Annotated in this window: 61 protein-coding genes and 1 tRNA gene (2 of these 62 running past the window's edge); 27 read left to right on the forward strand and 35 right to left on the reverse strand. The window is 31.2% G+C overall.

Going from position 1 to position 57,671, the window contains the following annotated elements; all coding sequences use genetic code 11:
- The 4 genes in view from BLW23_RS05865 to BLW23_RS05880 are tightly spaced (at most 6 nt apart) and all read right to left on the reverse strand, a layout consistent with a single transcriptional unit that may run on beyond the window.
- Positions 1 to 301, reverse strand: partial view of a SprB repeat-containing protein gene (locus tag BLW23_RS05865; protein WP_093668274.1) — the 5' portion only. Its footprint begins 1,013 nt before the window's first position; the window shows 301 of its 1,314 coding nt (coding positions 1-301); its start codon is at positions 299 to 301; its stop codon lies beyond the left edge, outside the window.
- A 1-nt stretch (position 302) separates the two neighbouring features.
- Complete coding sequence (locus BLW23_RS05870; protein WP_093668275.1) at positions 303 to 1,637, reverse strand: hypothetical protein; 1,335 nt, start codon at positions 1,635 to 1,637, stop codon at positions 303 to 305.
- A 2-nt stretch (positions 1,638 to 1,639) separates the two neighbouring features.
- Positions 1,640 to 3,727, reverse strand: coding sequence for a fibronectin type III domain-containing protein (locus BLW23_RS05875; protein ID WP_093668276.1), 2,088 nt, complete (start codon positions 3,725 to 3,727; stop codon positions 1,640 to 1,642).
- A 6-nt stretch (positions 3,728 to 3,733) separates the two neighbouring features.
- Positions 3,734 to 8,416: a hypothetical protein gene (locus tag BLW23_RS05880; RefSeq protein WP_093668277.1), complete on the reverse strand. Its 4,683-nt coding sequence runs from the start codon at positions 8,414 to 8,416 to the stop codon at positions 3,734 to 3,736.
- 1,116 nt (positions 8,417 to 9,532) lie between these two features.
- Here BLW23_RS05880 and BLW23_RS05885 point away from each other — a divergent pair.
- Together BLW23_RS05885 and BLW23_RS23160 are read left to right on the forward strand one after the other, a co-directional pair.
- A complete protein-coding gene (locus BLW23_RS05885) occupies positions 9,533 to 9,880 on the forward strand; it encodes a DUF805 domain-containing protein (RefSeq protein WP_093668278.1) in 348 nt (115 codons plus the stop codon).
- A 507-nt stretch (positions 9,881 to 10,387) separates the two neighbouring features.
- Complete coding sequence (locus tag BLW23_RS23160) at positions 10,388 to 10,540, forward strand: hypothetical protein (protein ID WP_176829761.1); 153 nt, start codon at positions 10,388 to 10,390, stop codon at positions 10,538 to 10,540.
- A 564-nt stretch (positions 10,541 to 11,104) separates the two neighbouring features.
- On the opposite strand, the gene BLW23_RS05890 is transcribed toward BLW23_RS23160, so the two are convergent.
- Positions 11,105 to 11,569, reverse strand: coding sequence for a hypothetical protein (locus tag BLW23_RS05890; protein WP_093668279.1), 465 nt, complete (start codon positions 11,567 to 11,569; stop codon positions 11,105 to 11,107).
- 97 nt (positions 11,570 to 11,666) lie between these two features.
- Positions 11,667 to 11,930 (reverse strand): hypothetical protein, encoded by a 264-nt coding sequence (locus BLW23_RS05895; RefSeq protein WP_093668280.1) that lies wholly within the window; start codon positions 11,928 to 11,930, stop codon positions 11,667 to 11,669.
- Between the two features lie 118 nt (positions 11,931 to 12,048).
- Here BLW23_RS05895 and BLW23_RS05900 point away from each other — a divergent pair, with 118 nt between their 5' ends.
- Entirely contained in the window at positions 12,049 to 12,402 is a 354-nt protein-coding gene (locus tag BLW23_RS05900; RefSeq protein ID WP_093668463.1) for an ISAon1 family transposase N-terminal region protein, read from the forward strand.
- 19 nt (positions 12,403 to 12,421) lie between these two features.
- The gene (locus tag BLW23_RS05905) at positions 12,422 to 13,378 is read left to right on the forward strand and encodes an ISAon1 family transposase (RefSeq protein ID WP_093668281.1); all 957 of its coding nucleotides are present in this window, start codon (positions 12,422 to 12,424) and stop codon (positions 13,376 to 13,378) included.
- Between the two features lie 91 nt (positions 13,379 to 13,469).
- Here BLW23_RS05905 and BLW23_RS05910 read toward each other — a convergent pair.
- From BLW23_RS05910 to BLW23_RS05925, 4 genes are all read right to left on the reverse strand, one after another.
- Positions 13,470 to 13,545: transfer RNA gene (locus BLW23_RS05910), tRNA-His, on the reverse strand.
- 56 nt (positions 13,546 to 13,601) lie between these two features.
- Positions 13,602 to 14,318 carry a bacillithiol biosynthesis deacetylase BshB1 gene (gene bshB1 / locus BLW23_RS05915; RefSeq protein ID WP_093668282.1) on the reverse strand — a complete coding sequence of 239 codons (717 nt, stop codon included), beginning with the start codon at positions 14,316 to 14,318 and terminating at the stop codon, positions 13,602 to 13,604.
- 26 nt (positions 14,319 to 14,344) lie between these two features.
- Positions 14,345 to 15,502, reverse strand: coding sequence for a trans-sulfuration enzyme family protein (locus tag BLW23_RS05920; RefSeq protein ID WP_093668283.1), 1,158 nt, complete (start codon positions 15,500 to 15,502; stop codon positions 14,345 to 14,347).
- A gap of 60 nt (positions 15,503 to 15,562) precedes the next feature.
- Positions 15,563 to 16,975: an MATE family efflux transporter gene (locus tag BLW23_RS05925; protein WP_093668284.1), complete on the reverse strand. Its 1,413-nt coding sequence runs from the start codon at positions 16,973 to 16,975 to the stop codon at positions 15,563 to 15,565.
- A 155-nt stretch (positions 16,976 to 17,130) separates the two neighbouring features.
- On the opposite strand from BLW23_RS05925, the gene BLW23_RS05930 reads away from it, so the two are divergent.
- The 5 genes from BLW23_RS05930 (at position 17,131) to BLW23_RS05950 (ending at position 20,037) form a co-directional block, all read left to right on the forward strand.
- The gene (locus BLW23_RS05930) at positions 17,131 to 17,883 is read left to right on the forward strand and encodes a Rossmann-like and DUF2520 domain-containing protein (RefSeq protein ID WP_093668285.1); all 753 of its coding nucleotides are present in this window, start codon (positions 17,131 to 17,133) and stop codon (positions 17,881 to 17,883) included.
- Complete coding sequence (locus tag BLW23_RS05935; RefSeq protein WP_093668286.1) at positions 17,867 to 18,394, forward strand: KdsC family phosphatase; 528 nt, start codon at positions 17,867 to 17,869, stop codon at positions 18,392 to 18,394. The genes BLW23_RS05930 and BLW23_RS05935 overlap by 17 nt, the downstream gene beginning before the upstream one ends.
- Positions 18,395 to 18,427: 33 nt before the next feature.
- Positions 18,428 to 19,003 (forward strand): Crp/Fnr family transcriptional regulator, encoded by a 576-nt coding sequence (locus tag BLW23_RS05940; protein ID WP_093668287.1) that lies wholly within the window; start codon positions 18,428 to 18,430, stop codon positions 19,001 to 19,003.
- A gap of 71 nt (positions 19,004 to 19,074) precedes the next feature.
- Positions 19,075 to 19,524 carry a DUF1772 domain-containing protein gene (locus BLW23_RS05945; protein WP_093668288.1) on the forward strand — a complete coding sequence of 150 codons (450 nt, stop codon included), beginning with the start codon at positions 19,075 to 19,077 and terminating at the stop codon, positions 19,522 to 19,524.
- 84 nt (positions 19,525 to 19,608) lie between these two features.
- Positions 19,609 to 20,037 (forward strand): DUF2147 domain-containing protein, encoded by a 429-nt coding sequence (locus BLW23_RS05950; protein ID WP_093668289.1) that lies wholly within the window; start codon positions 19,609 to 19,611, stop codon positions 20,035 to 20,037.
- Between the two features lie 128 nt (positions 20,038 to 20,165).
- On the opposite strand, the gene msrA is transcribed toward BLW23_RS05950, so the two are convergent.
- The 4 genes from msrA to BLW23_RS05970 form a co-directional block, all read right to left on the reverse strand.
- Positions 20,166 to 20,804, reverse strand: a complete 639-nt coding sequence (gene msrA, locus BLW23_RS05955; RefSeq protein WP_093668290.1) for a peptide-methionine (S)-S-oxide reductase MsrA — start codon at positions 20,802 to 20,804, stop codon at positions 20,166 to 20,168.
- Positions 20,805 to 20,814: 10 nt separating this feature from the next.
- Positions 20,815 to 23,262: a M1 family metallopeptidase gene (locus BLW23_RS05960; protein WP_093668291.1), complete on the reverse strand. Its 2,448-nt coding sequence runs from the start codon at positions 23,260 to 23,262 to the stop codon at positions 20,815 to 20,817.
- Positions 23,263 to 23,437: 175 nt separating this feature from the next.
- A complete protein-coding gene (locus tag BLW23_RS05965; protein ID WP_093668292.1) occupies positions 23,438 to 24,046 on the reverse strand; it encodes a DapH/DapD/GlmU-related protein in 609 nt (202 codons plus the stop codon).
- Entirely contained in the window at positions 24,043 to 24,429 is a 387-nt protein-coding gene (locus BLW23_RS05970; RefSeq protein ID WP_093668293.1) for an SMU1112c/YaeR family gloxylase I-like metalloprotein, read from the reverse strand. The genes BLW23_RS05965 and BLW23_RS05970 overlap by 4 nt, the downstream gene beginning before the upstream one ends.
- 399 nt (positions 24,430 to 24,828) lie before the next feature.
- Between BLW23_RS05970 and BLW23_RS05975 the strand changes: the two genes are divergently transcribed.
- The 12 genes from BLW23_RS05975 (at position 24,829) to BLW23_RS06030 (ending at position 34,924) form a co-directional block, all read left to right on the forward strand.
- Positions 24,829 to 25,341, forward strand: coding sequence for a thioredoxin family protein (locus BLW23_RS05975; RefSeq protein WP_093668294.1), 513 nt, complete (start codon positions 24,829 to 24,831; stop codon positions 25,339 to 25,341).
- Between the two features lie 48 nt (positions 25,342 to 25,389).
- On the forward strand, positions 25,390 to 26,184 hold the full coding sequence (locus BLW23_RS05980; RefSeq protein WP_093668295.1) for a TrmH family RNA methyltransferase: 795 nt from the start codon (positions 25,390 to 25,392) through the stop codon (positions 26,182 to 26,184).
- Between the two features lie 2 nt (positions 26,185 to 26,186).
- Positions 26,187 to 26,495, forward strand: coding sequence for a DUF6122 family protein (locus BLW23_RS23630; protein ID WP_093668296.1), 309 nt, complete (start codon positions 26,187 to 26,189; stop codon positions 26,493 to 26,495).
- A gap of 48 nt (positions 26,496 to 26,543) precedes the next feature.
- Entirely contained in the window at positions 26,544 to 26,993 is a 450-nt protein-coding gene (locus tag BLW23_RS05990) for an AraC family ligand binding domain-containing protein (protein WP_093668297.1), read from the forward strand.
- Between the two features lie 207 nt (positions 26,994 to 27,200).
- Complete coding sequence (locus tag BLW23_RS05995) at positions 27,201 to 28,457, forward strand: transposase (RefSeq protein WP_093668298.1); 1,257 nt, start codon at positions 27,201 to 27,203, stop codon at positions 28,455 to 28,457.
- A 163-nt stretch (positions 28,458 to 28,620) separates the two neighbouring features.
- Complete coding sequence (locus tag BLW23_RS06000; RefSeq protein WP_093668299.1) at positions 28,621 to 29,073, forward strand: helix-turn-helix domain-containing protein; 453 nt, start codon at positions 28,621 to 28,623, stop codon at positions 29,071 to 29,073.
- A 142-nt stretch (positions 29,074 to 29,215) separates the two neighbouring features.
- Complete coding sequence (locus BLW23_RS06005) at positions 29,216 to 30,097, forward strand: nuclear transport factor 2 family protein (RefSeq protein ID WP_143032120.1); 882 nt, start codon at positions 29,216 to 29,218, stop codon at positions 30,095 to 30,097.
- 169 nt (positions 30,098 to 30,266) lie between these two features.
- Positions 30,267 to 31,499 carry an imidazolonepropionase gene (gene hutI, locus BLW23_RS06010; protein ID WP_093668300.1) on the forward strand — a complete coding sequence of 411 codons (1,233 nt, stop codon included), beginning with the start codon at positions 30,267 to 30,269 and terminating at the stop codon, positions 31,497 to 31,499.
- 5 nt (positions 31,500 to 31,504) lie between these two features.
- Positions 31,505 to 32,512: a formimidoylglutamase gene (locus BLW23_RS06015; RefSeq protein ID WP_093668301.1), complete on the forward strand. Its 1,008-nt coding sequence runs from the start codon at positions 31,505 to 31,507 to the stop codon at positions 32,510 to 32,512.
- Between the two features lie 59 nt (positions 32,513 to 32,571).
- On the forward strand, positions 32,572 to 32,850 hold the full coding sequence (locus tag BLW23_RS06020; RefSeq protein ID WP_093668302.1) for a putative quinol monooxygenase: 279 nt from the start codon (positions 32,572 to 32,574) through the stop codon (positions 32,848 to 32,850).
- Positions 32,851 to 32,854: 4 nt separating this feature from the next.
- Positions 32,855 to 33,643, forward strand: coding sequence for a helix-turn-helix domain-containing protein (locus BLW23_RS06025; protein WP_093668303.1), 789 nt, complete (start codon positions 32,855 to 32,857; stop codon positions 33,641 to 33,643).
- A 108-nt stretch (positions 33,644 to 33,751) separates the two neighbouring features.
- The gene (locus tag BLW23_RS06030) at positions 33,752 to 34,924 is read left to right on the forward strand and encodes a hypothetical protein (protein ID WP_093668304.1); all 1,173 of its coding nucleotides are present in this window, start codon (positions 33,752 to 33,754) and stop codon (positions 34,922 to 34,924) included.
- A gap of 7 nt (positions 34,925 to 34,931) precedes the next feature.
- On the opposite strand, the gene BLW23_RS06035 is transcribed toward BLW23_RS06030, so the two are convergent.
- The 8 genes from BLW23_RS06035 to BLW23_RS06070 form a co-directional block, all read right to left on the reverse strand.
- Entirely contained in the window at positions 34,932 to 35,690 is a 759-nt protein-coding gene (locus tag BLW23_RS06035; RefSeq protein ID WP_093668305.1) for a LytR/AlgR family response regulator transcription factor, read from the reverse strand.
- 17 nt (positions 35,691 to 35,707) lie between these two features.
- A complete protein-coding gene (locus tag BLW23_RS06040; RefSeq protein WP_093668306.1) occupies positions 35,708 to 35,950 on the reverse strand; it encodes a 2TM domain-containing protein in 243 nt (80 codons plus the stop codon).
- Positions 35,951 to 36,029: 79 nt separating this feature from the next.
- Complete coding sequence (locus BLW23_RS06045) at positions 36,030 to 36,341, reverse strand: 2TM domain-containing protein (RefSeq protein WP_093668307.1); 312 nt, start codon at positions 36,339 to 36,341, stop codon at positions 36,030 to 36,032.
- A gap of 6 nt (positions 36,342 to 36,347) precedes the next feature.
- Positions 36,348 to 36,659, reverse strand: a complete 312-nt coding sequence (locus tag BLW23_RS06050; protein ID WP_093668308.1) for a 2TM domain-containing protein — start codon at positions 36,657 to 36,659, stop codon at positions 36,348 to 36,350.
- A 2-nt stretch (positions 36,660 to 36,661) separates the two neighbouring features.
- The gene (locus BLW23_RS06055) at positions 36,662 to 36,949 is read right to left on the reverse strand and encodes a 2TM domain-containing protein (protein WP_093668309.1); all 288 of its coding nucleotides are present in this window, start codon (positions 36,947 to 36,949) and stop codon (positions 36,662 to 36,664) included.
- 6 nt (positions 36,950 to 36,955) lie between these two features.
- A complete protein-coding gene (locus BLW23_RS06060; RefSeq protein WP_093668310.1) occupies positions 36,956 to 37,240 on the reverse strand; it encodes a 2TM domain-containing protein in 285 nt (94 codons plus the stop codon).
- A gap of 11 nt (positions 37,241 to 37,251) precedes the next feature.
- Positions 37,252 to 38,610, reverse strand: coding sequence for a 2TM domain-containing protein (locus BLW23_RS06065; protein WP_093668311.1), 1,359 nt, complete (start codon positions 38,608 to 38,610; stop codon positions 37,252 to 37,254).
- 9 nt (positions 38,611 to 38,619) lie between these two features.
- The gene (locus BLW23_RS06070) at positions 38,620 to 39,033 is read right to left on the reverse strand and encodes a DUF2141 domain-containing protein (protein WP_093668312.1); all 414 of its coding nucleotides are present in this window, start codon (positions 39,031 to 39,033) and stop codon (positions 38,620 to 38,622) included.
- 193 nt (positions 39,034 to 39,226) lie between these two features.
- Between BLW23_RS06070 and BLW23_RS06075 the strand changes: the two genes are divergently transcribed.
- Positions 39,227 to 39,721, forward strand: coding sequence for an RNA polymerase sigma factor (locus BLW23_RS06075; RefSeq protein ID WP_093668313.1), 495 nt, complete (start codon positions 39,227 to 39,229; stop codon positions 39,719 to 39,721).
- Between the two features lie 7 nt (positions 39,722 to 39,728).
- Positions 39,729 to 40,382: a hypothetical protein gene (locus BLW23_RS06080; RefSeq protein WP_093668314.1), complete on the forward strand. Its 654-nt coding sequence runs from the start codon at positions 39,729 to 39,731 to the stop codon at positions 40,380 to 40,382.
- A gap of 80 nt (positions 40,383 to 40,462) precedes the next feature.
- Here the strand turns inward: BLW23_RS06080 and BLW23_RS06085 are convergent, their stop codons facing one another.
- Complete coding sequence (locus BLW23_RS06085; protein ID WP_093668465.1) at positions 40,463 to 41,434, reverse strand: threonine aldolase family protein; 972 nt, start codon at positions 41,432 to 41,434, stop codon at positions 40,463 to 40,465.
- Between the two features lie 165 nt (positions 41,435 to 41,599).
- Here BLW23_RS06085 and prfB point away from each other — a divergent pair, with 165 nt between their 5' ends.
- The 4 genes from prfB (at position 41,600) to BLW23_RS06105 (ending at position 46,773) form a co-directional block, all read left to right on the forward strand.
- Positions 41,600 to 42,697, forward strand: coding sequence for a peptide chain release factor 2 (prfB, locus tag BLW23_RS06090; RefSeq protein WP_093668315.1), 1,098 nt, complete (start codon positions 41,600 to 41,602; stop codon positions 42,695 to 42,697).
- A 2-nt stretch (positions 42,698 to 42,699) separates the two neighbouring features.
- Positions 42,700 to 43,326: an HAD family hydrolase gene (locus BLW23_RS06095; protein WP_093668316.1), complete on the forward strand. Its 627-nt coding sequence runs from the start codon at positions 42,700 to 42,702 to the stop codon at positions 43,324 to 43,326.
- Positions 43,327 to 43,668 carry an arsenate reductase (glutaredoxin) gene (gene arsC / locus BLW23_RS06100; RefSeq protein WP_093668317.1) on the forward strand — a complete coding sequence of 114 codons (342 nt, stop codon included), beginning with the start codon at positions 43,327 to 43,329 and terminating at the stop codon, positions 43,666 to 43,668. It abuts the gene before it with no gap.
- Positions 43,669 to 43,950: 282 nt separating this feature from the next.
- The gene (locus BLW23_RS06105) at positions 43,951 to 46,773 is read left to right on the forward strand and encodes a M16 family metallopeptidase (RefSeq protein ID WP_093668318.1); all 2,823 of its coding nucleotides are present in this window, start codon (positions 43,951 to 43,953) and stop codon (positions 46,771 to 46,773) included.
- An 81-nt stretch (positions 46,774 to 46,854) separates the two neighbouring features.
- Here BLW23_RS06105 and BLW23_RS06110 read toward each other — a convergent pair whose 3' ends face one another.
- The 12 genes from BLW23_RS06110 to dapA form a co-directional block, all read right to left on the reverse strand.
- Positions 46,855 to 47,505: an outer membrane beta-barrel protein gene (locus tag BLW23_RS06110; RefSeq protein ID WP_176829763.1), complete on the reverse strand. Its 651-nt coding sequence runs from the start codon at positions 47,503 to 47,505 to the stop codon at positions 46,855 to 46,857.
- A gap of 161 nt (positions 47,506 to 47,666) precedes the next feature.
- On the reverse strand, positions 47,667 to 48,608 hold the full coding sequence (locus BLW23_RS06115; protein WP_093668466.1) for a UDP-glucuronic acid decarboxylase family protein: 942 nt from the start codon (positions 48,606 to 48,608) through the stop codon (positions 47,667 to 47,669).
- Positions 48,609 to 48,702: 94 nt separating this feature from the next.
- Entirely contained in the window at positions 48,703 to 49,710 is a 1,008-nt protein-coding gene (locus BLW23_RS06120; RefSeq protein ID WP_093668320.1) for a glycosyltransferase family 2 protein, read from the reverse strand.
- 4 nt (positions 49,711 to 49,714) lie between these two features.
- The gene (locus BLW23_RS06125) at positions 49,715 to 50,503 is read right to left on the reverse strand and encodes a DUF3050 domain-containing protein (RefSeq protein WP_093668321.1); all 789 of its coding nucleotides are present in this window, start codon (positions 50,501 to 50,503) and stop codon (positions 49,715 to 49,717) included.
- Between the two features lie 186 nt (positions 50,504 to 50,689).
- On the reverse strand, positions 50,690 to 51,502 hold the full coding sequence (locus BLW23_RS06130) for an enoyl-ACP reductase FabI (protein WP_093668322.1): 813 nt from the start codon (positions 51,500 to 51,502) through the stop codon (positions 50,690 to 50,692).
- Positions 51,503 to 51,659: 157 nt separating this feature from the next.
- Positions 51,660 to 53,315, reverse strand: coding sequence for a DNA repair protein RecN (gene recN, locus BLW23_RS06135; RefSeq protein WP_093668323.1), 1,656 nt, complete (start codon positions 53,313 to 53,315; stop codon positions 51,660 to 51,662).
- A 72-nt stretch (positions 53,316 to 53,387) separates the two neighbouring features.
- The gene (locus BLW23_RS06140) at positions 53,388 to 54,278 is read right to left on the reverse strand and encodes a type IX secretion system protein PorD (protein ID WP_093668324.1); all 891 of its coding nucleotides are present in this window, start codon (positions 54,276 to 54,278) and stop codon (positions 53,388 to 53,390) included.
- Entirely contained in the window at positions 54,271 to 55,479 is a 1,209-nt protein-coding gene (gene coaBC / locus BLW23_RS06145) for a bifunctional phosphopantothenoylcysteine decarboxylase/phosphopantothenate--cysteine ligase CoaBC (RefSeq protein ID WP_093668325.1), read from the reverse strand. The genes BLW23_RS06140 and coaBC overlap by 8 nt, the downstream gene beginning before the upstream one ends.
- A 2-nt stretch (positions 55,480 to 55,481) precedes the next feature.
- The gene (locus tag BLW23_RS06150) at positions 55,482 to 55,802 is read right to left on the reverse strand and encodes a DNA-directed RNA polymerase subunit omega (protein WP_093668326.1); all 321 of its coding nucleotides are present in this window, start codon (positions 55,800 to 55,802) and stop codon (positions 55,482 to 55,484) included.
- Positions 55,803 to 55,805: 3 nt separating this feature from the next.
- Positions 55,806 to 56,627, reverse strand: a complete 822-nt coding sequence (locus BLW23_RS06155) for an outer membrane protein assembly factor BamD (RefSeq protein WP_093668327.1) — start codon at positions 56,625 to 56,627, stop codon at positions 55,806 to 55,808.
- A 215-nt stretch (positions 56,628 to 56,842) separates the two neighbouring features.
- Positions 56,843 to 57,355 (reverse strand): ferritin, encoded by a 513-nt coding sequence (locus BLW23_RS06160; RefSeq protein WP_093668328.1) that lies wholly within the window; start codon positions 57,353 to 57,355, stop codon positions 56,843 to 56,845.
- An 85-nt stretch (positions 57,356 to 57,440) separates the two neighbouring features.
- A protein-coding gene (gene dapA / locus BLW23_RS06165; protein ID WP_093668329.1) for a 4-hydroxy-tetrahydrodipicolinate synthase crosses the window boundary here: on the reverse strand, positions 57,441 to 57,671 show its 3' end. It continues 645 nt past the right edge of the window; 231 of the gene's 876 nt are visible here — the last part of the coding sequence; its start codon lies beyond the right edge, outside the window; it ends in the stop codon at positions 57,441 to 57,443.

The following is a 57,671-nucleotide window of genomic DNA, read 5'->3' on the forward strand; positions in this document are numbered from 1 at the left end:
CACGAAATTCACAGTATGTAGGACTTGCAAAAGAACCTTCAGAATTAAATATAGTGAGGGTAACTGTGTTAAAATCATTTGGTAAACTAACAAAATCGAAAAAAACATCATTCGGAGCAACAAAGTTGTGTTCAACTCTACCTCCACCTCCTTTATCAGTTTCAATTAATAAATGAGCAAAATTTGCTGTGGTGGTTCTCATAATAACCGTTTTTACCAAATAAGAATACTCAGGATTTTGAGCGTTTACACTTAATACAAACCATGTCATAAAAAAAAATATTGATACTATCTTCTTCATTTTAATTCAATTTAGCAAAACATCCCTGACTATCTTTTAGTTTCAACCTTAGTCTAGTTTTTTTAAGATTATTTATAATTACATTATTTGAGGCAAAGGACGTCCAGTTTTTAAGTACCGTTACTGTGTTTGTCCCTTGAACTTCATATACTATATATGAAAAGCTTCTATTCGATTCTGAAATAACATTATAAACCCTTATCTTTCCATCTTCTACTTCGAAACAAGATTCATCATTTAATTTTTCTGCAGAGAATTCGACTCTTCTTGCATTCGTTATTGTAAAACTATACTCCGATAATGTTGTCCAAGTTGGATCAGTTGGGGAAATCCCACCACTTCCAATTTTTGTTTGGTACTTAATCTTATAATTACCAGAAGGTAAGTTCTCACTCCAAGTGTGGCTATAACTTCCATCTGGTTCATTGAATAAATTAGAAGATGTTTCTTGTGGATTTGGAGCTAAATCGAATCCTGTACTATACTGATAATAAAGCGTCATAATAAGTTTTTCATTAGAGTCTAAATCTCTCTTTACCTTTAATTTAAAACTACCATCCTCAGAATAATTACATTTTGTTTTAAAAGCACTCAAACTATCAAACTCAGGTGAACATTCAGTCAAACTAATAGTATATGTACTAAAAGAATAAAGTACATCACTGGTAAACGGAGCCGTATATTTAAAACGTAATTGTAAATTCCCCGTAAATTGTGTCCTCCACGATGCCCCAAAAACATCCAATAAACTGACATTTAAAGGGTATCTATTTTTATGATTTGGTATTTCTTTCCACCCCGTATTACTGTAAAATTCCCATACCAAGTCATTCACATTATGATTTACACCGTCAGAATACTGAGCAAATAATTGTTCTTTTTCGCATAACTTACCCACAGGTGCTGATATACTGGGTAAAAAAACAGCTTTATAACTAATAGCTAGACAATCCTGAGTTCCACAAGTAATAGGATCCTCTCCTGAATAAATATTTTCATAAGATGAAAAATGATTAAATGTACTTTCATATTCAACTCCATTACACATTTCAGAATACTGACCACATGGTCCATTACAACCATAACCTGGGTCATCATTATAGCCTTCTTGATAATCTATCTTAATATAAACACTATTACTATTAATTTGATAACGACCAGTTGAATGAGTAACAGAATATCCATTTCGATAATCCCCTATTCTTCCATCACATTCACCTGCACCATCTGGTCCAGTAATATTTTGCGGTCTTACGGATAGTACATAAAGTTCCGATTGCGCGCTTATTTTAAAGCAAATAAAAAAAAAGATAAAAAAAAGTACCGCTTTATGCATAATTAGTATTTTAATTCTATTTGTTTTATTTCTCCTAAACTCCCGTCTTTAAAAACTGGTCTTAGCAAATAAATATAATAGTTATTCGGTCGTATATCTTCATCAACTATTCGTGTAATTGAAGGAGGAGCATTTCTTAATAGTCTAATTTTCTTTTCTTTTATTCCTTTATATATCATTACTTCCAACAAGGAACTTTCATCTTCAATTTTCCAAAAAACTTCTATAAACCCATTTACTTTATCCACATAGGTTCCTACATTTTTTATTCCAGATTTCAATGAAGTCCTTGGAACTTCAATAGTAAGGTAATCATCATTTTCTGACTGTAATCCACTATCATCAACAGCTTTTATCAAATACTGATAATCAACATTACCGTCAACATTAGAATCTATCCAGTCTGTATAAGCAATGTTTAAGGTATCTTTTGTTTTAGGTAAAGAAGCTACTAAGTTCCATTTAATACTATCTTGCACTCGCCTGAATACTTCATGTCTAAGAACATCTGAGCTTTGACTATTTGCCCATTTTAAGTTTACCTTACCTTCTTTAACATCATACGATGTAATCACAGGTGAAGCAGGTGGTATATAATCTGGTTTTTTAAGAATTAACTCATCAGAATAATCTGACATATTAAAACGCTGATCAACTGCTACAATTTTATAATATACTTTATCATTAAGGCTTTTTACAGAGACACTATCATAAAAAGTTGTTGCCTGGTGGGGACTTACTGTTATTTGAGAAAATTCCTCTACTCTATTATTTCCTTTAAAAACTCGATATCCCAACATATCCGACTCGGTGTTTGCTTTCCAATTCAAAGTTACCACACCCAAACTATCTACTTTCCCCTCTAATCCAATTGGTTTTATAGGTGGAATGGAATCAATCGGTTGCACAAGAACAGGATAAGAATCACGATTACTTCCTGTTTTGCCAATTGCCGTTATCGTAAAATAGTTTGTTGGTTCTAAATCATTATATATAACTGTTCTTTTACTGGGTAAAATATAGTCTATAACAGGTTTATAGATTCCATCTACTTTGTTACTCTTATTCAATCGGAATCCTTTAATAAATCTATTGCCTTCTTTTAGAAACTCCCATTCTAATAGTACTCCTTTATTTTTGTTTACAATTTCTTTGGAGCTTATTTTAGGTACATACTCTAATACTTTTAATCCTTTACCTGATATTATATCTGAAGGAGGACTTAATTCTCCAAATGCTGTTCTACCCTTAACTCTATAATAATATGTTTTGTTATTGGCTATAGAATCTATGTAATAAATTCTTTTTGTATCGACTCTCCCTCCGCTATTTAAGGTAGTGTATGGTAATTTATTGATTCGTTTAAAATTTTGACCACTTTCAGATCGTTCAACAAAATAGCTATTATACTCATTCGCATATACTTTGTAATTCCAATTTAACATTACCTTATGATCATCGAAAATGGCTGCTAAATCAAGAGGTTTAGGTAACCTTTCATAATCTTGCATACCTATAAAAACTCCACCATCGTTAATGTTCATTTCGCTTTTAGGAACCAATGAGAATACTTTATAAACATATTTCTCATTCGATTTAATTCCGAAGTCTTCAAATCCCAAACCTGCTAACTTCGCTATGGAGAAATCCTGATCTGCTGCATATAAAGCCCAAGTGAATCGTTGTTGTTGCTCTTGAGACATGTTAATAATACCTTGTAAATCACCGACTCCTTCTACATTAAAACTTTCTCCAAACAAAGCCTGCGCCATTACAGCCGCATTATTATTTTTCTCAACCACCTTCATCCATTCCACTGGAATTGCTGGTTTAAAAGTACCAAAGTCTTTCACTATAGGCTTACTTAAAGTTTGACCTCCTATACTAATTGTATACCTCTTTACTTGATATCCATATTGATTTAATTTTCTAAATGCAATTGGTTTATCTGGTGCCCAGCGCAACATTATTTTATTACTTTCATGAGCTCTTCCCAAAACTTTTATCTCTGATGTCTTTGATATATTTTGGGCTTTAGTTACTCCTATTGAGTACACTAAAAATATCGCTATTAAAACTATCCTTTTCATTTAGCCTTAAAATGGGTTTTTATATTTAAAAATTGCTTTAGAGCCTAATTTATTACCTGGCAATACATACTGCATTTTAACCTTATACTTTCCAGAACTTATTGCCGGAAAAATTCCATTTATAATGTAATTATATTGTTGAATTTGAGAAGCGTATTGATCTGGGAAATTCAAGTATTTATTAACCACCTTATATTGTAAATCGATAAAATCCATTTTATAATGATAAGGAAGGTTATATCTAAAAGGCATTCTTTTATCCAATAAAGAAAAATTAGGGTTTTGTTTTAAATAAGGCACATACCATGTTAAAATATCGACACCTTTCTTTGGAGGTAATCCTAGTTCGTTCACACTCCTATTAAAAGTGAAATCAGGCTCTAATGGGTATCCTTTATATATTAGATCGTAAATTCGATCTTCATAATACGAATCATCAAGAACGGCCTCCACTGTAATAAGAGCCTTATAACCTGAATATTCGCTTCCTTCCAATTCTACAACGTCAAACCTTTCAGATTCTTCCATATCCGTTTGAATAGCATGAACATCAGAATAAATAGGTTCTAAATAATGTTTTACAATATTTTTAGCTCTAATTTTCTTTTCAAACGTTTTATATTTACTAGTACTGAAATTATACTTTAGTAGCTCGGTTTCTACATCCGAATTTACTACGTTCTGCACATTTTTATTTCTAACTTTCACAGAATTTCCTTCTTGCCCTGTTTCCTTCTCAGTATACGATGTTGAATTTTCTTCCTGTTCTTTTCCTTCGGGAATACTTATCAATTGAACTGTATATTCCTTACTCTTTTGTAATTTACTTAAAGTGAAATTAACCATTCTATCCGCTTTATTATAACTAACGGAATTGGTAGTTGAATGACCATCTACATTAGTATATCGTACATTTTGCGTCCAATTTGTCTCTGGTTTAAATAAATAAGGTTGCCCTCTTTTTAACTTGACATATCCATTATTGGTTTCATCTTGATAAAAATATTTTTGATCTATTACAGGATATGAATACACAATGTTTTTTACAGGAATATAATCAGGAGCTTCTCCAGTTGTAAATGTTCTTTCTTCAATTTCTTGTGCTTTCTTTCCATTGGTTAAGATAGTTATCCAACTTCCACCTTTCAACTCTTGAAAACTTACAATCACCTTGGCTGTTAATGTAGATTTTGGAGGTAATACATCAAATGAAATAAAGTTCGCTACATCTTTACTCTCACTCCATTCTAACTCTCCTTCAATTGGAACTCCTTCTTTTGTGACAACAAACTCATCTAACAAAATTCTATATGTTTTTACTCCTTGGTCATCTTCGAGTTCAAATGCTTCATTAATTTTCATATTAAACGCTGCTTGCGGAGCTGTAAATACATCAATTTCTGAAGCTTGATCCTCTGGAGTTACCCCTGAAATAATTTTAAGTCCCCCTAACGGTGCTCCTCCAACGACTTCACATTCATCTCCTAATTCAATTTTAAATCGGAATTTACCGCTAATTAATCCTCCAAGAATATTAAAATGTCCTCCCACATATCCCCTAAACCATGATGGGTTTGGAAGTTTGGCTTGCAGTAATACTGCAGCTCCTGCTTTAATAATTGGTATCTTCTTTTTTATAAACCAAAGCCTTATGTTAATTCCTAGTTCACCTTCCAAATATGCATACGCTTGTCCATTAGCATACCATCCATCGACCCCTATTTGACCACTACCTTTACAAGCGGTTTCTCCATAGTCTTTTATCATGATATCAAATCCTAAGCCAGCTCTAAATCGTGCATAAAAAATCAAGAAGTTCATGTCTCCAGTATCGATACTTAAATCCATACCAATAGCGAACCCTCGTCCATCACCAAGAGCGTTTAAATCACGCATATAATCAAGGTTTGACAAATTAACACCTAAAATATCTGCAACGGCTTGCGGAGGTGGAGGACTTCCAGGGATTTTGTCTCCAATCATTAAATATGTGGTTGCTTGAACACTAAACCCTCCTATTCCTACTCTTAAACCAATACGATCTTTGGGTGTTCCCATATGCAAATACCAACCTTCAGAACTTGAATGAAATACTGCCCAACCAGCTCTTCCCTTAGGACCGACGCCACTAAAGAAATTACCAGGAGTATTTACATAAACTTCCATTTCAGCATGGAAAGAGCTATTTTGAAAATCCATTTCCATAGAAAAATGAGCATCAATCCCTGCGTCAAAAGTCAATCCATCTTGTGGAAACGTTACTTTACTATATTCAACTAAATTCGTCTCTTTTAACTTCTGTACAAGATCACTTTCCGCTAGGTCATTAATTTTATCTTCAATCTTTCCAAGTTTTTCTTTTAATTTATCTCCTAAACCAATATCAAAAGACTTCATAATATGTGCTTCTCCAAAAAAGAAAATTCTATTTAAACCACCACGTTTATTAAACTCCATTTCAAATCCAATCTTCCCGTTGAAAGCACTTTTATTAGCTGTTTCAAAACCAATCATAGCTCTAAAACCTAAGCCTGTATCTTTATTAGGAACGTAGTCCATTCCAGAGGGAGGAGGAGGTGTTGTGACTGGTTCTCCATCATACAATTGCAAAGGAGGCTTCGATTTTTTTGTCATATGATAATAAGCTCCACCTCCAAAACCGTTAATACTCAAAGGACCTATAGTTGGTTTCGTTGGCATACTAGATAAATCTGCATATGCATCTACATACCAATACCTAACGTCTGTTTTACCAAACCAAGCGGTAGCTTTAATATTAATATTGTTGAAATCAGCTTCAAGTTCTCCATAAAATCCATTACCATAAACTGGATCATTATCTTTAATATCAACAAATCCCTTAAACTTAACCTTTCCTAAATCCGCTTCTACTTTTATTCTTTGAATATCAACTCTATCAAATTTCCAGCGATGTAATTCATTTTCTTCATGGAACTTTCCTACGATATCCAGTTTTGTTCCTCCAGCAAAACCTTTTCCCATTAAATTGACATCAATAGCAAAACTCAACGAAGTTTTTTGATCGTTAGCCGTTACTCCGATTTCTGAAATTGTAACAGGGAACTTAGCAAATTTCACATCTCCTTCATATCCCATATAATCAACTGAAAAATAAGGTGACTCTGTTTGTAGCTGTAATTTCTGAAACTTTACTCCCTTAAAATCAACAATTCCTTTTTTACCATTTTCTAATTTGGCATTACTTGCATTAATGTTTAAACTTCCATGCAGAACTGCTTTTGGTCTAAATTTCCCTTCGGATACCTTTAGTTCAATTTTTGAGTTCTCAAGTAGCTCTGCTTTCGCTTTAAACACATCAAATTCCAGTTTTTTTAGTGGAGAAAGACTCAAACTGTATTCATCTTTAGCGACATCAATTATAGCTTCATATTTTACGGTTCTCTTTTCTAAATCATCTTTCGATAAATTAGCAACTTCATCCTTACTTAACTTTTTTGATACTGGTAACACAATATTCCCTCCAAATCCGGCACCGGTAATTTTATTAGCTTCGAGGTTTGCATGTAAATCATGTACAGAGAATTGCCAACCAGAAGCATTTCCTTTATCAAGCGCTAGAACATTTTTCGCAGAAAACTTACCCGATATTCCTTCATTATCTAATAATAAATTAGCGGCAGTAAATGTAATTCTCTCGTCACTTCCGTTTTCTTTAAACTCTTTAGGCAATGCAATTTTTAAAGACTTTATAAAAACACCTCGCCATAACTCCTCATTTCCCGCAACTAAATATTTACTTCTATAACTATCTGTAAATTCAACACGCTCAGAATTCCTTAAATCACTAAAATCAAAAACAGCTGTATTGACTTCGAAGATTAATCCAGCTTTCCCTTTTCCATCAGTCCTTCTCTTATTTGTAAGTTGAAAAGGAGATAAGCTAACCTCTGCAATAATATCATTCCAATCACTAACAACGGTTTGAAAACTACCTTTAACTCTAGTTTCGACGTCTTCGATACGCTTAAAATTTGCGTCCACAGGTTCAACCAAATCTCTTGAAAACAACACATCAGCAGCAACACCAATTTCTTTTATTCCCGAACAGTCAATAGTTACATAGGTCTTATTGTCAATCGTTCCTGTTTTCATATTAAACCCTCCTTTAAGCTCTAACAACGCTTTATTTCCATTAATTGGAATTGGAATGTTTCCTAGTAAGGAAATATTGGTATCACCAACGATACCACCCTTATGCGATATTTTTAAATTATCCGCTCCAAAAAATAAAACTATTTGACTCCCATCTTTTCGAGATTGAGGAAGAACTAATTTAATAAACGCTGTTACCTCTGTGTAATTTGGATAAAACCTAGCTTTACTAATACCTAATACCGTAGTAAGTCCCCCTATTTTCTTTTTTACTCCAATTGGTAAACTAACCATATCATCGGAACCAAGAACATCAACATAGTTACCCTTTTCCTCAAGCTTATCGAAAATAGCGCTTGCTTTTGCTATTAATGTATCTACCTTAGGGTTTTGAGTATAATTTTCTATTAGAAAGTTCTCATCGAAATTATCGTGACCAAGAAGGTTATGATATCTCAAAACTTGAGATTCATTACCTGTATTAATTTCTGATAAATTATTAGCAAATACAAATGAATAGCTTAATGCCAATAATAGGGTAAACAATTTTTGCATAAATTGATTCTAAGGGGGTTATTTCTCTATTTTCAATACAACAGAGCAAAATTAACATTAATTTATAAATTCTTAAAAATAATTAAACGAAATATTAGCATTATTCACAAATCTAAGCTGTCAAAGAGTAAATAAACTAACACTATAGCCGCCAAAATGTAAAGTAAAGATGTTATTTCAACTGACAAAACTTCTCAAACCACCTACAGTTCGCTGCCATTCAACTAATAAACACTGTATCTATTCTAATTTCAAATTACATTTAAGTGACTTTCAAACATAATAATTAATAAAGGAGAAGCATTTTACCCGTTACTAGGTAGCTTCTTCTTTTTCGTTAGATACTCACAAATTCCTTTTAAAAAAATCACACAACTTCATAAATACATATTAAAGCTAGCTCTGAAAAATTTAACAGATCCGATAACCTACTAATAAACAACTCGTTAAAAAAAATCTGCATTTTATCCTCATATTAGACAATTTGTTTCTGTTTTAACATAAAACACTACATCACAAATACTTCACTCAGTTTCAATCAAAACTTCTCATCTATCTTTGCTATGTAATTAATAACAGTTCCCCTAATGTTGCTTTTTACAAGCTTTAAAAATTAGTTTTAAATAGTTCGTTTTTATTAAGGCTATCAAAACAACATCATCTTATTAAAGAACTTTCCCCCTTGTTTTGATAGCTTTTTAATAAAGAGCCCTATCTTCTTATTATTTGATGAGTAATTCCTACTTTACTCCTTAGTAACTAAAACTTTATATTTGTATTAAAATCAATATTAGACCTTCAAGGTGTTGAAGAATTAAATAAAAACTATCTAAAAATAGTCAATGGTGTAAACTCTTGCCTTACAGAATGTATAAGATATGATTGCATTGATGTCCAGGACAGTATAAGTGTTATTCCATTAATAGCTGTCTTCAGCAATACTATATAATAAACAGTTTTAAATAGTAAACAATTCTTTAAGTCCATAAAATTAAAGACTTATTTTTTTCAAATCATACCCTACAAAAAAACAATTACAATAATATACGACGGAGATAAAAACCAAAAAGTTTTTCCGTACTCGACTATTTTACCTTAATTTGAAAAAATTGTTTTATGTTTAAAAATCCTTTTTCATTCAATAGAAGAATAAGGCGAACTGAGTTTGGCTTAACCTATATAATATATTTAGTATTTCTTGGGATAATTGACTTTTTAATACTTGAATTCAACATTACTATTTTATACATTCTCTATATACCCGCCATTTGGTTTTTTATCGCACAAGGAGCTAAAAGATGTCACGACAGAAGCAATTCAGGTTGGTACCAAATTATTCCCTTTTATGTTTTATTTATGCTTTTTGCTGATAGTATATACGGACCAAATGAATTCGGATTAAATCCCAAAAGAGAAGGGAATCATGACAACCTAGATCAAATAGGAATTCAAGAATTATCGTAGTCAGCTCATATAATACGATTACAATCTTTAATACATTCTAGCTTCATAAATTTTTAAATAAACTATAAGACGCAAACATTGCACTATTCCCACTATAATACCACCCCTGCGATTAAAACCACCACTGATTAAACTTATAAATTTGTTTCACATTCCTAAAATGTTATCATTCGAAATCTTAAAATTCAAAAGAAAAATAATTGGGTTTGTAAGTTTTGCTTTTTTTCCCGACAACATAAACGGTTAATATTGTTGAGAAGGAGTTTATTCATTTCAATATATAAAAAGTAATTAACTGCGTATTGGCTCGATTTTCGTTGCGTAATTTTTGAAAATATGTTGGTGCGCAGTCTTTACTTTTACAGACATTCTTTTGAAACCATTATTTATTTCAATAGTGTTTCAATTCGCTTTCTTAAGACTCATTTTAACTTTTAACAGCACTTTTTTCACTAAAAAGGTTCTATTATTTATATTCGAGGGTTATTAATCATAAAGTTACTTATTATGTTAAAAAACCTAACTACTATAGGACAAGAATTAAACAAACAACAACAACAATCTATCAGTGGAAATGGAGGCTGTTTTCCACTTCAAGCATGCCCACCTGAAACACATTGGAATCTAGGTTTGTGTGCATGTATTCAAAGTAATTCATAATTACATTAACAAAAAGAAGCTGACTGAAATGTAATTTCCAGTCAGCTTTTTCATATCCAAATCATTAATACTTGATTTTATTTTCTTAGGTCTATCTTGGTTTAGATGTGCATGTTTTCAAATTAGAGTTAAAACTATAACTATCGTTTCTTTTTCTACTTCCTGAATATCGCTTAACATAAATCACTTAAAACTCATATCTTTTTTTTATACAGAAAAAAGAATTTTATGAAAGAACAAAAAACATGTAATTTCTAATGTTATTTGCATTTCTTCGCTCGTCAATAACCATAAATACCTTATAATTTATCCTTAGTTTTTCAAAAAAAGTAGAGCCTCTGAAATTGACAAAAACAGAATTTACAAATAGATTATTTGTTTTTTTTTATATTGCACCTTGATTAAGTTGCTGCGTGTTGACCGAACTTTCAAACATACCAACCCCTTGAAATAAGTTAATGCGCAGTTTATTTACTCAGGTTAAATAAATAAAAAAACACCTTGTTAAAGGTGTTTCTTATAATCTATTGTTTTTAATGTAAATATTAATTTGCTCGAAAGTTTCTAATCACGAACGCCAGTTGAATGCATCATCTTTAACCTCCACCCTATTTCTGTTTTTACAGCTACTGCGCTTTCTAACCATTTAGCTTTTCCAACTAAGGTATCTGCTCGTGTAAAGTCTGCTTCATTGAAATAAGCTATTTGAATAGAATTTCCGAATTTCTCAATAGATATATAATCCATTTTATTAATTCTCTTTGCTCTATTTGGCCTTGCTAATTGACTTTTCATGTATTCTTTTATACGGTCATTATCCCAAATTTCACCCTGTTCCAAAATAATGAAATCTTTAGTATGATATTTACTAATTTTCGTTGAATCTACTCCTCCCCATAAATCATCAAAAGCGCCTTGTATTAAATCTTGAGCAATTTTGATTTCTTCTTTGGTAATTGGTTTTTCTTTTTGATTTGATTTTTCAACTTGACATGACGTTATTAAAACTGCAAATAATAATAAGCTCATTGACTTCATTTTTAAAGACATAATTTTATAGTTTAGTAGTTATTTCATGAGGAATATTTAGTGATTCCACCTCTGCCAAATATAGAGAAATGGCAGACTATACGATAAATTTTAACATACTTCCATCAATCAAAAACTGAGTAGCTTCACAGCGTTCTCCTAAGGTTTTAAACTCATTCATTCCTTTAATGCGAACTTGCTTTCCACTAGGATATTTTCTTAAAAAATTAGGGTCTTTAAAGTAAAAATGAATAATCCAATCTCGCTGTAATAGAATTTTATTTCCTGTTTTCCAACTTTTAGGAGTTACTGCAGGGAATGTTGAACTACATCCGTTAATTAAGTTGTATTTTTTTTTCATCTTTAATCTTACATTTTAAACACTATTTTAAACACGATATGCTAAAAATGTAAAGGATCAGTCACAAAAGTTGTGTGTGAATTAATATTAAATGTTGATTTTTGCAAAAAAGAGAGATTTGGATTTATCATTAGATGTTTTAAAATTTATACTCCCTGAGTTATTAATCACACATTTTAATTTAACAACTCATAAAGTACAAGGGAAAGATTTACATCTTTATTTTGAAGAAAAGAAAGCTATTCCAGATGAGTTTTCAAAAGGGTTAATTATATCTCATGGTTTTCATAAAGAAACCACTATTGAAGACTTTCCCTTGAGAGGTAAAACAGTATTACTTCATATTAAACGTCGCAGATGGCTAAATAAAGAAACTCAACAAGTAGTACAAAGAGATTGGGATTTAGTAGCACAGGGAACTCGCATGACCGTTGAGTTTGCTGTTTTTTTAAAAGCACTTAGTCAGTACTAAAGCGAATGACTGTCATACTATAGCAGGTTTTTACGGGCTCAATGGTAAAAAATTACAACGTCAGTTTAAAGATTATTTAAGTGATTTTAAACAGTGGAAAGAGAAGTCACATGCTAAAGATTGGTTACTATTTCCTGAAAATATAGGAAAACAGCTTTCTATTGATGAAGTTGCTTTATCTAAAGGAGAGCTTTATACTATTGTTACTAATAAAAAAGCGAAAGGGAAAGCAGGAAGTATTGTAGCTATTATTGCTGGAACCAAAGCTGAAGACGTTAGTGGTGAGCTCCTTAAAATTCCAAACTCCAAACGAAATAAGGTTAAGGAAATCACTTTAGACATGGCCAATACCATGAAACTAATAGCTAAAACATGCTTTCCTAAAGCCACGCAGGTTACCGATAGATTTCATGTGCAAAAATTGGCTTTAGATGCTTTACAAGATATACGCATAAAACATCGTTGGGAAGCAATAGATCAGGAAAACAATGATGTAAAAGATGCTAAAAACAATAACAATACATATACCCCTATAACTTTTAGTAACGGAGATACTTTAAAACAGCTTTTAGCTAGAAGCCGCTATTTACTTTATAAGACGCAAGCAAACTGGACAACTAAACAAAAGATTAGAGCTCAGATTTTATTTGAACAATTCCCAGACATTAGAAAAGCATATGTAATATGTCAAAAACTCAGAACTATATTTAATAACCGATTAATAACTAAAGCGGTAGCTTATACAAAACTTGCTAAATGGTTTAAAGAAGTTGAAGATTCAGGGTTTAAAGCTTTTAATATAGTAGCAAACTCCATTAGTTTAAATTACCAATCCATCCTTAATTATTTTGACAACAGAAGTACAAATGCAGCAGCAGAATCTTTTAATGCGAAAGTGAAAGCGTTTAGAGCGCAGTTCAGAGGGGTAAGAAACGTAGAATTCTTTCTTTTTAGATTAATCCAAATTTTTGCCTAAACACAACTATTAGTCTTGATCCCTAAAAATGTAAACCTTGCAGGGCTGATAAAAAACAACAAAGCCTTAGTAAATACTAAGGCTTTGTTTTGGGTGGAAGACGGGATTCGAACCCGCGACCCTCGGTACCACAAACCGATGCTCTAACCAACTGAGCTACAACCACCATTTGCAATTGCGAGTGCAAATATATAAGGTTTTCCCTATCCCACCAAACATTTTTTTAAATTAATTTACTTAAATTTTCTACTGCTACGTAACGTTCTGAAGTAAAGCCTTCTGCAAATTCAACTCCAATTAACCTTCCTAAATCATTTGCTCTATATTCAACGCTATCGGTAAAATTTTTACTTGTAATAGGTGTTTCTGGCTCCTTACTATTCGGATCATAAAACTGAGATCCATAAGCCATTACTGCATCAATTTTCTTATCCATGTACCCCGTTACATCCACTACAAAATCTGGTTCAATATTTTTCCATTGGATATAATGATATACTTGCTTTGGTCGCCACTTCTCCTGATTTACTCCATCTATTTCAGTTTCAATTTTCAACAAACCACTTAAAAAGCACGCGTTGGAAACCAAATTACTTCCTTTTGGGTGATCAATATGTCTATCATCAATAGCATTACACAAAACAATTTCAGGCTGATATTTTCGTATCATTTGTATAACCTCCAATTGATGCTCTCTGTCATTTATAAAAAACCCATCCGCAAATCTTAAATTTTCACGTACACTCACTCCCAAAATTTCAGCTGCTTTTTCTGCTTCCTTATCCCTTAGCTCTGCTGATCCTCTTGTCCCTAATTCTCCTCTCGTTAAATCAACAATTCCAATTTTTTTACCTAATGCAACTTCTTTCGCTATTGTAGCACCGCATCCTAGCTCAACATCATCTGGATGAGCCCCGAAGGCCAATATATCTAATTTCATGTACTTATTTTTCTACTAAAACTTTATTATTGTATTACTTTTTTTAATGATTGCTCAATGTCTTCAATTAAATCCTTTGTTTCTTCTATTCCAACAGAAAAGCGAACCAAACCATCTTTAATCCCTTGTTCATCTCGTGCTTCAGGACCCAATAAAGCGTGCGATGTTTGCGAAGGACTTAACATAGTACTCTCAACACCAGCCAAACTCATAGATGGTTTTATTAAATTTAAATTTCTTTGAAAATCCATCGAATCAATATGTTCTTTTAACTCGAAAGATAACATTCCACCAAAGTATTTCATTTGCTTTTTTGCCAATTCATAATTATCATGTGACTTCAACCCTGGATAATATACTTTCTCGATCAAATTATGGTTCTCTAAATACTTTGCCATTTTCAAAGCATTCTTACTTTGCCTTTTCACGCGTAAATTCATCGTTTTTAAGCTCCTTTCTAACATCCAAACAGTAAAATCACTTAAACTACCTCCTAAGTTCTTTGCCAAACTCCAAATGCGTTGAACATGCTCTTCTGATGCCGCCACTACTCCTGCTAAAATATCAGAATGTCCTCCCATATACTTAGTTGCTGAATGTATGACCACCTGTATTCCAAAATCCACGGGAGTTTGGTTAATAGGAGAAGCAAATGTATTATCAATCATTGTAATGATATCATAATTCTTTGCTAAATCGGCTACAGCTTTCATATCCACAATTTTCATAAGTGGATTTGAAGGTGTTTCTATAAAAATCACTTTGGTATTATTCCTAATTTCAGAGTTAAAATCTTCTATGGCTAAGCTTTTTGTAAAGGTATATTCTATTCCAAATTTATCGAATTCTTCAACTACAAAATTATACGTTCCTCCATACAATGTTTCTTGCAGAATTACATGGTCTCCCTTCTTTAAAAAAGCAAGTAACGTAGTACTTATTGCCGCCATTCCTGAACCAAAAATCAAACCAGCTTCCATTTTTTCTAAAGCTGCTATTTTCTTACAAAGGGCTTCTTGGTTAGGCGTATTAAAATAGCGAGGGTATCGTTTTACATCAACATTATCAAAATTATAGGATGTAGACATGTATAATGGTGAAATTGCTCCTTTAAATTGCTCATCTTTTATTTCTCCAACATGAGTGCATATGGTATTAATTCCGTATTTGTTTGAGGTTCCCATTGATTCTTAAAAGTTTATGATTATAAAGAAATAGTTACGCCTAAATTACGAAAATCTAGATTATACTTTTACTGATTTCCATTTCCCTTTTCTAAATAACCAAATTCCTAAAATTGCAATTAAAACTTCGGCTATAGTAATTGACCAGAACACTCCTTGGGGTCCATAATTTAAATGAATCGCCATGATATAGGCAAATGGTAATTGAAATAACCAAAAGCATATGAAATTAATTAAAGTAGGAGTAAATGTGTCACCAGAACCATTGAAAGATTGAATCACAACCATTCCATAAGCATAGGCGATATAACCAGCAGACATTACTCGTAAACATAAAGATCCATTGGAAATAACATTTGGATTATCGGAAAACCAACTTAAAAATGTTGTTGCAAAAAGTAGGTAAACAATAGAGACTATTCCCATAAATAATGCACAATATTTCCCCGTAATCCATACGGACTTTTCAGCTCTATCAGGTTGTTGAGCTCCTAAATTTTGCCCTACCAAGGTAGCTGCTGCATTACTCATTCCCCAAGCGGGCATTAAAGTGAATAACATAATTCGTATAGCAATAGTATACCCTGCCAACACTTCACTTCCGAACTCAGATATAATTCTCATCAGAAACACCCAGCTTGACGTGCCGATAATAAATTGCCCGATGCCACCCAATGATACCTTAATGATATCTAACAGTAATTGTATTTTGAAAATTAAATATTTGATACCTAATTGTATTTTTCCTTTACCCTTGAATAGTATTATTAATTGAACCAATACCGCTACACCTCTTCCAGTGGTAGTTGCAATTGCCGCTCCTTCCACTCCAAGTGCAGGAATAGGTCCTAATCCGAATATAAATAGAGGATCTAAGATTAAATTTAATCCATTAGATAAAATTAACGTCCACATAGCTATTGATGCGTTCCCCGCACCTCTAAAAACAGCATTTATAAGAAATAAAAGCATTACAGTTATATTTCCTCCAAGCATAATTTGAGTGTATCTATAACCTTCTTCTATTAAATCGGGCTTACCTCCCATTAATTCTAAGATTTCTTTGGGAAACAAAATGCCTATAACACTAATTATAATTGAAATAAGTATTCCTAAATAAACAACTTGTACAGCTGTTTCATTCGCTTTTTTAATATCCTTTTCTCCTACTCTTCGGGCAATCATTGCTGTAGCAGCCATACTTAATCCTATGGCTACAGCATAGACTAAAGTTAAAACGGACTCTGTTAAACCAACAGTAGCAACTGCATTTACACTTACTCTCGATACATAAATAATATCGACTAAGGCAAAGATTGATTCCATAAGCATTTCCAATATCATTGGAATAGAAAGCATGAAAACTGCCTTCCTTAGGCTTCCAGATGTAAAATCTTGTTGTTTGCCTAATATTGCGTCTTTAAAAAGTAAAAATATAGTAGTATAAGTTGGGGATTGATTGTTTTTTGCCATTATATATTGTTTATAGTAGATAATCCCTGAAATGAAGCCTCAAGGTTTTGTATATCAATTTTATATGTCCGTAGATGGGTTTAAACAATCATAATGTAGCAAATATGCAAAAAATAAGCGAATCTCTTTGAATAAAAATCAATAAATTCGCCAGTATGATTAGAATTGTTATTATTGGAGGTGGAAAGGTTGCTAATCACCTTATAAAAGCTTTTTTGAATACTTCAGATGTTCAATTGATTCAAATTTATGCTCGAAATATTGAGCAAGTAAAACAATACGAAGATCAGACTGACCTTACAGATAATCTTCAAAAATTAAAAAAAGCAGATGTATACATAATTTCAGTCTCTGATGATGCTATTGAAGAAGTTTCTTCCAATGTTACTGAAAAAGGCTTAGTAGTTCATACCTCTGGAACAGTTTCTATGAATTCTTTAAAAAACGCAGGTAAAAAAGGAATTTTTTACTTACTACAAAGTTTTTCGAAAGACAAGGAAGTGAACTTTGATGAAATCCCTTTTTGCTTAGAAGCTGAAAACGATGAAGACCTTGAACTTTTAGAACAATTAGCACTAACTATAGGTAAAAAAGTATATCATATTACTTCCGAACAACGAAGTTACCTTCACGTTGCAGCTGTGTTTGTTAATAATTTTACAAATCATTTATATTCAATTGGTAATGATCTTTGCGATAAATACAATGTTCCTTTTGATGTTCTTTACCCATTAATTAAAGAAACGGCTTTAAAAATTGAAACATTATCACCCAAAGAGGCACAAACGGGACCAGCTATTAGAAACGATAATACCACTATAAAAAAACATTTAGATGTTCTGAATAAACATCAACAAGAACTATATAAAACACTAACAGATTCAATTATAAATGGAAAAAAGTTATAAAGAAGTACTTCCTCAAATCGATACGTTAATATTTGACGTAGACGGAGTTTTAACAAATGGTATGATTACTATTATGCCAGATGGTCAATTAATAAGAAATATGAATATTAAAGATGGTTTCGCCTTAAAAGCCGCAGTAAATTCAGGATATAGAGTATGTATTATTTCTGGTGGAACGAATGAAGGTGTTAGAACTAGATTAGCTAATTTAGGTATAAAAGATATTTATTTAGGTGCTCACAATAAAACAGATCAATATCATGAATTAGTTGAAAAATACAATTTAAATCATGAAAATGTGTTATATATGGGAGATGATTTACCCGACTACCCTGTAATGAAATTAGTAGGAATGCCTTGCAGTCCGAACGATGGTGCACGAGAAATAAAAAGTGTATCAAAATATATTTCAGATAAAAAAGGTGGAGAAGGTTGTGTAAGAGATGTGATTGAGCAAGTAATGAGAGTTCAAAAGAAATGGGATGATAATTTTGATGCAAAATATGACTAAATCCACTAAATAATTACTTATTTTTAAGATTCTATGAGTCGGCTTAAACAGTACATAAGTAATATTAGTGAGCTAAATGTAGAAACATTTAACAAACTAAATAAGTGCTTCTACCCTCTTGAATTAAAGAAAAAGGAATTCTTTGTTCGAGAAGGAGAATATGCTCGGCAAATCGGTTTTCTTGAAAGCGGTATTGTTCGGGCATATTTTCTTAATCAAGCAGGAAAAGAATATAATAAACAGTTTTTTGTAGGTCCTTCAATTATTGGAGCTTATACTTCATTACTAACCAAACAACCTAATAAAATAGCACAACAGGCGCTTACAGACTGCACTATATTGACAGCAGAGTATTCTGAAATAGAAAAATTATTTGAAAATTATCATGAGATAGAACGATTGGGTAGAAAAATTGCTGAACATTACTTCTTAGAAAAAGAACAAAAAGAAATTGAAATGGCTTTGCTTGATGCCGATAAAAGGTATTTAATAATGAAAGAACGCTTTCCAGGTTTAGAATCTATTATTCCACAATACTATATTGCATCCTACCTTGGCATTTCAAGAACTCAATTAAGTAGAATTAGAAAAAAACTTCTTCGGTCGTAATTCTGTTTACATATGTAATTGAAATACTCATAATAGTACTTCAAATTTGTAATCATCTTAAAACGGAAATTATGAATATTTTAATTACACTTTCTACTTGCTTTCTAGGATTCTTTTTAGGAACACAAATTACCGAAGCAGTACTCATGGTTCCTTACTGGAAAAGTTTAACTCCTGACGCCTTTTTTCTTCTTCATAAAACTTATGGCAAAAAAGTATATAGCTTTTTTGCTCCTATAACTATTATGGCTACAATATTTCCCTTAGTTACAGTAGCATTTATAATTCAATCTTCAAGTACTATTCAATTTACAGTTGCATGTATAGGATTATTTACTCTCGCCTTTTTCTCAACATATTTTTTGTATTTTAAAGGTGCTAATAAAAGTTTTACTGATAGAAGTATTAGTGATACTGAACTAGCTGATTCATTAAAAAAATGGGAGTATTGGCATTGGACTCGAATTGGTTTTGAAACAATAGCCTTTATATGTTCTTTATTATTGTTAATAAAGATTTAAATTTGAACTAAGATAATACTAGATTGGTACGAAATCTGTTAAATACTATATAAACAAAGAAATAATAAATATTATAGATTACATATGAAAAAAATAGTTTTTACTTTTTTAATAGCGCTATTTGCTATCAACATAAATGCGCAATCAATATTTGGTAAATGGGAAAACCGTGACGAAACTACGAATGAGGTAGATAGTGTTATTGAAGTGTATGAAAAAAATGGAAAAGCATATGCTAAAATCATTCATATAACTGATAAAAATAGACAGGATGCTATTTGTGATAAGTGCAGTGGTAAAAGAAAAAATGAACCCATATTAGGCATGAATATATTGTCAGGTCTAAAAAAAGATGGAAGTGAATGGAGTGGTGGGAAAATTCTTGATCCAAAAAACGGAAAAGAATACAAATGTTATATTAAATTGGAAAATAACGATAAACTCAAAATTAGAGGCTATGTCGGTTTTTCTTTACTTGGAAGAACTGCCTATTGGTACAGAAAGAATAGCTAAATTATACCAGTTATGATTTGAAATTACTGTTAAAGAAAAAGGATGTTTTGTTTTGGTAATATCAATTGGTAAATGGCATTAAGAGATAAATCAAAAAAAGCGATACTCTAAGGTATCGCTTTTCTATTTTAATGACTTCCCTTTAATAAATGAGGAAATTTTCTCTTAAACTTATTTAACCTCGGAATCGATACATTTCTAACATAAGGATTGTTTGGGTTTAACCTTTCATAATCTTGATGATAATCTTCCGCTTTATAAAATTTTGTTAGTCTAGTTACTTCTGTAGCTATTTTACCTTTATATTTTTCTTTATTAAGTTTATTAATAGTATTTACAATAATATTCTTTTCTCCTTCATTCTGATAAAAAGCAATAGACCTGTATTGTGTTCCATAATCAGGATACTGGCCATTTACGGTTGTAGGATTATGTGATCCAAAGAAAACATCAACTAAAGTTTGAAAACTTACCTTCTCCGGATTATAATATACAGCAACAGTTTCTGCATGTCCCGTTCTACCTGTTCCTATTTTTTTATAGGTTGGATTCTTCGTTTTTCCACCAGAATACCCCGAAACGGCTTCCTCTACTCCTTTAACACTCTCAAAGATTGCTTCAACACACCAAAAACATCCGCTAGCAAAATATGCTACTTCTTGTTTTTCTACCCTCTTTTTATCAAATCTATTATTTTCTATTTTTGTAAAACTTAGTAATCCTATAATTACTAAAGACTTTGCTACTAGAAGTTTAATGTTATCCATAAATTATTAATTATTCTAATAATTTAGCGATTCCAGTTTTAATGATTTCAATATTTTTTAATTTATTGTCCGTTGATGCCGTTTTTTGACGCTGCACCATTTGACGTAATAAATTGATTCCTACTTTATCAAAATTGTATTGTTTATATTGAATTCCTTTTGCTACTATATCATCTACTAAATTACTTATTACTTTTGAGTTATTACTTTTGGCTATTTTATCATAAGCCTTCTTATACAATGATTGTATCTTTTTATTTTGACTCAAAAACATGCCAGACATTACATTACTAGCAATAAAATTTAATTCATCATCATCATTTTCTTCTAAATAAATTCTTGTTAACGGTGTAGCAATAATATTTTTAACCTCTAACGGTAGGGTCTTAGATTTTTGAATAGCTAGGTTTTTATCTACATAATACATTCCAACTAACGACTTCCCAAGTACAGCATAAGACTTACTTTTCAACCCTTTTTCAAATACTGGTTTAAGTTCTGGGTCCGTCAATTTCCCCAAAGTTTCAATAGCAGCCGCTTGCACTAATGTTTTTTTATCATTCATTGCTAAAGATTTAATTTTAGTAATTACATTTTTCTTAGCATATTTATTAATCAAATTAATGTTTTCTAAAGCAAGAACTCTGATTTTGTAGAAATCATCATTTAATGCCCCTGCAATTGCCTCAAAAGCACTTCGATCATCTTGTTTTTTTGCAACTTCTATTAGAGCTTCTCTTTTGTGAATATAATTTTCCGCATGTTTTAATTGAAAAATGTAATCACTCAATATTTTATTTTCATTAATATCACATAAAACAACTCCATCGGCATTAACAACAATTAGCTTTGGCTGTTTTACATAAGGTAAGGTAAACGATGCATCTTTTCCATCAACAAATACTTCATGCCTAGTCCTTTTACCCGCTTCGAAAATATCTATTGCTAAAGGAAAATTAAACTCATTAGCCTGCGATTGGACTACGTTAACGGTTACTGTTTTTCTTAATTTATTGTAGTCATAAGAAACATCTAATTTAGGATGTCCACTATTAAAATACCACTGATTAAAAAACCAGTTTAAATCTTTTCCTGATACTTTTTCAAAAGCCAAACGCAATTGATGTGCCTCACCAGTTCCATATTTATTATCCGTTAAATAAGTATTCATTCCTTGATTGAATGCCTCATCTCCAAGATAATTACGGAGCATATGTAAAATCGAACCACCTTTGTTATAACTTACCGCATCGAACATATCTTCTTTATCGTGATAACGAAAACGCACTAAGTGCTTATCAAAATTTTGTCCACTTTTATAAGCTTCTTGATCTTCAAATAAATGTGCATTCGCCTCATCCTTTCCATATTTATGCTCCAACCATAAATATTCACTATAATTAGCAAAACTTTCATTAACTGTTAAATTACTCCAGCTTTCCGCCGTTACTAAGTCTCCAAACCAATGATGAAAAGCTTCATGTGCGATTGTATTTTCATGGGTATTTTCATCAATTAATTGTCCAGGCATTTGATAAGCGTGTTCTCCATGAATTACAGCAGTTGTATTCTCCATAGCACCACTCACATAATCTCTACCTACTATTTGAGCATATTTATTCCAAGGATATTCAATTCCGGTTATTTTTGAGAAAAAAGCTAGCATTTCAGGAGTGTTTCCAAAAATATCTTTCGCGACGGGAGCGTACTTTTTCTCAACATAGTAATCTACCGGAATATCTTTATATTTATCCGTTATAATTTCATACTCTCCTACGCCCATAAAGAATAAATATGGCGCATGTTTTTGAGTGAAGTTCCAATAATCAGTTCTTGTACCGTTCGTGTTATTTGTTTGATTTTCTAATTTTCCATTTGACAACGTAACATATTTACTAGGAACTGTGATGTAAATTTCTTGAGACGTTTTTTGATTTGGACTATCGATTGTTGGAAACCAGCAACTACTTGCTTCAGTTTCACCTTGTGTCCAAATTTGAGTCGGCTTGTCTTTATCCAAACGATTGGGATTTATAAAATATAAGCCTTTCGCTGAAGTTATAGCTGCACTACCTTTTTGTTTAACTTTTTCAGGTCGTGCCGTATATTTTAAATACAACGTAAATTTTTCATTTTTTGAATAAACTTTAGGTAAATCAATGATCAACTCGAAATCATCATAATTAAAATCAAGTGACTTTCCATCTAAAGAAACTTCATGAATCAACATGGCTTTAGCATCTAAAACCACTTTATCAGTAGCATAAAAATAAGGTTTCATGGTTACCCACTCTTCTCCGTTTAATTCTTTCTCTTTAAAATTAAAATCAACCTTTAGTTTGGTATGTAGTAACTCAAGTTTTTTCTCCTTCTCACCTCTATAAGTTTGTTGAGCTTGAATGAAGGTACTACTGATAATCAATAAAATAAATACGGTAATTGTTTTTTGAAACTTCATAAATCTATTCGTAACTAATTTAAGTCTTTAGTTTATAATCAATTGTAGAAACCAAAAATAAGAAATTCTATAGCCGCTATTGTTAATGTGCAGTTAAAAAACAACAACCAGTTAAAAGTCAGTATTTTATTTCTTTTTGGAACGAATAAAAACTAAAGCTATAATTTTAGCGTATTTACAAGCTTATTTGTTCTACTAATTCCAACCTTTTCACAATACTATTTCTTTCCAAAATTGTTCCCGGAGACAAAACCCCATTTGCTCCTATTTTAGAATTATCACCGACCAAAGAACCAAATTTTTCCATTCCAGTATCAATTCGTTTATCATTATATTTTACAAAAATTCGTTTATTTGTTCTTTCATTATAATGATTAGCACATATAGAGCCTGCCTCAAAATTCACATCCATCCCTACAATACTATTTCCGATATAATTGAAATGAGCCACTGCGGAACGGTCAAAAATCATGGATTGCTTTATTTCAGAACCTGGTCCTATCGTTACCGAGTCACTTAAAAATATAGGGCCTCTTAAATAGGCATGAGCCCCAATGAAACAATTTTCAGATATTACAACAATTCCCTTAAACGTTACCCCTTTCTCAACAATAGCTGTTTTGTGAATGGCAACATTATCTTTAATTACATAATCCTCATCAAGGGTTCTAATATATTGTAATAGAATATTCTCCAAACCATTAATAATTCTCCATGGTTCTTCATTATTTATTTCTAAAGAGGTTAGTTTGGTACTATTTATAAACTTATTAATATCGATCATAATTCGTAAATTTCTATTGGTAAATTATCTGGATCAGGAAAAAATGTGAATTTTTTTCCTGTATATTCATCCACTCTTACTTTTTCAACTTTCACCCCTTTTGAATCCAAGTAATCTATTTCCTTTTCTATATTCCTTACGCCAAAGGCAATATGTCTCAATCCTGTTGATTCAGGTCTTGAAGGCCTTTTGGGAGGATCAATAAAGGAAAACAGTTCTATCAGATATTCACCATTGCAAGAAAGATCCAGTTTATATGATTGCCTTTCTTTACGAAAAATTTCGTTTTCAATTTTAAATCCTAAAACATCGGTATAAAATTGTTTTGATTTCTTATAGTCAGAGCAAATTATAGCGATATGATGTAGTTTTTCTATTTGCATTTTATTAAAAAAAAGTGATGTAGTTATTTGGTCAAAAAAAATAATTACAAGAATAAAATAAAAGAGTATTTTTCTTCTAAAAAATAGTATTAAAACCATGTTAATTTGATTCTTCCTTTTTAAAACACTTATTAGACAACAGTTTATAATTTAAATTTGTCGTTTTTTAAACATAAAGTGTCGAAAAGTAACTAATCCATTTTAACGATTCACTATACCTTTGTATCAATAAGTTACAGCACAACATTATTTGTAATTAATTGTTTCCACTTTTAAGAGTAATCCGACCCTCACCAATGAATAGGTGAGGGTTAGTTTTTAACACCATTTCAGCCACAAAATCAAATAGTTATTTTTTTTAACTATTATTGTACAATCATTTCCCTTAAATAATATTATATGAAACTTATTACCACATTATTTATTTCGCTTTTTTTAATTACTCAAGTTCAAGCACAAGACAGTGCTGAGGTCATAATGAACAAAGCCATGCAAAAGGCTCAAAAAGAAAAAAAGAATATTCTTTTAAAATATGGAGCTTCATGGTGTACTTGGTGTAAAAAAATGGATCAAAAAATAAAAAGTACTACTTGTAAGTCTTTATTTGAAAAAAACTATGTCATAGTTAATCTTACCGTTTTTGAACCAAGTAGAAATAAACATTTAGAAAATTCTGGAGCTAGCGAATTGTTAGAAAAACAGAATGGAACCACAGCTGGCCTTCCTTTTTGGGTTATTCTTGATAACAAAGGGAAAGTTTTAGAAGATTGTTTTAATTCTTCAAATCAGAATCTAGGATGTCCTAAAGCTCCATCAGAAATTCAACAGTTTATTGATAAAATTAAAAGAACATCAAAACTATCTCAGAAAGAACTTGATATGATTACTGCTGAATTCAAAAGAAGACATTAGCTTCTTATTTTATTATTGATATCTCAATCTTAATAGTATTTTTGCGCTATGAAAATTATCAATAGTGTTCAAAATCCTTTAATTAAGAATATCTTGAAGCTTCAAGATAAATCTAGAGAGAGACGTAAGAAAGGATTATTTATTATAGAAGGGCAAAGGGAATTATCTTTAGCTCTTAAAGGCGGTTATACCATTGTAAATATTCTAATTGATCCTTCTGTTTTTTCTATAGAACAAATATCTGAATATAAAATTTCTGAGAAGGACATTATTGAAGTTTCAAAAGATGTTTATCAAAAAATAGCATATCGCGATTCTACAGAAGGTATTATGGCTATTGTTAAAACAATTAGTTTTGATCTCGATTCTGCTCAATTCGTTAATAAAAACCCATTAGTTCTGGTACTAGAAGGTATTGAGAAACCTGGGAATATTGGCGCTATGCTTAGAACTGCCGATGCCGCAAATTTAGATGCTGTTTTTATTGCTAATCCTAAAACGGATATGTTCAATCCTAACATTATTCGTTCAAGTGTGGGTTGCTTATTTACAAATCAAATTGTAGTAGGAAGTTCTGAGGAGATTTGTAGTTTTCTTCAAGAAAAGCATATACATATTTATAGCGCAACTCTTCAAAATTCCAACGAATATCACAAAAATGATTATACTTTACCTACAGCATTAGTTGTAGGAACAGAAGCTACAGGATTAACGGATATATGGAGAAGCAATGCCACTCAAAACATTAATATTCCTATGCAAGGAGAAATAGATTCTATGAATGTTTCCGTAGCAGCGGCTATATTAACCTTTGAAGCAAAAAGACAACGAGAATTCAAATAAAAATGCGTTTTTTTATACACTATTTTTTGCATTTCGCTGCGCCACTAATCATAGCCATATGTTTCTTCAAAGAAAAATGGAAAAAAGTGTATCTCATATTTTTAGCTACAATGCTTGTAGATCTGGATCATCTCTTAGCTGTACCAATTTTTCAATCAAATCGCTGTAGTGTTAATTTTCATCCACTCCATACCTATTACGCGATGGCTGTTTATTTTCTTCTTTTATTTTTTAAAAAACCGTATATTTATATAGGGATCGGACTTCTATTTCATATGCTTACAGATTATATTGACTGTTTATTAATGTAAATTATTTTTTCTTTTGCTTACATTTACTAAAATAGAACAATCAATCTTTTGAAAGAAGATTTAATACACATAACATTCAACAATCAACAAAATCCTAACTCTGGATTTGACATGATAAGAATTGAAGAGCTTTTTAAGAAAAAAGAGTTGCTAAACACTTTTGATCAAGCTCAGGTTTTAGATTTTTTTATGATTATTATTATTCAAGAGTCAGAAGGTTTGCATAGTATCGATTTCAAAAAATATTCCTACGAACCTGGGAGTATTCTAACGGTAAGAAAAAATCAAATACATAAATTTCACCTTAATAAAAATGTAAGAGGTGACTTACTTTTATTTACTGATGATTTTCTTGTCTCTTACTTGGAAAAGCTTGAAAATTTAAAAACAATTCAACTCTTTAATGAAATGTTTGGCAACCCTAAAGTTCAACTAAAACCACATAAACTATCTGAAATAAATGCAATAATTAGTAGAATTAATAAGGCACTGTCATAAAATAGCTAAACCCTTGTTTTTACGAGGGTTTTGTTGTATCTTATATTCATAATAAACCCCGAAAATCACCAAAAAAGGTAAAAAACGGGGTTTCCATTTGTGTAATTATGAAAATACGAAGAATTTCTGAAATGCAACACCGCATTTCAATTTTTTCCCCTCAGTGAGAATTATGATGCTCATTACACACGTTTTTTAGAGGGAGATTTGGGCAAAATCTATTCTGCTATTGATTGGGATGACTTGGTTACTACTTTAAATATTACTGAACAAAAAAAAGGGCGTAACTATCTTTTTAGCCCTAAAGGAAGACTTGGCTTGATGTTTTTAAAGCATTATGCCAATTGTTCGGATAGGAAAATGATTGAACAACTCAACTCAAATTTAGACTATCAATTTTTCTGCGATATAGAATTAGGTTTTGAACGTTTAACAAACTATAAAATAATAAGTCAAATACGTTGTGAATTAGCAGAGAAACTAGATATTAATTTAGTAGAAAAAGTTCTTTTTAATTCTTGGAAAAATCATATTGATAGTACCGACCAAATCGTAATGGATGCTACTTGTTACGAAAGTGAAGTTCGTTATCCTACCATCCAGAAATTACTTTGGGAATCTGTTCACTGGTTGTACAATCAATTACGTAAAACTTGCTCCATCTTAGGAACTAAGATGATCAGAAGTAGATATAACAAGTGGAAAAAACGTTACCAAGGATTTAGTAAAATGCGAAGAAAAACCAAGTCTAAACGTACTTCATTAACCCGAGCTTTACTGAAGCTATTAAGTAAGTTTATCGATTTTGAAAAGGAATTATCCAAGGCCTACAATATCGAGTTTAAGCCCTTGTATTATAAGCGAATCGACACAATCCAAAGAATTTACAAACAACAAAAAGATCATTTTGATACAGGAGAAAAAATCAAAGATAGAATTGTAAGTATTCATAAGGATTATATCCGTCCTATTGTTCGCGGAAAAGAAGTAAAGCCTGTTGAGTTTGGAGCAAAAGTTAACAAAGTTCAAATTGATGGAATTAGCTTTATAGAACATATTAATTTTAATGCGTTTCACGAAGGAAACCGTTTTATACAAACAGTTCAAAAAGCGCAAGGGTTAACTCGAAAAAAGGTAAAAGTAGCCGGTGGAGATAAAATTTATGCTACCAATAAAAACAGAACATATAGTAGCTCAAAAACCATACAGACAGACTTTATCCCCAAGGGTAGAAAACCTAAAAATCATAAAGAGAAAAAGCAACTTAGGGCTATCATTGCTAAAGAAAGAGCAACAAGATTAGAAGGCTCTTTTGGTAAGGATAAAGAACATTATCACCTACGGAAAATAAAAGCCAAAACAAAAAAGAATGAAATTCTATGGATATTCTTTGGTATACACACAGGAAATGCATTAGAAATTGGTCGAAGAAAAATAGCTCAAACAGACCAACAAATAGCCTAAAATAAAATCTTAGTATTTTTTTCATGGGAGAGCTACGTCTTGTAGGTACGTTTTTAGGAGATTCAATCAATAAAACCTCTTTTAAACAGAAATAGAGGATAGAATTTATATAATTTTATCCTCTATTTTCAATGTATTTTAAAAAATAGACTGTTTTCTGAAAGTGCCTAATAAAGAATACTTTGAGGTAAAAGATAGTTATTCATTAAGTATAATAAGAAGTGAACTTCATATATTAATTACTAAACTATTTCGTTTAAAATATAAAAACCATCATACTTTTTTCGATAGAAAATATTTGAATGATTTTATTGAGTTTCAAAAATTAGTGGAAACCAATGTAACTAAACTATCAAAAGTTATTGATTATGCTAATTTAATGAACGTTTCCACGAAAACACTCAATAATATTAGCCAAAGTGTTCTTAATGTATCCGCTAAAACTTTTATTGATGATGTTTATATCACTCAAATTAAACGTTTACTCTTAAACTCTAATGAAACAATAAAAGAGATAGCTTACTTATCGGGTTTTGAAGAAACTCCTAATTTTTATAAATACTTCAAACGTCATACAAACACAACACCTGAATTATTTCGAAGGCAAAATACATAGACATACAACTGTTCTTTTCAGTAGTGTTCTAAAAAAACACTTTCCCATTTTTATAGTCTTTTTAATTATTTATATAGCAAATAACTAATTAAAATACAGCAATTTCGTGTTAGTTTTTAAATACATATAAATAAGGGGACAAATGAAACAAATATCATTGTTACTATTAACGGTTACGACCTATTTAAGCGTTGGTTGTGATAGTTCAAAGAAAACAAATTCAATTACAAATACTAAAGAGAAAATGGAAATTAAAGATTTAAAAAGTGTAGCATCAGAAGCACAAGAGGCTTTTTTTACTACATATAATGCAGAAGAAGTAAAAAAACACTTTTCTAATAGTTACATTCAACACAATCCACATGTACCAACAGGTATTGAGCCAGTTTTAGGTTTTTTACCAATGTTAAAAAAAGCTGGTACTTCATACAAAACGCATAGGATTTTACAAGACGGCAACTTTATTGTAATGCACAATACCTACAGTAATGCAGAGGCCTTTGGCGCGAAAGACATTGTTACTTTCGATGTATATAGAATTGAGAATGACAAGATTGTGGAACATTGGGACGCTATTAACCCTATTATAACAGAAACCGTCAGTGGAAGGTCTCAATTTGATGGTCCAACAAAGATTGAAGATTTAGACAAAACCGAAAGTAATAAAGCCTTAGTTAAGCAATTTGTTGATGATGTTCTTTTTGCTAAAAGCCCTACCAAAATAACTGATTATGTAAGTACTGAAAAATATCACCAACATAATACAAATGTTGCTGATGGCCTCGAGGGACTTAATAATGCTATTGATTATTTAGTATCTCAAAATGATATGTTTGTTTATAAAAAACTTCATAAAGTTTTAGGGGAAGGAAACTTTGTTCTTACCATGAGTGAAGGTGAATGGCATAGTAAAGCTCATTCTTTTTATGATCTTTTTAGAATTGAAGATGGTAAAATTGTTGAACATTGGGATGTGATTCAAGAAATACCTGAAAAATTAGCTCATACCAACGGTATGTTCTAAAAAGTTAAAGCTTTACTCACTTAAAGGTTGCTGTTATTTTAAAATAAGAATAACGGCAGCCTATTTTTATTTTCATTTGTTACAAAAAATGAATCTCTAAATCTAAAGTCAATTTCTATTATTTACTCTTTTTTAATGTAAGTTTGCCATAACAAATACAACACGAGACATGACTACTTTATTAATTAATATTAAAGAATTAATTCAAGTAAGGAATTTAGAAGTAAAAAAAGTTTCTGGTAGCGATATGAAAAACTTACCTACTATCAAAAATGCTTATTTACTTATAGAGAATGATAGTATTATCGACTTTGGATCGATGGAAAATGCTCCCGAAATAGCCGACAGAAAATTAGACTGCACCGGCAAAATGATTTTACCTACATGGTGTGATTCTCATACTCATATTGTATATGCTGGTAATAGAGAACAAGAATTTGTAGATCGTATTAATGGGCTTACCTACGAAGAAATTGCCAACAATGGTGGTGGTATTTTAAACTCTGCGAAGAAACTGCAAAACACTTCAGAAGAAGATTTGTACAATCAATCTGCTAAGAGGCTAGAAGAAGTTATTGCTTTAGGAACTGGCGCTGTAGAAATTAAATCTGGATATGGTTTAACAGTCGATGCCGAAATTAAAATGCTCCGTGTAATAAAAAAGCTGAAGGAACATTATAATATTCCAATTAAAGCTACATTTTTAGGAGCTCATGCATTTCCTTCTGAATTTAAAAACAACAAAAAAGGATATATCGATTTAATCATTAACGAAATGCTTCCTAAGGTTGCTGAAGAAAACTTAGCAGAATTTGTTGATGCCTTTTGTGAAACTGGGTATTTTTCCGTTGAAGATACTGACAAAATATTATCAGCCGCTCAATCTTATGGCCTTATTCCAAAGGTACACGTAAATCAGTTTACAACCATTGGAGGTGTTCAGGTTAGTGTGAAACACAACGCCTTGTCAGTAGATCATTTGGAGGTTATGAATACTGATGACATCAATGCTCTAAAAGGTTCTGAGACAATGCCAGTAGCATTGCCTTCTTGTTCCTATTTTTTAAGTATTCCCTATACTCCCGCAAGAGAAATTATCGAAGCAGGGTTACCTTTAGCTTTAGCTACTGATTTTAATCCAGGATCTACGCCTTCTGGAAATATGAATTTCGTTGTAGCAACAGCCTGTATTAAAATGAAAATGACTCCTGAAGAGGCGATCAATGCAGCAACCATTAATGGTGCTTATGCCATGAATTTATCTGATGAAGTTGGTAGTATTACCAAAGGGAAAAAAGCCAACTTTATTGTTACAAAAGAAATTCCTTCTTATGGTTTTATTCCTTACAGTTTTGGGTCGAATTTAATCGATGAGGTTTATATAAATGGTAAAAAAATATAATTACTATGCTTACTTTATTCAATCAAAAACATATTGACGAATTTACCAACACTCGCAAAGGAGAAGTGAAATTAGGTGAATGTGTTTCTGTTCTAAATCCAAAAAAAACATTAAAAGAAGGTATACAAAATACTGACTCCACTTTTGTTATTTTTGGGGTTCCTGAAGATATCGGTGTAAAAATGAACGGTGGTAATGGAGGCGCACATACCAGCTTTATTCCTGCTATAAAAGCTTTTTTAAACACACAACAAAATCAGTTTATCAAAGGCGATAATATTCTAATTCTTGGATATTTAGATTTCTTCGATGATGTTATAGATTTTGATGCTTCTGACCATGAGAGAGGTGATTTACTTGTAAAAAGTATTGATAAAAAAGTTGCCAATCTTGTTAATTTAATTATTGAATCTGGTAAAATTCCAATTATTATTGGAGGTGGTCATAATAATGCATATGGAAACATTAAAGGTCTATCATCAGCGAAAAAATCGCCTATAAACGTGATTAACTTAGATGCTCATTCCGACTTACGACGCTTAGAAGAGCGTCATAGCGGTAATGGCTTTTCTTATGCATTAGAAGAAGGTTTTTTGGATAAATATTTTATGTTTGGATTACATGAAAGTTATACTCCTCAATACATTTTTGAAAAAATTCACAACAGCATAAATCTTGATTATAACACTTTTGAAGAACTGGAAGTATACCAAGTAACTAATTTTAAAAATGAACTTCAACGTGCTTCAAACTTTATTCAAGATAATTTCTATGGAATTGAAATAGATTTAGATTGTATTCAATATTTCCCTAGTAGCGCCATGACGCCTAGTGGTTTTACACCTCAGCAAACGCGTCAATTTGTATATAACTTTGCTAAAAATAATAAAGCTTCGTATATTCATATTTGCGAAGGTGCACCCGTTGTAAAAAATGAGCCAACAACGGCAGTTCAAGTGGGTAAGTTTATTAGTTATTTAATCTCTGATTTTATTAAAGCAAAAGAAGTTTAATTTACCTATATGTCGTTTTTTTACAATACTCATGAATTATCTCTATCTATTTTTGACATATGAAAAAAACACTTATTGCACAGATTCAGGTAAAAGCTAATGATATTGAAATATTTATAGAGCTAGCAAAACAAATGGTTAAAACGAGTAATAATGAAGAAGGATGTATCACTTATGAGTTATTTAATCATATAGATTCAAAGGATAAATTCCTTTTTTTTGAAGAATATTCTAATGAAGATGCTCTTAATTATCATAATACATCTGATCATTTTCATCAGTTCTTAAATGATATTACCCATAAGCTTGTTAAAGAGCCAATAATCACTAAGTATTAGTCGAATGGTAAAAACACATTACAAACCTTCAAAATATCTATCCTCTTATGTTGATAGATATTTTGTTTGTAAGCAAAACATTGGTCTGCCTTTAATACTTCCAGGAACTGGTTTAGAGTTGTTATTTCACCTAAATAAACCACTCTCCATTGATGGGGTATCTTTACCCAAAGCACACACTATATGTCCGAGAACTGCAATTCAATTCGATCATAACAATCATATAGAATATTTAGCAGTTCGTTTTAAAAGTGGAGCCTTTAGACATTTCACTTCCATTCCTTATTTTAATATTGTGAACCAATATTTAAGTGTTGAAGATATTTGGTCTATCGACGGTAAGCAACTTTCACAACAGTTAAACGACCTGACTCTTATAGAAGAAAAAATAAAATGTATAGAGATTTTTTTACTAAAGAAACTCTCGAAGTACAAATCAACCGAAAGTGTACATTGGAATGCTAGTTTACATCAACTCTACCGAGAGTTTAACTCTATAAGCTTTCTTGACCTTGCCTTAAAATGCAACATTAGTTATAGACAATATGAACGAAATTTTAAACAAAAATTTGGTATTACACCAAAAAAATTTCAAAGAATTACAAGACTACAAAAGACTGCAAAAGAAGTGTTATTAAACAAAACTGATTCCTATTTACATATTGCCTTGGATAACGGGTATTATGATCAGAGTCATTTTATAAAAGAGTTTAAAAACCTATCTGGTATAACTCCTTCCGAATACTTTATTAAAGATAATTTTAGCAATCATTTTTATTATAAGTCAATATAACTTTCTCGTATTTTTCTTCTTTATGAATAACAACTTTATTTACAAGAATATAGTACTTTAGTATTTTTAATTTTTAGCCTTAGTTATTTAAAACACTCCTAATCCTAAATGAAAAAACTATTACATATTGCTTCTCTCCTTTTTACCATTTGTTCTTACTCTCAAGAATCAGTGTTTTACTCAACTAATCAATTTGAAAATGGAACTTCCTCAAAATTTAATTTAGAAGTATACAACCTTAATTTTATTAAAAACAATGAGTATTTCAATTTTATTGCTGACGGATATACTCTTTTAGGGAGTCAGGTTTATCCACAAGTTCAATATAATAATTCAAAAAACACTCGCTTTAAAGCCGGTGTTTTTATCCAAAAGAATTTCGGAGAAAATAAAATTGAAAACATAGTTCCTACTTTTAGTTTTCAATACATAAATGGAAATCATGAATTTATCATAGGTAATTTTTTTGCTAGAAATAATCACGGAACTATTGAACCTATTTTAGCTAGTGAGAAAATTCTGAGGGATGACGTTATTGAGACAGGCCTACAATACAAATATAAATCTTCCAAACTCTCATTAAATACTTGGCTAAATTGGGAAAATTACATTCGCCCAGATGATGATTTTAAAGAAGTTTTCACATTTGGAATTTCAGCAAATATTAATGCTACCAAAAACTTAACTTTTCCTGTTCAATTTATAACAAGACATAAAGGAGGTCAAATCAATAAAAAGGTAAGAGATGAGTTAAACATTATTGATATTTACGATATTCATAACTTAGCTACAGGAGTAAAATACAACTTCAAATTGAATACGAATAATCAATTTATAGTTAGCTATTATTACCTTTTGCATACTACCAATGCCCCATTAGCTGAGCACCCATTTTCAAATGGAAATGCAAACTACTTTAAATTAAGATATTTACACCGAAACTTCAATTTCATGCTTTCTTACTTTAAAAGTAACAAATTTGTAACTGCCTTAGGTAATGATATGTTTAACTCTTACTCATTAAAGATCGATAATAACTATTGGAACGGAGAGTTAGATAATCGATATGAAAACCTTCAAGAACCCAATAGAGAATTAATATTTGCCAAAGCATTTTATGAAAACTCATTAGCTAAAAACATTAAAATTGGGGTTCAATTGGAAGGATTCTTCCAACTCAATGATTCTACTGAAACTTTAGTAACTCAAGAAAACAAAAAGAATAATTTCGATTACTCGTATGGTGTTTACGTAAGGTTTAATGATTTGTTTAAGCTTTAAATATTTATTATTCTATCCAATTTTTAAAATCTTTTACACGATCTCTACTAACTATAATTTCTGCTTCATCATAATTATGAAGTTTTAACTGTAGTCGTGAATTGGTATAAGATACAATATCTTTTATGGAATTGATATGAACAATATATGTTCGGTTAACTCTAAAAAATTGTTCTGGATTAAGTTGCTCATTCCAATGTTCTAATGAATTATCAATCAAGTAATTTCTATTACTACTTGTATGAATATACGTTGCCTTATTTTCTGAATAAAAACATTCTATTTCATCAGAGTGTATTATTTTAATATGCTGACCAACTTTAATAGTAAATCTCTTCTTATACTTTCTATCAATCGGGTTGATCAATAACTTTCTAATATCATCAATATTTACTTGTAAGCCCGTCTGCTTATTATCGTTTTGTTCTTTAAACTTATCAACGGCTATTTTTAATTCATCCTCGTCAATAGGTTTCAACAAATAGTCAATAGAATTTAATTTAAAAGCCTTTAAAGCGTACTCATCATAAGCCGTAGTAAAAATAATAGCTGACTTTACCTGTACTTCCTCAAATATTTCAAAAGATAGGCCATCAGAAAGTTGAATATCAAGAAAGATAAGATCTGGATGTGTGTTTTGCTGAAACCAGTTTATAGATTCTTCTACAGAATGTAACATCTTGGTCACTTCTAAATCTAATGCTGCCAACATTCGCTGAAGTCTTCTTGCTGCGGGCTTTTCATCTTCTATAACTATTATATTCATTGGTGAATTCTCTATTTTTAGTCTTTATTAATTAACTCTTTTATTTTTCTTTCTTCCCATTCCTTTCCCAAAAACTTACTCAATCCAAATACTCTAAATGCATCTATAATTAACACTACTCCCCATATTCCCCACAAAGTGTAATGTTCAAAACCATTTTCCGTAAATCTATTACTAATCTTGAGATCACCATAAATTTTAATAACAATATTAAAATAGTTGGACAAAAACATAAAAACTATATTAATAATTACATACATAAATGCTGATAGAACTCTTTCAGCTCTTTTACTCGTCTCTGAGCTTTAATTCTTATTTTATCTACTTCCATTACTTCTATTATTCATCCATATATTCCTTAATCTTCCTCTCTTCCCAGTTTTTTCCAAGTAAAAGGTTAAATCCAAACACTTTGAATGTATGAAAACCAATACCAATGCCCCAAAAAATCCATAATGAATAACTATCAAACTCTGTTAAGGCCTGTTCAAGTGACATTCCAAATTCCATATCCCTCAGTATTCTTCTTACTGAAATAAAAATGTTTACTAAAATATAGGCTGTTAAATGTATGTAGTACTTTTTTATTTCATCTACCCTATTTTTGGCTCTCAAATATTTTTCTTGCTGCTTTTTATTATCTATCTCCATAATACTCTATTTTTCATTCATAAATTCCTTTATTTTCTTTTCTTCCCATTTTTTATTAAAAACTACGTTAGATCCGAAAACGTTTACTCCATGAAAGAACAATCCTATTCCCCAAAACAACCAAGTTGAGTATACTCCAAAATTAGTTATAGCTTCCTTAAATGATCCTCCGTCCGAAGTAATTCCAATAATTATAACTGCTGAAATAAAAATATTCACCAAAATATAAGATACTGTATGCCAATAAAATCCTTTAATCTTTTCTACTCTCTTTTTAGCTAAGAGATATTTATGTTCTTTTGAATAGTCTTTATCCATGATTACTTATTTTTTTCCATGTATTCTTTAATCTTCTTTTCTTCCCATTCTTTACCTAAACCAATTACATTAGCTCCAAAAACTCCAAGCCAATGAAAGAAGGTAGCTAAAAAAATACCGACCGCAGCAAACCAAAACCAATGAAATTCGGGTGAAAATTTTAAGTTTATAAAAACGATTACTGCTAAGGATACAATGTTTACCGCAACATGTACATAAAATGCTTTTATTTGTTTAATTCTTTTTTTAGCATCTAAATACTTCTTTTCTTCAATGTATTTATTTTCCATGATGTGTTATTTTTCGTCTAAATATTCTTTAATTTTTCTTTCCTCCCAATCTCTTCCGAACCCTAGTTTTTCCGTTCCAAATACACCAAACCAATGAAAGAAAAGACCTAATAAGGTTCCTAACATAGGATACCAAAACCAATGAAATTCTGGAACAAACTTTAAATTAATAAAAGTTAAAACAGGAATTAATATTGCGGTTACTATTGCGTGAATGTAAAAGCCTTTTATTTTTTCAACTCTTTTTTTCGCCTTTAAATATTTAGATTCTTCTATATCCGTATATCTCATTATCACTTTATTTATTGCTTACGATTTTTTTCCTCATCCATCATTTCTTTAATTTTTCGTTCTTCCCAGTTTTTCCCTAAAAACAAACTATAATTATTAACTTCGAAATAATGAAACAATAAACCTATACCCCAGCCTAACATTGGAAACCAAAACCATTGAAATTGAGGAACAAACCTCATGTTTATAAAAATTAAAAACGGAATAACCAAGCAGTACGAAACCAAGTTCTGGTAAAACTCTTTTAATTTTTCAACTCTTTCAACTGCTTTGACATATTTACTACTTCCTAAATTTTCTGTACTTACTTTCATATTCTTTGTATCTGTTAACAGTGGTAAACTCACTGTAAATATTTTATTATTATTGCTTATTTTAACATTTTTATCAGTTATTAAACCATATCGATCTACAATATTTCTTAAACCAACCTTTGTACTTTTCCCTATAGCTTCTTTTGGATTTATATTATTACTTATTTGTAAAAAATCCTCTTCTTCATAAATTCTAACTTCTAATGGTCTATTTGATGAAACAACATTATGTTTTACAGCATTTTCCAATAACAACTGTAATGAAAGCGGTACTATTTTTAAATCCTGATTACTAACTTCTGTAGGTATTTCAAATTTCACTGCGTCTTCAAATCTCATTTGCAACAATTCCATATAAGTTTTCGCAAACTTTAATTCTTCTTGAATTGGTACCAATTCTTTACTTCGTTGTTCCAATACATATCTATACACTTTCGAAAGCTTTGTAGTGAACTTTTCAGCCTGATAAGGATTTTCTCCAATTAAGGATGTCAATACATTTAAACTATTGAATAAAAAATGAGGATCAATTTGATTCTTTAATGTTTCGAATTTTGCCGTTTCTGTTTTAGCTACAATTTGCTGTTGAGTAGTTTCTTTTGTAGCTTCTTTTTTCCACTCAATCATAAAGCCCCTAGCGTGCAAAAACATCGCAACTCCCAAAGAAACATTTATAGCAAATAAGTGAATCCAAACAAATTGCCCTTTGAAAAAGTTACTTACATCCTTCCCAAATATCAAAATATAGATAACATAATGAATAAAAAGAACCGCTACTATCGTATAGATTAAGGTAGTGATAATACCAGCTACTACTCGCTTATTTGTTTCAGTGGTCCAACTCCAACGAATAGACAAATAATCATTAATAATTCCATTCCCCATTCCTAAGATGAAAGAATACAACCCTGAGAATAAAAACGATTTTCCAATTCCTTTTAAAGTAAAACTCTGGTATATGAGAACAAAGACAACTGCAAATAATAATGTCATTTTTATGCAAACCCATAAATCGTTTTTTAAACGTTCTTTCCAAGTAGTATTCTTCACTTCCATATTATTGTATTAAAATCTAATTTTTAAAGATACATTTTTATCAGTCACATCAAACTTGGCATCATCATATCTCGGAGGTCCAAAATTCATTTTGTTATTTGTTGCCCCATAATCTTCTAATGGCATCCCGTTGGCTTCAAAATCCATCTTCTCATTACTATTTTTATCATGATAACAAATCACCGCATATTCCCCAGCAGCTACATTTTTAAAAACAACAGAACTCTTTCCTTTAGTTATTGTTGCTGTTTTACCTTGTATCGGTTGCTTCATATAATTTGCTTTATTGTATAAGGCAAAAATCACCATTCCTTTATCAGAAGTAGCATTTACCACAGTAATTTCAATTGATTGATTTTGAGCTGTTGCTACCTTAACGGCAAACATGGATAAAATCAGTGTTACATTTATTATAAATTTCATTTTTACAGTATTTAAGATTAATTACACGGCAAATATCAGCAGACAATTCGCCTTTCTAAACTAAATGATACCGAACTGTAACTTTTCAAAGCTGAATCGTAATCGTAATGAAAAAATGAAAAAAAAACACTGTAATAATGTAACGTTTTATATTTTTGAGCTACATATAAACATCAAAACATAACTGAACTGAGTGCAGAAGGAACTTGAAAATAAATTTTTAGCCGATTTTGAAAATAATCAAAATATTGTGCACAAAGTTTGTAGGATTTATACTATGAACTCCGATGCTCACAACGATTTGTTTCAGGAGATAACGATTCAGTTATGGAAAAATTACGAAAAATTCCGAGGAGAAGCCAAGTTTAGTACATGGATGTATAGAGTAGCTTTAAATACGGCTATTTCTTTATATCGAAAATCAACAAGAACTATAAAGACTCAAGACATCAGTGAAGTTGCTTTTAAAATACAATCTCACGATTATGATGATACCGAGGAAAAGCAATTAAAGGAACTTTATAAAGCTATTCGTAAGTTAAATGATATTGATAAAGCTCTTATTTTTTTGTATTTGGAAGACAAACCCTACAAGGAAATTTCAAGTACCCTGGGAATTAGCGAAGTAAATGCCAGAGTAAAAATGAATAGAGCTAAAGATAAATTAAAAAAAATATTGACCCCGTAAGAATTATATGAACTCATTAGATAAATATAAAAAAGCTTGGGATAAGCAACCTGAAGATGCTAATAAAGTATCGAAAGTAGATATTTATAAAATGTCACGCTCAAAATCTTCATCTATAGTAAAATGGATTTTTATTATCGGTGTTTTAGAGCTTGTATTTTGGGCAGGATTAAACCTGTCTTTTATAGGGAATTCCTATACCGATTTATATGAAACACTTCATATCGTAACTTTCGTAAATGTTAGTATTTATTTACATTATTTCATTATCATAGTTTTCTTATTTCTATTTTATAAAAACTATAAATCAATTTCTATTTCAGATGACACCAAAACATTGATTAAAAAGATTTTGAAAACACGTAAAGTTGTGAAGTATTATGTCTATTTTAATCTTATTTATGCCTTCATAGCAAATGTTATTGTAATCTTTTTTCTTTTCAACGATATTGACGGCTTAATGCAATATTATAAAACTCATGGAATCGTTACGCCTAACAATAAAGAAGATCTCACTGTTTATTTAGCAGTAGTTATGTTCATTGGCCTTGGATTTATGTTCTTTATATTATGGCTGTTTTATAAATTAGTTTATGGTAGTCTATTAAATAAACTTAATAAAAATTATCGTGAATTAGTTAAGTTAGACAACTTAAAGTAAATTCACTTAAGGAATATCAAGAAATCATTTACCCAATAAAAAAGTAAAAAAGAGAAGTTTTTAGCTTCTCTTTTTTCTTTCTAATATTCCTTTAATTCCTTAATTAATTCCTCCATCATAACGTCTGTAAAATCTAAATGAGTAACAATTCTTAATTTACCTTCACCCATAGAAATCATTAAAACTCCATTCGCCTCCATTTTAGCTATAAAATCATTAGTGTTTATTCCTTCTTCTAAGTAAAAAATAACAATATTTGTTTCAATAGGTTCTATTTTTCTAACATAAGAACAAGAACTTAATGCATCTCCTACTATTTTGGCTCTTTTATGGTCATCACTTAATCGTTCCACATTATTCTCCAAGGCATACAAACCGGCAGCCGCCAAATATCCAGCTTGACGCATTCCTCCTCCGAATAACTTTCGCACTCGTAATGCCTTTTCCATATCTTTCTTATTTCCTATTAAAATAGAACCAACTGGTGCGCCTAAGCCTTTCGATAGACAAATAGATATGGTATCAAACAACTCACCATATTGTTTAGTAGTTTCGTTTTTAGCAACTAAAGCATTAAACAAACGTGCCCCATCTAAGTGATAGCCCAATTCATTTGATTTAGCAATCGAATGAATCTTTTTTAATTCATCAAAATCCCAACAAGCGCCCCCTCCTTTATTTGTTGTGTTTTCAATACAAACTAACCTATTAAATGGTGTATGAATATCATTTCTTCCTGTAACTAAACTAGTCAATTGATCAGCAGTAAACATTCCTCTATCACCATCAATTAAACAAGAAGTAACTCCTGAATTAAAAGCCGCTCCTCCTCCTTCATAATTATAAACATGAGCCCACTTATCACAAAACATTCTATCACCAGGTTGCGTGTGTATTTTAATGGCTGCTTGATTCGCCATCGTTCCAGAAGGAAAAAACAGCGCATCTTCCATTCCGAATATTCTAGCAGCTTTTTCTTGTAGAGCATTTACTGTTGGATCAGACTTAAATACATCATCTCCAACTTCAGCAGACATCATAACCTCAAGCATTTCTGCTGAAGGTTTTGTAACCGTATCACTTATCAAATTAATTTTCCCCAAAACAATAGTTATTTTTAAAAATTTAAATTATTTGATAAAGTTAAAGAAATTGTCATCGTTATTTTAATATCATCATTCTTCAATATTAAATTTTAACTTATTTTTGTTTCAATTATGATTACACAAGAACAATTAAAAAATATATCTGATAGAGTTGAAAAGCTAAAAGGATATTTAGATATAGAAAAAAAGTTAATTGAAATTTCAAATGAAGAAGAGAAAACAGCGAACCCTGACTTTTGGAATCAGCCAAAAGAAGCTGAGGTCATAATGAAATCACTTCGTTTAAAGAAAAAATGGGTTCAAGACTATAACGACATAGTTTCTTTAAATGATGACCTTCAAGTATTGTATGACTTTTTTAAAGAAGGAGATATTGAAGAAGAGGAATTAGTAGAACATCATGATAAAACGATAACGACTTTAGAAGATATTGAATTTAAAAACATGCTTTCTGAAGAAGGAGATAACTTAAGTGCGGTAATACAAATTACTGCTGGGGCTGGTGGAACTGAAAGTTGTGATTGGACAGAAATGTTAATGCGTATGTATACCATGTGGGCAGAAAAACACGGGTACAAAATAAAAACATTGAACTATCAAGAAGGGGACGTAGCTGGTATTAAAACTGTTACTTTAGAATTAGAAGGAGATTTTGCATTTGGTTGGTTAAAAGGTGAAAATGGAGTTCATCGATTGGTAAGAATATCTCCATTTGACAGTAATGCTAAACGTCATACTTCGTTTTCTTCTGTATATGTATATCCTGTAGCAGATAATTCTATAGAAGTAGAGATTAACCCTGCCGATATTGAAATAACAACGGCTCGATCAAGTGGAGCTGGCGGGCAAAATGTAAATAAGGTTGAAACCAAAGTACAGCTGCACCATAAACCAACAGGCATTCAAATACAATGTTCTATTTCTCGTTCTCAACATGACAACAGAGCTACTGCAATGCAAATGCTAAAATCTCAATTATATGAAATAGAACTCCAAAAACGTTTAGCTGCTCGTGCCGATATTGAAGCTAATAAACTTAAAAACGAATGGGGAAGTCAAATTCGAAACTACGTTATGCACCCTTATAAATTAGTTAAAGATGTAAGAACGGCTCATGAAACAGGAAATGTTGATGCCGTTATGAATGGAGAAATTAATTCATTTTTAAAATCTTATTTAATGGCCATGGGGCAAAAAGAAAAAGATTAAATATGAATCAAACTATAGACACCATTATTTTCGATTTAGGAGGGGTACTCGTAGATTGGAATCCTGTATACCTTTACAAAAAAGTTTTTAATACTCATGAAAAAGTAACTTGGTTTTTAGAAAATGTTTGTACTTCTGATTGGAATGTAGAACAAGATGGAGGAAGAACCATAGCAGAAGCCAACGCACAAAAAATAAAAGAATGTCCTGAATATAAAACTGAAATTTTAATGTTTTATGATAGATGGGAAGAAATGTTTTCAGGAAGTATTGAACAAATGGTCAAAATTCAGCAATATTTAATTCATCAAACAAACTACAAAGTTGTTGCCTTAACAAATTGGAGTGCTGAAACATGGGATAGGGGCGTTGCCTTATTTCCTTTTTTAAAAGACTTTGATGAAGTGCTTGTTTCCGGAAAAGAAAACACTAGAAAACCCTTTGATGAAATTTATAAACTTGCATTAAAAAGATTTGAAATTGAAAATCCAGCAACTGCTGTTTTTGTTGATGATAATTTAAATAACGTACTTGCAGCTAGAAAAAATGGTTTACATGCCATTCACTATAAAAGTACTCTTCAATACATTGAAGAGCTTCAAAAACTAAATATAAAAATAGGTCTTTAAATGATCAAAATATATCACAACAATAGATGTAGCAAATCCCGTTCAGGAGTTGCCGTTCTCGAAAATTCAGGAAAAGAATTCGAAATAGTTAAATATTTAGACAATGTTCCTACAATAAAAGAACTTTCTGAGATTATTAATTTACTCAACATCTCCCCTATTGAATTAGTAAGAAAAAACGAGAAAGTATGGAAGGAAAACTATAAGGGTAAAGACCTTTCCGATGAAGAAATTATAAAAGCTATGGTCGAAAATCCTAAGTTAATAGAACGTCCCATAGTCATTAATGGAGATAAAGCTATTATTGGAAGGCCACCAGAGGCCATAAACGATATTTTGTAATAACTATCCGTAATTTATTATAAATCGTACCTGTCAACCTAAACTTGTTTCAGGTTCTCATCATAAACCTTTATTTTATCTGATGATGAGATTCCGTAATAAATTCGGAATGACTGAGATAGTATGATTATGACGAATGGCGGGCAATTAAATTATATAAATTTACTTTCGAAAGCTCTCAAGTAATTGAGGGCTTTATTTTTTAACAGTATTTTACAACTAAAAAATTAGTTCATGTCAATAGTATTTGTAACTTACCCTAGAAATCAAATACTTAACACTATGAAAAAACTATTTTTCGCCATTTCTTTGGCAGCTTTTCTTGTGCTACCATCTCATGCTCAAGAACTAAAATCAAAAGCTTCTATAAAAAATAAACTTGCGTCACTCAAAATACCTACTGATCCGAGTGTAAAAATTGGTAAGTTATCAAATGGAATCACCTATTACATCAAAAAAAATTCAAAACCCGAAAATAAAGTTGAACTTCGTTTAGTGGTGAATGCGGGATCTATTTTAGAAGATGAAGATCAATTAGGTTTGGCTCACTTTATGGAGCATATGAACTTTAACGGTACCAAAAACTTCAAGAAAAACGACCTAATAGATTATTTACAATCTATAGGTGTTAAGTTTGGTGCTCATTTAAATGCCTATACTGGCTTTGACGAAACTGTTTATATTCTGCCAATTCCAAGTGATGATGAGGCTAAATTGGAAAAAGGGTTTCAAATTATTGAAGATTGGGCTCATGGTGCTCTTTTAACTGGAAAAGATATTGATGAAGAGCGTGGTGTTATTTTAGAAGAATATCGTTCGCGAAGAGGAGCTGATAGTAGAATGCTTGAAAAGTATCTACCTATTGTAATGCATGGTTCGAAATATGCCGATCGCCTTCCTATTGGTACCGAAGAGAATATTAAAAACTTCAAACATGAAAGCTTACGTCAATTTTATAAAGATTGGTATCGTCCAGATTTAATGGCTGTTGTGGCTGTTGGTGACGTAGATGTTACTACTCTAGAAGAAAAAATAAAAAGTCATTTTGGAAAAATTCCAGCCGTAACAAACCCTAGAAAAAGAAAAGTTTCTCCATTGAAAAATCATCAAGAAACTTTTATTAGTATTGAATCTGATAAAGAAGCTCCTTTTTCAAGAGTTCAATTAATGTACAAAGATCATGACCAAGCCACTCCAATGGTTACTGTAAATGATTATAGAAACTCTATTGTTAAGTCTTTGTTCAGTCAAATGATTAATAATAGGTTGAGTGAATTAAGAAATAGTGAAAATCCGCCTTTTGTTTATGGATTCAGTTTCCATGGTGGTACTTGGGCCAGAGGAAAAAATGCCTATCAATCAATGGCTGGTACAAGTGCTGATGGTCAATTAGAAGGTTTACAGGCTTTATTAGACGAGAGTGAAAGAGTAAAACGACATGGATTTCAATCTGGAGAACTCGAGAGAGCAAAAAAGAATGTTATTGCCAGAATGGAAAAAACATTTAAAGATAAAGACAAAAGAGAATCCAAACGTATTGTTACTGAGTATATAAACAATTACTTAGAAAAAGAACCTATTCCAAGTATCGATTGGGAATATAAAATTCATATGGGCTTGCTTCCTTCTATCAAACTTAAGGAAATAAATAAATTAATCAACAGCTATCTTCATGACGATAACCGCGTTGTAGTTATTACAGGTCCAGAAAAAACTGTAACAAAAGAGCAAGTTACCAAGGCATTAAACAACGTTAAAATTAAAGAATTAAAGCCTTATGAAGACAAAGTCGTTGCTTCAACTTTAATCACAAAACCAATTACTTCTGGATCGGTAGTTTCAAGTCAAAAAAATGATAAACTTGGAACCACTACATTAATCTTAAGCAACGGTGCTAAGGTTATTTACAAAAAAACCGATTTTAAAAATGATGAAATTCTATTCGAAGCTTTTAGTTTCGGAGGGACTTCATTATATTCCAATGAAGATCTAAAAGCAACAACCTTCGCCAATGGAGGACTCTTCGAAGCTGGAATTAACGGTTATTCTAAAAACGACTTATCGAAAATGATGTCTGGTAAAATAGTAAATGTCCGACCATATATTCGAGGCCTAAGTGAAGGGTTTCGTGGTACAGTAGCTCCAAAATATACAGAAGAACTCTGTCAGATGGTACACTTATATTTTACAGCTTTAAATAAAGACGAAAAGGCTTTTAAATCTTACGTTACCAAGCAAAAGAGTTTTTTAGGAAACTTGCTAGCGAGTCCTAATTTCTTCTTTCAAAAAGAAATGGGTGAATTTATGAATAATGGAAACCCAAGGTACTCTGGTTTTCCATCTCCTGAGGCCTACGAAAAAGCAGATTACAATCTTGCTTATAAAAAATATCACGAACGTTTTGCTGATGCAGGAGATTTCAATTTCTATTTTGTAGGGAATGTTGACGAAAAACAAATCAAAGAATTGTCAGAAAAGTATTTAGCTAGTTTAGCTGGTAAAAATTCAAATGAAAAATACAAAGTTCATGATTTTAGGCCTATTTCTGGTTCTCACTCAAAGACTTTTGTAAAAGGTAAAGATCCTAAGAGTAACGTTAGAATTACCTATCAAGGAGAAGCTGATTATAATGAAAAAGAAGCTTTAGCTTTTACACTGTTAGGAGATGTTATTGGTATTAAATTAACAGAAAAGCTTCGTGAAAAAGAAGGAGGTGTATACTCTTCGAGAACTCGTGGACGCATTTCAAAATTACCATACGGAAAATACAATATGACAATATCTTTCCCTTGTGCTCCTGAAAATGTGGAGAAATTAAAAACAATATCTGTTGATCATGTGGCTGAAATAGTAAAGAACGGTCCCACTGCTGAAGACTTAATGAAAGCTCAAAAAGGAATGATTAATGATCATAAGGAAGATTTAAAGAAGAATCGTTTCTGGTTATCAACTTTGAAAAATATGGATTATATGAATAATGATAAATCAGATCCCTTCACTTTTGAGGATCGTGTAAATTCTTTAACCGTTAAAGATTTACAAAATATTGCAACAAAATATCTAGCAAATGGTTACATACTTGGGGTATTAAACCCAGAGAAATAGGTAGATTTAATATAAATTAAAAACCGTCCAAGACATATGTCTTGGACGGCTTTTTGATTTTAAACTTATATTCTTTAAAACTTATAAAAGAACTGAAACTCCAAATATCAAACTAGAAGAACTTAGATTAAACCCGAAATCACGATTTACATACTTAGTTGCATTTTCATCATTCTTTTCTGATGAATGATTATACCTTAACGCTCCAAAGTTCATTTCTAATAAAACATTCTTAGATAAACTATAGTTTATACCAGGTCTTAAACTTACTCCATAAGATCTCCTATCATTCCCGTAAGTCATGTTTCCAAACTGGTCATAATTATTTGCTTCTGTATAACTAAATGATGTTTCTCCTTGAAGATGTAAAGCAAATTTAGATGTTACAGGAAAGAACTTTTTAATATAAGGAGCAATAGAATATGTATTTGAAGAATCATCCGAATTATAATAACCATTGTATTCGTTTTCTGAGTAACCATATCCTAGGCTTAATCCTAAAACTAAATTATTACTTATAGCATACCCTAATTTGGGAGATATACTAAAACTAAATCTCTCCAAATTATTGGGGTTAGGTGAATCCGTAACTTCATTAGTTACCGAATTTATAGAAAAGTCCCCTTCCAGCATCCAAGTTCCTTTTTTAATATTAAATTTTTGTTTTTCATTTTGACCAACAGTAATTGCAGTAACAAATAATAATAATAGTAGTGTAAATTTTGTTTTCATTTTAAAAATTGAGTTTAATTTATGACTCAAAATGGTACAAATTTTATACCAACAAACCATCAGATATTAGTTTTAACACTTATCGAAAAGTTAAATATTTCCATAAAAAAAGCAAGCTAATTACAGCTTGCTCACAGTCAATAAAATATGTTTAGTCTGACTTATTCCTTTAAAACATTATCAAAATAAGTAATTACCTTCTTTAAACCTTCTTCCAAACCAACAACTGGTTTCCAATCATTTAATATATTTTCTGCCAAGGTAATATCAGGTTTTCGCTGCATTGGATCATCCTCTGGTAAAGGTTTATAAATAATCTTAGATGATGAATTTGTTAATCGGATAATTTCATTGGCCAGTTGACCTATTGAAAACTCCAAAGGATTTCCAATATTTACTGGTCCGATAATATTCTCCGCTGTATTCATCATACGAATCATTCCTTCAATTAAATCATCCACATACTGAAAACTTCGTGTTTGAGAACCATCTCCATATATAGTAATATCCTCTCCTTTTAAAGCCTGAACAATAAAATTTGAAATAACTCTACCATCGTTTGTATTCATTCTGGTGCCGTAAGTATTAAAAATTCGTATGATTTTTATACGAACATTATTTTGCTTATGATAATTGATGAAAAGTGATTCTGCACATCTCTTTCCTTCATCATAACACGAACGTAAACCAATTGGATTCACATGCCCCCAATAACTTTCCGGTTGTGGATGAATTTTAGGGTCACCGTAAACTTCACTAGTAGAGGCCTGTAGAATTTTCGCATTTACCCTTTTTGCTAAACCTAACATATTTGTTGCACCAACTACTGATGTTTTAATTGTTTTAATTGGATCATGTTGGTAATGTATTGGTGATGCTGGGCAAGCTAAATTATATATTTCGTCAATTTCAGCATAATAAGGTTCTGTAACATCATGACGAACTAATTCGAAAAAAGGATTATCCATTAAATGAATTATATTCTTTTTACTTCCAGTAAAGTAATTGTCCAAACAAATTACCTCGTTTCCCTCATTCAATAATCGTTCGCACAAATGGGAACCTATAAAACCTGCACCTCCAGTAACTAATATTTTTTTCAATGTAGAATTATTTTCATCAAAAATAAGAACTTCATTGGAATCTATCAATTATCACCAATTAAATATCTCTTAAAGAAAAAGTAATTTAATACGACTAATTTTTCTTAAAAAAGTAATTCGGATATTGTTTTTCAGGTTCTCTTTTCAATAAACGTATATAAAAAGAAGATTTTAAGAAGGCAATACCATACCCAAAAAATTGAATAAAAACTGCGTAGACTGACCATAACCCCACCTTTAAACTTTTATTTAATATTGTAGAATGAAAAAGTAATAAGGTTAAGTATGATAGCAATGGGGTTACAAACCATATATTTTTAAAAACAGCCGCACTAAGCAACGATACCAGAGTAAATAAAACGAATAAGGTAGGAAACCAAAATGTTATTTTTTTCGTTTTTGGATGCCAAGCTGTTAGAATAGGTCGAACCGTTCCAAACTTTTTAACCTGAGTATAAAATTTATCCCAAGAAATTCTTCTTTTATGAAATACATGTGCATCTGGTAAAAATGCTGTCTCAAAACCAGCTTTTTCAATTCTCCTCGATAAATCAGGATCTTCACCTGGATGAATTCTTGCAAAACCTTTCGTTTTTTCAAAAGCTTCTTTAGAAATTCCCATGTTGAAACTACGCGGTTCAAATTTTTGAATTTTACTTTTCCCTCCTCTTATACCTCCAGTCGTAAAAAAAGAAGTCATAACATAATTAATTGCTTTCTGAAGTGTCGTAAAGCTTTCGTGAGCTGTATCTGCTCCTCCAAAACAATCTGTATATGATTTATTTAAAAACTCATGTATTCTTCTTAAATAGTGCGAAGGTAAAATAACATCTGAATCTAAAATGATATAATAACTTCCTGAAGCCTTCCTCATTCCATAATTTCTTGAATCTCCTGGTCCAGAATTCGGTTTATATAGATAGTTTATATTTAAATTATTGTATTTTCTCACCACTTCTTCAGAAGATTCTTCAGATCCGTCTTCTACAATAACAATTTCATAATCCTCCTTATAATCTTGTTTTGTTAGACTTTCTAACAATTCATCTATTTCATTTGGCCTATTATATACAGGAACGACAATTGATAAATACAAACTCATATTTTTAAATTAAAACTGCTTTTCTATTCTTAGTCAATTTCCTTTCTATCCCATTCCAAAGATTTACTCTCTTCTCTAAAGATGCTTTCGCATAATATAAAACGTCATTCCATTTCTGTTCATCATCACCACATAATTCTTCAATCATCTGTAATGATAATGGGCCATGCTCATCTCCATCGAGTTCTATATGTCTGTTTAAATAATAAGAGAGTTTAGCATAATCCACTTTCTCTTTTTCCTCGGTATTTTTAACTATTTCTAAAAACATATCAGGGATTACATCTTCTCGACCAAAAGTAAAACTAGAAGCGATAATATGGGCTTGTTTAGTATTTATAACTTCAAATGTAAACAAGACAAACTCTTTAGTTTCTTCGGCAATATCTAATGTGTTTATAATACTACTTACATCTTCTCCATCGATAACTCTAGATATAAATAAAGCAATTTCTTTCGTATCAGCCTTTGTTTGATTCATGGCATCAACATACATTTCGAAATGGCTTTTAGGTTCTCCTAATTCATTTACATCTGTTTCTTCTCCTAATACAATCTCATTAATAAATCTCGCTGTTTTTGGGTTTACAACTGGAACCCATGGTAAGTTTAAACACGTTAATTCTTGCTGTAATGCTTTTAATAACGACATAAAATCCCACACTGCAAAAACATGTTCTTGCATAAACAAACGGACATCTTCAATATCATTTAACGACTTGTATAATTGATGCTCTTTTAATTGAGTTCTTAATGTCGATAACTCCTTCTCTATTAATGTTATTTTACTCATTCTTGTGTTAAAATATGTAATAATTTAATTCTATCTAATTCTAAATGAAAATTAGCTTTTTCAACTGAGATCAATCATTAAACCATCAATTTCTGTCGAGTTTTTCTCTTATTTAGATAGATTCAAATAAAAAAGCAAATCTAACGATTTGCTTTTTCTAATATTCTAAAATTTTATTGAAAAATTCTATTCTTCAATAAATTTATCCATCACTGCATCACTTACTCCCATATTAGAGAAACCTCCATCATGGAAAAGGTTTTGTAAGGTAACTTTTTTCGTTAAATCAGAGAATAAAGATATTGTATAGTCTGCACATTCTAATGCTGTAGCATTTCCTAATGGAGACATTTTTTCAGCATATGAAATAAATCCATCAAATCCTTTAACTCCACTACCTGCAGTAGTTGGTGTAGGTGATTGAGAAACTGTGTTTACACGTACCTTCTGATCTCTTCCAAAGAAATAACCAAAACTACGTGCAATAGATTCTAAATATGCTTTATTGTCAGCCATATCATTATAATCAGGAAATACTCTTTGCGCTGCCATATATGTTAACGCAACAATACTCCCCCATTCATTCATTGCCTTTTTATTATATAATACGTTCATTGTTTTGTGGAAAGACAATGCTGATACGTCGAATCCTTTATGAGTAAAATCATACTTAGAATCAGTATAATGACGACCTTTACGAACATTTACCGACATTCCGATAGAGTGTAAAACGAAATCTATTTTACCTCCTAAAATTTCCATTGACTTCTCTACCAAGTTTGTTAAATCCTCTATAGAAGTTGCGTCAGCAGGAATTACCTGAGAACCTGTTTTTTCAGCTAAAGTGTTAATTTCCCCCATACGCATAGCTATAGGTGCATTTGTTAATACAAACTCTGCTCCCTCTTCGTGGGCTCTTTCTGCTACTTTCCATGCTATTGAGTGCTCATTTAAAGCACCAAAAATAATTCCTTTCTTTCCTTTTAATAAATTATACATAATATCGTAGTCTTTTCTTTAGTTATTTGTAAAGGCAAATATAAACCTTTATCTTAATTAAGTTAATTTGTTCTTTTTGATTTACCCTTAATCAACATTTAATGCTGATTCTTTGGTCTTCCTTTATAAACAGTTTATAATTGAATTATTTCACTCTCTATTTGGCTAGTAATTCTTTTGCATGAGTTAAGGCACTTTCTGAATAATCTTTACCGCTTAACATTTCAGCGATCTCCGCTACCCTATCATCATAATTTAGCAACTTTAAGTTTGATGTAGTTACTCCATTATTCTCTCCTTTGTAAACCTTATAATGTTGCTGTCCTTGTGAAGCTATTTGAGGTAAGTGAGTAATTGTTATTACTTGCATATGATTCGCCATATCATTCATAATTGCAGCAATCTTATTTGAAACCTCCCCAGAAACCCCTGTATCAATTTCATCGAATATAATTGTTGGTAGTTTTATGTTTTTTGAAAGAATATTTTTTATTGATAACATTATTCTGGATAGTTCTCCTCCTGAAGCGACCTTCTTTAACTCTCCAAAATTACCTCCTTTATTTGCTGAAAATAAAAACGACAGCTGATCCTTTCCATAACTGTTAAAAGATTCACTCGGCTTTACCTCTATTAGAAACTCCGCATTTGGCATTCCTAACTCCGTTAACAAATATTTCAATTGCTTCTGAAGTGGACCAATAGCTTTATTTCTTTTATTCATTATCACATTGGCTAAGTCATCAAGTTTAATTCCGACTTCCTCAATCTCTTTTTCCTTATTTTGTATTAAATCACTGGCACCCTCAACTTGAGCCACTTTTTTCCCTAAATCTTCGTGAATCTTAAGTAACTCATTGATGCTCCCAACAGTATGTTTTTTCTGAAGGCCATATATTAGCTGCAATCTATCATTAAGTTCCTCTATCTCAGACGGGTTAAAATCTACTTTTTCATTTTCAGATTCCAACTCAGAAACAACATCATCTAATTCAATTTTAACACTCATTATTCTAGAGAAGAGAGTCTCATAATCCGACGAATAACTGCTAATTTTCTGCAACTTATTTTCCAATAAATTTAGCTGAGATTGTAACCCAATATCATCATTACTAACAATATGGAGACTTTCCGATAAATTCAGTTTTATATCTTCAATATTATTTAATTTATCTAACTTCTCTTCTAACTTTTCCTGTTCTCCAATTTGTAAATTCGCCTCTTCTAGTTCATTAAACAAGTGCAAGTTATACTCATATTGCTCAGTAGATTTTTGCGCTTCTTCTTGAAGTTCTTTAAGTGCTTTTTTTATGCTGTTATACTTTCTCAGACCTCTTTTATAAGAAGCCATTTTTGCACTATTTTTAGCAAGAGCATCTAATATAGAATACTGGAAACCTTCATCGGATAATTCTAATGTTTGATGTTGTGAATGTATATCAATCAATTGAGCTTTAAGTGCAGATAAAACAGATAAACGCACTGGTGTATCGTTTACGAACGCTCTTGATTTTCCTGAAGGTAAAATTTCTCTTCTGATAATCGTATCATCTTCATAATCTATATCTAGTTCTTCAAAAATATTATTGAGATCGTAGCCTTTCAATGCAAACTCCGCTTCAATAACACATTTTTTCTCTGTATTTTTTAAAGATGATAAATCAGCTCTATTTCCCATTACAAGACCTAAAGCTCCTAATAAAATTGATTTTCCTGCTCCAGTTTCTCCGGTAATAATGGATAACCCTGTTGTAAAGTCAATGGATAACTGACTGATTAAAGCATAATTATGTATTGATAAGTGTGTAAGCAAATTCTAACTCTTTGAATGCAATAAAAGTAAGAATTTTGTCTGAATTAGGAAATGTAAATTAAGCAGTAAAACTTATTTTATTTTTTCCCATTTATTTTCATAGGTTGGGGAAATTGTTTGTAGTACAGTTAACATCTTTTGCTGATTGCTAGTAGGCTTTCCATCAGAAAAAACACTTACAATTTCATCCGCTTTTGCATCTAAGAAAATTCGGATCATATAATTCCCTACCGTAATATTGTGCAATTTATCAAGATTAATAACGCTTCGTTCAATCGCTTGCTTCGCCTCATCAACGTTATTCGTCATACTGTCAAAACCATTTCGGTGGTAATTATAATATATCGACCTCAAAGCTGCGAATTTTTCGGCTAATAAACTATCTATTAGAGCAAACCTATTTTGTTCTCCAATTTGATTTTGCCAACCAGACTCGCCATTAGATTGCGCTTGTAACATAGCGTTTTCAGCTTGCTTTAAGTAATCTTGCCCTCCTTTTTCAGCAAAAGTATCAGCATCTACTCCAATAATAACATATGCGTAAAACGCAATCATTGAAACTAAATTCGAGTCGTATACATTAGGATTATAAATCAACGGGTCGAATTCATTGTATCTAAAATTAAAATTTAGATCATTAATATTTAATATAGGGCTGGTATAAGAAGAGTTAAAAACAGGTCGTGTAGCCTGGATCTGTAAACTTGCAGAAAAATTATTCCCATTTTGCTCATTCACAATGATAGTAAATGCGCAATTTATGCGTTCTTGTAGTTTAAACTTTTTATTGGTCCATTGTTTCTGGTTAATAAATTCTGTTAACGCAGTTTCAAGTGTGCTGTATACTTGTTTATTAGAACTTTGAATTTTCTCAGTATTAATAGTAACCAAAGCATTTAACTCCTGCGAATTTACCGACAGTGATATAAAACAAATGAATGTAAAAAAGAAAAACTTACGCATGTAATTTTGATATTATTTCGTTAATTATGTCGTTAGCAACCTCATTTTTAGGTTTAAGATCAAATTCTTTTGCATTTAAACCTTCATCAATAATAGTAATTTTATTTGTATCAGTAGCAAATCCAGCTCCTTTATCTCTTAAAGAATTTAATACAATAAGGTCTAAATTTTTCTTAGTGATCTTACTTTTTGCATTTTCCATCTCGTTATTGGTTTCCAACGCAAAGCCCACTAATAATTGATTCTGTTTTATCTCACCTAACGACTTTAAAATGTCTTTTGTTGGTTCCAACTCAATAGTTAACGCAGCATCCTTCTTTTTTATTTTCTTGTCTGCAATATTTTTTGGTCTATAGTCAGCAACAGCTGCCGACAAAATAGCAATATCAGTATTTTTATAGTGTTCATGACATGCCTTATACATATCTCCAGCCGACTTCACATTTACTCTAGTTATAAAGGAATGCTTTACCTTTTGAGAGCTCGGACCGGTAATCAATATAACTTCGGCTCCAAGATTTGCTGCTGATTTCGCTATTTCAAATCCCATTTTCCCAGAAGAATGATTACCAATGAATCGCACAGGATCAATAGCTTCATAGGTTGGACCTGCTGTAATTAGAACTTTCCTACCTTTTAACGGTAGCTTAGATGCAATATCTTTTTCGATAAAAGATACGATATCTTCCGGCTCAGCCATTCTTCCCTCTCCAACTAAACCGCTTGCCAACTCCCCAGAAGTTGCAGGAATCATAATATTTCCAAAACTCTGAAGTTTCTCTAAACTGTTTTTCGTTGAAGGATGTTTATACATGTCCAAATCCATTGCTGGTGCAAAATATATGGGACATTTAGCTGATAAATAAGTAGCTAATACCAAGTTATTACAAATACCATTAGTCATTTTTGATAAGGTATTTGCGGTTGCTGGGGCTATTATCATAATATCAGCCCATAGACCTAACTCAACATGATTATTCCATAAATCATTTTCCTCTTCATCATAAAATGTAGAATGAACTGGATTTTTAGAAAGTGTAGATAATGTAAGTGGAGTAATAAAATCTTTAGACGCAGGAGTCATGATTACTTTGACTTCTGCGTCTGATTTTATAAATAAGCGGACTAAACTCGCCGTTTTGTATGCGGCTATTCCTCCGGTAACGGCTAGTAAAACTTTCTTACCGCTTAGTACAGACATAATTATTTATTGTCCGGTTTTCTGAAGTAAACGTCACCATCTAACCACTCATCTACTGCAATTGCATGTGGCTTAGGTAAACGCTCATAGAATTTAGAAACCTCTATTTGCTCTTTGTTTTCAAAAACTTCTTCTAAACTATCATTATAAGTGGCAAACTCGTCAAGTTTATCTACCAATTCCTTTTTTAAATCAGAATTAATTTGAGTCGCTCTCTTTGCTATAATAGAAATAGCCTCATAGATATTCTCAGTTGGTGCCTCGATAGCTTCTTTATCATAAGTTATTGTACTTACAGGTGCTTTCGTTTCTTTATAATCCATTATTTAACTTTTAACTAATTGTTCTTGTTCCTTGTGTAATGCTGCTAACATCTTATCCGAATCTCCCAAAAATTTTGACTCTGGGAAGTTTCTCTTCAATTTATTGTATGCCTTTACAGCTTCTTCAATTCTTACTAACTTTCTTCTCGGAGTACTTTTAATAGCAAAATCATGAGCAGCCTTTAATCTGTAATACAAAGCTTCTTCTTTAAAACTTGTTCCTAAATATTCAGATAACAAGTTATCAAAAGCTACAATTGCCGCTCTGTAATTTCTAGAATCGTATCTAGCTGTTCTGTAATAAGTTTTTGCTATTTCAAATGCTTTTTCTTCTAATTTTAATCGTAATTCTCCGTAATACTTATTTGCTTCAACTAACTTACCCGAATCAGGATATTTATCAATAAACCTCTGAAATGCATCTAATGCTTTATTAGTATCCGTTGGATCTAAACTAAACGCAGGAGCTGCCTTATAATAACTTAATGCCGATAAAAACTCAGCTTCTTCGGCTTTCGAACTTTTTGGGTAATTCTTTGCAAAGCGATCAAAATAATATCCAGCTAAACTATAGTTCTTCACATTAAAATTAGCTTGAGAAACCATAAACTGAATACGTTCCATTTGTGGTTTTGCTCTATATGAAGGTGTAATTTTCTCAAATAAGCGTAACGCCTTGCTATATTTTTGAGATTCATACATTTTCACAGCCATTTTATACTGCTCTTCTGTAGTTCCTTTATTCAACACCTTTTGGTACTCTCCACACGAAGTAAATACCAACATAAGTATAAATAATAAAGCTAAATTTTTATTTTTTCGCATCTGGCAAAATTAAGTATTATTAATGGATTAATAAAAAGATTTTTCACTCACTTACTTAGATTCAATTTTTTAGTAATAGTATTGAATTTTTTCAATGTTTTTACTCATAAATAATAATCCATTTTATGTCAGTTCGTAAACTCTCTATTTATGAGTGCAATAAACTATATATTCTGTTACAAAAAAGGTAAAGAACTCATAAATGTATGTTAATACTATTGTGGCGCATTGGTCCCAGCAGCCACAAGTTGTTTTACATCATTATCAAATAGATATAAACCACCTTTATCGTCACCAATTAAATTAATTTTATCTAAAATATTTCTTGCTAGAGCTTCCTCTTCTATTTGTTCAGCAACATACCACTGTAAAAAGTTATGGGTTGCATAATCTCTTTGTTCAAGAGTAATATGAACTAAATCGTTAATCGATTGAGAAACCATTACTTCATGATTGAATAAGGTTTCGAACATATTCTTAAAAGAACCAAACTCAGTTGGAGGTGCTGCTAATTCAGAAATTTGTGCATGTCCGCCTCTTTCATTCACGAACTTAACTAACTTTAACATATGCATTCTTTCTTCATCTGAATGTGCAAACATAAATTGAGCCACTCCTTCAAACCCTTGAACTTCAGCCCAACATGCCATAGCTAGATATACTTGTGAAGATTCTGCCTCTATTCTAATTTGTTTATTTAGTACTTCTTCTATTTTTTTAGACAACATAGTTGATTGTTTTTTGATTTGCAAAGATGCAAAAAAAGACCATAATAATTAACATTATGGCCTTTCTATTATAATCTCATTAATTCTATAAATGATCTATAAAATCATTTATTCTATTTTGTAAATCCGAACTTGCTGGCACTAATGGCAATCTAACACTATCTCCTGATATAGTTAGCTTTTTTAGTACCGACTTTATTCCTGCTGGGTTGTTTTCTTCAAAAATTAACCCAATCAAATCCATTAATTTATAGTGTAAGGCAAAAGCTTCTTTATTTTTTCCTTCTAAGCCTAAACGAATCATTTCTGAGAAATC

Source organism: Tenacibaculum sp. MAR_2009_124 (assembly GCF_900105455.1).
GTDB lineage: Bacteria > Bacteroidota > Bacteroidia > Flavobacteriales > Flavobacteriaceae > Polaribacter.

Excerpts from the sequence above, each read along its gene's own strand:
- BLW23_RS06060 (WP_093668310.1), bottom strand. The coding sequence starts at position 37,240 with ATGAGATATACGGATATAGAAGAATCTAAATATTTAAAGGCGAAAAAA.
- BLW23_RS05945 (WP_093668288.1), top strand. The coding sequence starts at position 19,075 with ATGAATATTTTAATTACACTTTCTACTTGCTTTCTAGGATTCTTTTTA.
- BLW23_RS05920 (WP_093668283.1), bottom strand. The coding sequence starts at position 15,502 with ATGGGAACCTCAAACAAATACGGAATTAATACCATATGCACTCATGTT.
- BLW23_RS06125 (WP_093668321.1), bottom strand. The coding sequence starts at position 50,503 with ATGAGTAAAATAACATTAATAGAGAAGGAGTTATCGACATTAAGAACT.
- BLW23_RS06120 (WP_093668320.1), bottom strand. The coding sequence starts at position 49,710 with ATGAGTTTGTATTTATCAATTGTCGTTCCTGTATATAATAGGCCAAAT.
- BLW23_RS05925 (WP_093668284.1), bottom strand. The coding sequence starts at position 16,975 with ATGGCAAAAAACAATCAATCCCCAACTTATACTACTATATTTTTACTT.
- BLW23_RS06065 (WP_093668311.1), bottom strand. The coding sequence starts at position 38,610 with ATGGAAGTGAAGAATACTACTTGGAAAGAACGTTTAAAAAACGATTTA.
- BLW23_RS05890 (WP_093668279.1), bottom strand. The coding sequence starts at position 11,569 with ATGAGCTTATTATTATTTGCAGTTTTAATAACGTCATGTCAAGTTGAA.
- BLW23_RS06160 (WP_093668328.1), bottom strand. The coding sequence starts at position 57,355 with ATGTTGTCTAAAAAAATAGAAGAAGTACTAAATAAACAAATTAGAATA.
- BLW23_RS06035 (WP_093668305.1), bottom strand. The coding sequence starts at position 35,690 with ATGAATATAATAGTTATAGAAGATGAAAAGCCCGCAGCAAGAAGACTT.
- BLW23_RS06030 (WP_093668304.1), top strand. The coding sequence starts at position 33,752 with ATGAAAAAACTATTACATATTGCTTCTCTCCTTTTTACCATTTGTTCT.
- BLW23_RS05980 (WP_093668295.1), top strand. The coding sequence starts at position 25,390 with ATGAAAATTATCAATAGTGTTCAAAATCCTTTAATTAAGAATATCTTG.
- BLW23_RS06155 (WP_093668327.1), bottom strand. The coding sequence starts at position 56,627 with ATGCGAAAAAATAAAAATTTAGCTTTATTATTTATACTTATGTTGGTA.
- BLW23_RS05895 (WP_093668280.1), bottom strand. The coding sequence starts at position 11,930 with ATGAAAAAAAAATACAACTTAATTAACGGATGTAGTTCAACATTCCCT.
- BLW23_RS06095 (WP_093668316.1), top strand. The coding sequence starts at position 42,700 with ATGAATCAAACTATAGACACCATTATTTTCGATTTAGGAGGGGTACTC.
- BLW23_RS05875 (WP_093668276.1), bottom strand. The coding sequence starts at position 3,727 with ATGAAAAGGATAGTTTTAATAGCGATATTTTTAGTGTACTCAATAGGA.
- prfB (WP_093668315.1), top strand. The coding sequence starts at position 41,600 with ATGATTACACAAGAACAATTAAAAAATATATCTGATAGAGTTGAAAAG.
- BLW23_RS05935 (WP_093668286.1), top strand. The coding sequence starts at position 17,867 with ATGGAAAAAAGTTATAAAGAAGTACTTCCTCAAATCGATACGTTAATA.
- BLW23_RS06005 (WP_143032120.1), top strand. The coding sequence starts at position 29,216 with ATGAAACAAATATCATTGTTACTATTAACGGTTACGACCTATTTAAGC.
- BLW23_RS05970 (WP_093668293.1), bottom strand. The coding sequence starts at position 24,429 with ATGCAAATAGAAAAACTACATCATATCGCTATAATTTGCTCTGACTAT.
- arsC (WP_093668317.1), top strand. The coding sequence starts at position 43,327 with ATGATCAAAATATATCACAACAATAGATGTAGCAAATCCCGTTCAGGA.
- BLW23_RS06040 (WP_093668306.1), bottom strand. The coding sequence starts at position 35,950 with ATGTATGTAATTATTAATATAGTTTTTATGTTTTTGTCCAACTATTTT.
- BLW23_RS05880 (WP_093668277.1), bottom strand. The coding sequence starts at position 8,416 with ATGCAAAAATTGTTTACCCTATTATTGGCATTAAGCTATTCATTTGTA.
- hutI (WP_093668300.1), top strand. The coding sequence starts at position 30,267 with ATGACTACTTTATTAATTAATATTAAAGAATTAATTCAAGTAAGGAAT.
- BLW23_RS06085 (WP_093668465.1), bottom strand. The coding sequence starts at position 41,434 with ATGCTTGAGGTTATGATGTCTGCTGAAGTTGGAGATGATGTATTTAAG.
- BLW23_RS06045 (WP_093668307.1), bottom strand. The coding sequence starts at position 36,341 with ATGGAGATAGATAATAAAAAGCAGCAAGAAAAATATTTGAGAGCCAAA.
- coaBC (WP_093668325.1), bottom strand. The coding sequence starts at position 55,479 with ATGTCTGTACTAAGCGGTAAGAAAGTTTTACTAGCCGTTACCGGAGGA.
- BLW23_RS05940 (WP_093668287.1), top strand. The coding sequence starts at position 18,428 with ATGAGTCGGCTTAAACAGTACATAAGTAATATTAGTGAGCTAAATGTA.
- BLW23_RS06025 (WP_093668303.1), top strand. The coding sequence starts at position 32,855 with ATGGTAAAAACACATTACAAACCTTCAAAATATCTATCCTCTTATGTT.
- BLW23_RS06130 (WP_093668322.1), bottom strand. The coding sequence starts at position 51,502 with ATGTATAATTTATTAAAAGGAAAGAAAGGAATTATTTTTGGTGCTTTA.
- bshB1 (WP_093668282.1), bottom strand. The coding sequence starts at position 14,318 with ATGAAATTAGATATATTGGCCTTCGGGGCTCATCCAGATGATGTTGAG.
- BLW23_RS06020 (WP_093668302.1), top strand. The coding sequence starts at position 32,572 with ATGAAAAAAACACTTATTGCACAGATTCAGGTAAAAGCTAATGATATT.
- BLW23_RS06015 (WP_093668301.1), top strand. The coding sequence starts at position 31,505 with ATGCTTACTTTATTCAATCAAAAACATATTGACGAATTTACCAACACT.
- BLW23_RS05885 (WP_093668278.1), top strand. The coding sequence starts at position 9,533 with ATGTTTAAAAATCCTTTTTCATTCAATAGAAGAATAAGGCGAACTGAG.
- BLW23_RS06150 (WP_093668326.1), bottom strand. The coding sequence starts at position 55,802 with ATGGATTATAAAGAAACGAAAGCACCTGTAAGTACAATAACTTATGAT.
- BLW23_RS05965 (WP_093668292.1), bottom strand. The coding sequence starts at position 24,046 with ATGATCGATATTAATAAGTTTATAAATAGTACCAAACTAACCTCTTTA.
- BLW23_RS05975 (WP_093668294.1), top strand. The coding sequence starts at position 24,829 with ATGAAACTTATTACCACATTATTTATTTCGCTTTTTTTAATTACTCAA.
- BLW23_RS05870 (WP_093668275.1), bottom strand. The coding sequence starts at position 1,637 with ATGCATAAAGCGGTACTTTTTTTTATCTTTTTTTTTATTTGCTTTAAA.
- BLW23_RS23630 (WP_093668296.1), top strand. The coding sequence starts at position 26,187 with ATGCGTTTTTTTATACACTATTTTTTGCATTTCGCTGCGCCACTAATC.
- BLW23_RS05960 (WP_093668291.1), bottom strand. The coding sequence starts at position 23,262 with ATGAAGTTTCAAAAAACAATTACCGTATTTATTTTATTGATTATCAGT.
- BLW23_RS06055 (WP_093668309.1), bottom strand. The coding sequence starts at position 36,949 with ATGGAAAATAAATACATTGAAGAAAAGAAGTATTTAGATGCTAAAAAA.
- BLW23_RS23160 (WP_176829761.1), top strand. The coding sequence starts at position 10,388 with ATGTTAAAAAACCTAACTACTATAGGACAAGAATTAAACAAACAACAA.
- BLW23_RS06110 (WP_176829763.1), bottom strand. The coding sequence starts at position 47,505 with ATGAAAACAAAATTTACACTACTATTATTATTATTTGTTACTGCAATT.
- BLW23_RS05950 (WP_093668289.1), top strand. The coding sequence starts at position 19,609 with ATGAAAAAAATAGTTTTTACTTTTTTAATAGCGCTATTTGCTATCAAC.
- msrA (WP_093668290.1), bottom strand. The coding sequence starts at position 20,804 with ATGGATAACATTAAACTTCTAGTAGCAAAGTCTTTAGTAATTATAGGA.
- BLW23_RS06050 (WP_093668308.1), bottom strand. The coding sequence starts at position 36,659 with ATGGATAAAGACTATTCAAAAGAACATAAATATCTCTTAGCTAAAAAG.
- BLW23_RS05930 (WP_093668285.1), top strand. The coding sequence starts at position 17,131 with ATGATTAGAATTGTTATTATTGGAGGTGGAAAGGTTGCTAATCACCTT.
- BLW23_RS06080 (WP_093668314.1), top strand. The coding sequence starts at position 39,729 with ATGAACTCATTAGATAAATATAAAAAAGCTTGGGATAAGCAACCTGAA.
- BLW23_RS06140 (WP_093668324.1), bottom strand. The coding sequence starts at position 54,278 with ATGCGTAAGTTTTTCTTTTTTACATTCATTTGTTTTATATCACTGTCG.
- BLW23_RS06105 (WP_093668318.1), top strand. The coding sequence starts at position 43,951 with ATGAAAAAACTATTTTTCGCCATTTCTTTGGCAGCTTTTCTTGTGCTA.
- BLW23_RS06070 (WP_093668312.1), bottom strand. The coding sequence starts at position 39,033 with ATGAAATTTATAATAAATGTAACACTGATTTTATCCATGTTTGCCGTT.